Source organism: Coprococcus sp. AF51-11b1 (genome assembly GCF_027682785.1).
GTDB lineage: Bacteria > Bacillota > Clostridia > Lachnospirales > Lachnospiraceae > Allocoprococcus > Allocoprococcus comes.
Genome location: NZ_JAQCZB010000012.1, coordinates 47,101 through 104,771 on the forward strand (window position 1 = coordinate 47,101; position 57,671 = coordinate 104,771).

The 57,671-nt window shown below is 44.0% G+C and carries 54 protein-coding genes and 1 other RNA gene (1 of these 55 running past the window's edge); 8 read left to right on the forward strand and 47 right to left on the reverse strand.

Annotated features, from left to right (window positions below):
• Nucleotides 1-38 precede the first annotated feature (38 nt).
• From PGY05_RS12255 to PGY05_RS12280, 6 genes are all read right to left on the reverse strand, one after another.
• Nucleotides 39-1,046: a TRAP transporter substrate-binding protein gene (locus PGY05_RS12255; protein WP_270475998.1), complete on the reverse strand. Its 1,008-nt coding sequence runs from the start codon at nucleotides 1,044-1,046 to the stop codon at nucleotides 39-41.
• A gap of 11 nt (nucleotides 1,047-1,057) precedes the next feature.
• Nucleotides 1,058-2,347: a TRAP transporter large permease gene (locus tag PGY05_RS12260; protein ID WP_270475999.1), complete on the reverse strand. Its 1,290-nt coding sequence runs from the start codon at nucleotides 2,345-2,347 to the stop codon at nucleotides 1,058-1,060.
• Nucleotides 2,332-2,847 carry a TRAP transporter small permease gene (locus PGY05_RS12265; protein WP_022220386.1) on the reverse strand — a complete coding sequence of 172 codons (516 nt, stop codon included), beginning with the start codon at nucleotides 2,845-2,847 and terminating at the stop codon, nucleotides 2,332-2,334. Before PGY05_RS12265 ends, PGY05_RS12260 begins: the two co-directional genes overlap by 16 nt.
• Before the next feature lie 282 nt (nucleotides 2,848-3,129).
• Nucleotides 3,130-3,894, reverse strand: coding sequence for a type I 3-dehydroquinate dehydratase (gene aroD, locus PGY05_RS12270; protein WP_270476000.1), 765 nt, complete (start codon nucleotides 3,892-3,894; stop codon nucleotides 3,130-3,132).
• An 18-nt stretch (nucleotides 3,895-3,912) separates the two neighbouring features.
• Nucleotides 3,913-5,127: an MFS transporter gene (locus PGY05_RS12275; protein ID WP_008375049.1), complete on the reverse strand. Its 1,215-nt coding sequence runs from the start codon at nucleotides 5,125-5,127 to the stop codon at nucleotides 3,913-3,915.
• Between the two features lie 72 nt (nucleotides 5,128-5,199).
• Nucleotides 5,200-6,078 carry a shikimate dehydrogenase gene (locus PGY05_RS12280; protein ID WP_270476002.1) on the reverse strand — a complete coding sequence of 293 codons (879 nt, stop codon included), beginning with the start codon at nucleotides 6,076-6,078 and terminating at the stop codon, nucleotides 5,200-5,202.
• Nucleotides 6,079-6,301: 223 nt separating this feature from the next.
• Here PGY05_RS12280 and PGY05_RS12285 point away from each other — a divergent pair, with 223 nt between their 5' ends.
• Nucleotides 6,302-7,186 (forward strand): LysR family transcriptional regulator, encoded by an 885-nt coding sequence (locus PGY05_RS12285; protein WP_173686547.1) that lies wholly within the window; start codon nucleotides 6,302-6,304, stop codon nucleotides 7,184-7,186.
• On the opposite strand, the gene PGY05_RS12290 is transcribed toward PGY05_RS12285, so the two are convergent.
• Nucleotides 7,183-8,073 carry a LysR family transcriptional regulator gene (locus tag PGY05_RS12290; protein ID WP_022220385.1) on the reverse strand — a complete coding sequence of 297 codons (891 nt, stop codon included), beginning with the start codon at nucleotides 8,071-8,073 and terminating at the stop codon, nucleotides 7,183-7,185. The genes PGY05_RS12285 and PGY05_RS12290 overlap by 4 nt on opposite strands.
• 396 nt (nucleotides 8,074-8,469) lie before the next feature.
• Between PGY05_RS12290 and PGY05_RS12295 the strand changes: the two genes are divergently transcribed.
• Entirely contained in the window at nucleotides 8,470-10,470 is a 2,001-nt protein-coding gene (locus PGY05_RS12295; RefSeq protein WP_270476004.1) for an oxidoreductase, read from the forward strand.
• Between the two features lie 225 nt (nucleotides 10,471-10,695).
• Here PGY05_RS12295 and PGY05_RS12300 read toward each other — a convergent pair whose 3' ends face one another.
• The 14 genes from PGY05_RS12300 to PGY05_RS12365 form a co-directional block, all read right to left on the reverse strand.
• Nucleotides 10,696-11,211, reverse strand: a complete 516-nt coding sequence (locus PGY05_RS12300; RefSeq protein WP_008375043.1) for a YqeG family HAD IIIA-type phosphatase — start codon at nucleotides 11,209-11,211, stop codon at nucleotides 10,696-10,698.
• Nucleotides 11,204-11,995, reverse strand: coding sequence for a shikimate kinase (locus tag PGY05_RS12305; RefSeq protein ID WP_022220383.1), 792 nt, complete (start codon nucleotides 11,993-11,995; stop codon nucleotides 11,204-11,206). The genes PGY05_RS12300 and PGY05_RS12305 overlap by 8 nt, the downstream gene beginning before the upstream one ends.
• Before the next feature lie 106 nt (nucleotides 11,996-12,101).
• On the reverse strand, nucleotides 12,102-12,830 hold the full coding sequence (locus tag PGY05_RS12310) for a peptidoglycan recognition protein family protein (protein WP_055260590.1): 729 nt from the start codon (nucleotides 12,828-12,830) through the stop codon (nucleotides 12,102-12,104).
• A 276-nt stretch (nucleotides 12,831-13,106) separates the two neighbouring features.
• The gene (gene guaB / locus PGY05_RS12315; RefSeq protein ID WP_055155624.1) at nucleotides 13,107-14,561 is read right to left on the reverse strand and encodes an IMP dehydrogenase; all 1,455 of its coding nucleotides are present in this window, start codon (nucleotides 14,559-14,561) and stop codon (nucleotides 13,107-13,109) included.
• Between the two features lie 207 nt (nucleotides 14,562-14,768).
• Nucleotides 14,769-15,260 (reverse strand): DUF6106 family protein, encoded by a 492-nt coding sequence (locus PGY05_RS12320; protein ID WP_055155625.1) that lies wholly within the window; start codon nucleotides 15,258-15,260, stop codon nucleotides 14,769-14,771.
• A gap of 100 nt (nucleotides 15,261-15,360) precedes the next feature.
• Nucleotides 15,361-16,986 (reverse strand): chaperonin GroEL, encoded by a 1,626-nt coding sequence (groL, locus tag PGY05_RS12325; protein WP_008375030.1) that lies wholly within the window; start codon nucleotides 16,984-16,986, stop codon nucleotides 15,361-15,363.
• Nucleotides 16,987-17,069: 83 nt separating this feature from the next.
• Complete coding sequence (locus PGY05_RS12330; protein WP_022220380.1) at nucleotides 17,070-17,354, reverse strand: co-chaperone GroES; 285 nt, start codon at nucleotides 17,352-17,354, stop codon at nucleotides 17,070-17,072.
• A gap of 118 nt (nucleotides 17,355-17,472) precedes the next feature.
• Entirely contained in the window at nucleotides 17,473-17,778 is a 306-nt protein-coding gene (locus PGY05_RS12335; protein WP_008375025.1) for a hypothetical protein, read from the reverse strand.
• An 87-nt stretch (nucleotides 17,779-17,865) separates the two neighbouring features.
• Nucleotides 17,866-18,648: a GTP-sensing pleiotropic transcriptional regulator CodY gene (gene codY, locus PGY05_RS12340; RefSeq protein ID WP_022220379.1), complete on the reverse strand. Its 783-nt coding sequence runs from the start codon at nucleotides 18,646-18,648 to the stop codon at nucleotides 17,866-17,868.
• Between the two features lie 154 nt (nucleotides 18,649-18,802).
• Nucleotides 18,803-20,890 (reverse strand): type I DNA topoisomerase, encoded by a 2,088-nt coding sequence (gene topA, locus PGY05_RS12345; protein ID WP_055246879.1) that lies wholly within the window; start codon nucleotides 20,888-20,890, stop codon nucleotides 18,803-18,805.
• Nucleotides 20,891-20,922: 32 nt separating this feature from the next.
• On the reverse strand, nucleotides 20,923-22,020 hold the full coding sequence (dprA, locus tag PGY05_RS12350) for a DNA-processing protein DprA (protein WP_270476005.1): 1,098 nt from the start codon (nucleotides 22,018-22,020) through the stop codon (nucleotides 20,923-20,925).
• Between the two features lie 5 nt (nucleotides 22,021-22,025).
• Complete coding sequence (locus PGY05_RS12355; protein WP_270476006.1) at nucleotides 22,026-23,552, reverse strand: YifB family Mg chelatase-like AAA ATPase; 1,527 nt, start codon at nucleotides 23,550-23,552, stop codon at nucleotides 22,026-22,028.
• 457 nt (nucleotides 23,553-24,009) lie between these two features.
• Nucleotides 24,010-24,744: a type 1 glutamine amidotransferase gene (locus PGY05_RS12360; RefSeq protein ID WP_330673013.1), complete on the reverse strand. Its 735-nt coding sequence runs from the start codon at nucleotides 24,742-24,744 to the stop codon at nucleotides 24,010-24,012.
• Nucleotides 24,745-24,754: 10 nt separating this feature from the next.
• Nucleotides 24,755-26,125, reverse strand: coding sequence for a Mur ligase family protein (locus tag PGY05_RS12365; RefSeq protein WP_070098607.1), 1,371 nt, complete (start codon nucleotides 26,123-26,125; stop codon nucleotides 24,755-24,757).
• 182 nt (nucleotides 26,126-26,307) lie between these two features.
• Between PGY05_RS12365 and sigK the strand changes: the two genes are divergently transcribed.
• A complete protein-coding gene (sigK, locus tag PGY05_RS12370) occupies nucleotides 26,308-26,940 on the forward strand; it encodes an RNA polymerase sporulation sigma factor SigK (RefSeq protein ID WP_270476007.1) in 633 nt (210 codons plus the stop codon).
• 74 nt (nucleotides 26,941-27,014) lie between these two features.
• On the opposite strand, the gene PGY05_RS12375 is transcribed toward sigK, so the two are convergent.
• The 8 genes from PGY05_RS12375 to mtaB all read right to left on the reverse strand — a co-directional run bounded on the left by PGY05_RS12375 (nucleotide 27,015) and on the right by mtaB (nucleotide 34,161).
• The gene (locus PGY05_RS12375; protein WP_270476008.1) at nucleotides 27,015-27,926 is read right to left on the reverse strand and encodes a CPBP family intramembrane glutamic endopeptidase; all 912 of its coding nucleotides are present in this window, start codon (nucleotides 27,924-27,926) and stop codon (nucleotides 27,015-27,017) included.
• Nucleotides 27,919-29,154, reverse strand: a complete 1,236-nt coding sequence (locus PGY05_RS12380; protein WP_270476009.1) for a peptidase U32 family protein — start codon at nucleotides 29,152-29,154, stop codon at nucleotides 27,919-27,921. The genes PGY05_RS12375 and PGY05_RS12380 overlap by 8 nt, the downstream gene beginning before the upstream one ends.
• 36 nt (nucleotides 29,155-29,190) lie before the next feature.
• Entirely contained in the window at nucleotides 29,191-29,838 is a 648-nt protein-coding gene (locus tag PGY05_RS12385) for an O-methyltransferase (protein WP_008375007.1), read from the reverse strand.
• A 154-nt stretch (nucleotides 29,839-29,992) separates the two neighbouring features.
• Entirely contained in the window at nucleotides 29,993-31,657 is a 1,665-nt protein-coding gene (locus tag PGY05_RS12390; protein ID WP_022220372.1) for a ribonuclease J, read from the reverse strand.
• A gap of 122 nt (nucleotides 31,658-31,779) precedes the next feature.
• Nucleotides 31,780-32,046 carry a DUF1292 domain-containing protein gene (locus tag PGY05_RS12395; protein ID WP_008375002.1) on the reverse strand — a complete coding sequence of 89 codons (267 nt, stop codon included), beginning with the start codon at nucleotides 32,044-32,046 and terminating at the stop codon, nucleotides 31,780-31,782.
• Between the two features lie 39 nt (nucleotides 32,047-32,085).
• A complete protein-coding gene (gene ruvX / locus PGY05_RS12400; protein ID WP_270476068.1) occupies nucleotides 32,086-32,514 on the reverse strand; it encodes a Holliday junction resolvase RuvX in 429 nt (142 codons plus the stop codon).
• Between the two features lie 12 nt (nucleotides 32,515-32,526).
• Nucleotides 32,527-32,784, reverse strand: a complete 258-nt coding sequence (locus PGY05_RS12405) for an IreB family regulatory phosphoprotein (protein ID WP_008374998.1) — start codon at nucleotides 32,782-32,784, stop codon at nucleotides 32,527-32,529.
• A 51-nt stretch (nucleotides 32,785-32,835) separates the two neighbouring features.
• Nucleotides 32,836-34,161, reverse strand: coding sequence for a tRNA (N(6)-L-threonylcarbamoyladenosine(37)-C(2))-methylthiotransferase MtaB (gene mtaB / locus PGY05_RS12410; protein ID WP_008374996.1), 1,326 nt, complete (start codon nucleotides 34,159-34,161; stop codon nucleotides 32,836-32,838).
• Between the two features lie 134 nt (nucleotides 34,162-34,295).
• On the opposite strand from mtaB, the gene PGY05_RS12415 reads away from it, so the two are divergent.
• Nucleotides 34,296-34,529, forward strand: a complete 234-nt coding sequence (locus tag PGY05_RS12415) for an HPr family phosphocarrier protein (RefSeq protein ID WP_008374994.1) — start codon at nucleotides 34,296-34,298, stop codon at nucleotides 34,527-34,529.
• Nucleotides 34,530-34,621: 92 nt separating this feature from the next.
• Here PGY05_RS12415 and thiI read toward each other — a convergent pair whose 3' ends face one another.
• The 6 genes from thiI to pheA are packed head-to-tail and all read right to left on the reverse strand — an operon-like array spanning nucleotide 34,622 to nucleotide 41,206.
• The gene (gene thiI / locus PGY05_RS12420; RefSeq protein WP_008374992.1) at nucleotides 34,622-35,803 is read right to left on the reverse strand and encodes a tRNA uracil 4-sulfurtransferase ThiI; all 1,182 of its coding nucleotides are present in this window, start codon (nucleotides 35,801-35,803) and stop codon (nucleotides 34,622-34,624) included.
• 9 nt (nucleotides 35,804-35,812) lie between these two features.
• The gene (locus tag PGY05_RS12425; protein WP_008374989.1) at nucleotides 35,813-36,970 is read right to left on the reverse strand and encodes a cysteine desulfurase family protein; all 1,158 of its coding nucleotides are present in this window, start codon (nucleotides 36,968-36,970) and stop codon (nucleotides 35,813-35,815) included.
• Nucleotides 36,971-37,029: 59 nt separating this feature from the next.
• Nucleotides 37,030-37,767 carry a 16S rRNA (uracil(1498)-N(3))-methyltransferase gene (locus PGY05_RS12430; protein ID WP_270476012.1) on the reverse strand — a complete coding sequence of 246 codons (738 nt, stop codon included), beginning with the start codon at nucleotides 37,765-37,767 and terminating at the stop codon, nucleotides 37,030-37,032.
• A gap of 19 nt (nucleotides 37,768-37,786) precedes the next feature.
• Entirely contained in the window at nucleotides 37,787-38,749 is a 963-nt protein-coding gene (prmA, locus tag PGY05_RS12435; RefSeq protein ID WP_008374985.1) for a 50S ribosomal protein L11 methyltransferase, read from the reverse strand.
• Nucleotides 38,750-38,762: 13 nt separating this feature from the next.
• Nucleotides 38,763-40,052 (reverse strand): ATP-binding protein, encoded by a 1,290-nt coding sequence (locus PGY05_RS12440; RefSeq protein ID WP_270476013.1) that lies wholly within the window; start codon nucleotides 40,050-40,052, stop codon nucleotides 38,763-38,765.
• Nucleotides 40,053-40,075: 23 nt separating this feature from the next.
• Complete coding sequence (gene pheA, locus PGY05_RS12445) at nucleotides 40,076-41,206, reverse strand: prephenate dehydratase (RefSeq protein WP_270476014.1); 1,131 nt, start codon at nucleotides 41,204-41,206, stop codon at nucleotides 40,076-40,078.
• Nucleotides 41,207-41,423: 217 nt separating this feature from the next.
• Between pheA and pyrB the strand changes: the two genes are divergently transcribed.
• Nucleotides 41,424-42,344, forward strand: coding sequence for an aspartate carbamoyltransferase (gene pyrB / locus PGY05_RS12450; protein WP_117823146.1), 921 nt, complete (start codon nucleotides 41,424-41,426; stop codon nucleotides 42,342-42,344).
• A gap of 14 nt (nucleotides 42,345-42,358) precedes the next feature.
• Complete coding sequence (locus PGY05_RS12455; RefSeq protein WP_008374977.1) at nucleotides 42,359-42,805, forward strand: aspartate carbamoyltransferase regulatory subunit; 447 nt, start codon at nucleotides 42,359-42,361, stop codon at nucleotides 42,803-42,805.
• 207 nt (nucleotides 42,806-43,012) lie between these two features.
• Here the strand turns inward: PGY05_RS12455 and PGY05_RS12460 are convergent, their stop codons facing one another.
• The 7 genes from PGY05_RS12460 to spoIVA form a co-directional block, all read right to left on the reverse strand.
• Complete coding sequence (locus tag PGY05_RS12460; RefSeq protein WP_270476016.1) at nucleotides 43,013-44,191, reverse strand: cation:proton antiporter; 1,179 nt, start codon at nucleotides 44,189-44,191, stop codon at nucleotides 43,013-43,015.
• An 89-nt stretch (nucleotides 44,192-44,280) separates the two neighbouring features.
• Nucleotides 44,281-45,210, reverse strand: a complete 930-nt coding sequence (locus PGY05_RS12465) for a hypothetical protein (RefSeq protein ID WP_270476018.1) — start codon at nucleotides 45,208-45,210, stop codon at nucleotides 44,281-44,283.
• A gap of 231 nt (nucleotides 45,211-45,441) precedes the next feature.
• An RNA gene (gene rnpB, locus PGY05_RS12470) (RNase P RNA component class A) lies at nucleotides 45,442-45,789 on the reverse strand.
• Between the two features lie 46 nt (nucleotides 45,790-45,835).
• On the reverse strand, nucleotides 45,836-46,309 hold the full coding sequence (gene rnhA / locus PGY05_RS12475; RefSeq protein WP_008374972.1) for a ribonuclease HI: 474 nt from the start codon (nucleotides 46,307-46,309) through the stop codon (nucleotides 45,836-45,838).
• Nucleotides 46,310-46,320: 11 nt separating this feature from the next.
• Nucleotides 46,321-47,010 (reverse strand): MBL fold metallo-hydrolase, encoded by a 690-nt coding sequence (locus PGY05_RS12480; RefSeq protein ID WP_173824532.1) that lies wholly within the window; start codon nucleotides 47,008-47,010, stop codon nucleotides 46,321-46,323.
• Between the two features lie 8 nt (nucleotides 47,011-47,018).
• Nucleotides 47,019-47,504: a MogA/MoaB family molybdenum cofactor biosynthesis protein gene (locus tag PGY05_RS12485; RefSeq protein WP_117834041.1), complete on the reverse strand. Its 486-nt coding sequence runs from the start codon at nucleotides 47,502-47,504 to the stop codon at nucleotides 47,019-47,021.
• A gap of 164 nt (nucleotides 47,505-47,668) precedes the next feature.
• Entirely contained in the window at nucleotides 47,669-49,141 is a 1,473-nt protein-coding gene (gene spoIVA / locus PGY05_RS12490; RefSeq protein WP_270476022.1) for a stage IV sporulation protein A, read from the reverse strand.
• Between the two features lie 212 nt (nucleotides 49,142-49,353).
• Here spoIVA and PGY05_RS12495 point away from each other — a divergent pair, with 212 nt between their 5' ends.
• Nucleotides 49,354-50,337: a cation diffusion facilitator family transporter gene (locus tag PGY05_RS12495; protein WP_055155642.1), complete on the forward strand. Its 984-nt coding sequence runs from the start codon at nucleotides 49,354-49,356 to the stop codon at nucleotides 50,335-50,337.
• 51 nt (nucleotides 50,338-50,388) lie between these two features.
• Here PGY05_RS12495 and PGY05_RS12500 read toward each other — a convergent pair whose 3' ends face one another.
• From PGY05_RS12500 to der, 4 genes are all read right to left on the reverse strand, one after another.
• On the reverse strand, nucleotides 50,389-52,839 hold the full coding sequence (locus tag PGY05_RS12500) for a cation-translocating P-type ATPase (RefSeq protein WP_195510338.1): 2,451 nt from the start codon (nucleotides 52,837-52,839) through the stop codon (nucleotides 50,389-50,391).
• An 84-nt stretch (nucleotides 52,840-52,923) separates the two neighbouring features.
• Complete coding sequence (locus PGY05_RS12505) at nucleotides 52,924-53,934, reverse strand: NAD(P)H-dependent glycerol-3-phosphate dehydrogenase (protein ID WP_195510340.1); 1,011 nt, start codon at nucleotides 53,932-53,934, stop codon at nucleotides 52,924-52,926.
• 13 nt (nucleotides 53,935-53,947) lie between these two features.
• Complete coding sequence (gene plsY / locus PGY05_RS12510; RefSeq protein WP_270476024.1) at nucleotides 53,948-54,592, reverse strand: glycerol-3-phosphate 1-O-acyltransferase PlsY; 645 nt, start codon at nucleotides 54,590-54,592, stop codon at nucleotides 53,948-53,950.
• Between the two features lies 1 nt (nucleotide 54,593).
• The gene (gene der, locus PGY05_RS12515; protein ID WP_008374955.1) at nucleotides 54,594-55,922 is read right to left on the reverse strand and encodes a ribosome biogenesis GTPase Der; all 1,329 of its coding nucleotides are present in this window, start codon (nucleotides 55,920-55,922) and stop codon (nucleotides 54,594-54,596) included.
• A 172-nt stretch (nucleotides 55,923-56,094) separates the two neighbouring features.
• Here der and PGY05_RS12520 point away from each other — a divergent pair, with 172 nt between their 5' ends.
• Nucleotides 56,095-57,267: a ribose-phosphate pyrophosphokinase gene (locus tag PGY05_RS12520; RefSeq protein ID WP_008374954.1), complete on the forward strand. Its 1,173-nt coding sequence runs from the start codon at nucleotides 56,095-56,097 to the stop codon at nucleotides 57,265-57,267.
• 349 nt (nucleotides 57,268-57,616) lie between these two features.
• On the opposite strand, the gene aroB is transcribed toward PGY05_RS12520, so the two are convergent.
• Nucleotides 57,617-57,671, reverse strand: the final stretch of a protein-coding gene (gene aroB, locus PGY05_RS12525) for a 3-dehydroquinate synthase (protein ID WP_270476042.1). Its footprint extends 1,004 nt past the window's final position; 55 of the gene's 1,059 nt are visible here — the last part of the coding sequence; its start codon lies off the right edge, out of view; its stop codon occupies nucleotides 57,617-57,619.

Below are 57,671 nucleotides of genomic sequence, written 5' to 3' on the forward strand. Positions count from 1 at the left end.
ATCAATTACAGATTTCCCTGATTTTCCGTATTTTTTTGCTATTTCATATAGGCATTATAGAGTTTTTTATCCACATTTTTCTCGATTTCATCGTAAACCGGCTGCACTGCCTCACGGATTTCTGCTCTCAGTTCATCACTAAGTGTAACAATCTGTGTTCCACTGTCCTCAATTACTTTGATCTTGTCTGCAATCCGGTCATCCGATGCCTGGCGAGCCTCTTCTTTGGCGATCTCAGCAGCTTCTACAAGGATTGCCTGCTTATCTTCCGGCAGATCCTGAAAAAATTCATCACTGACGATCAGAGAGATCAGATGCGGCAGATGATTGGTTTCCACCACATAATCCTGCTGTTCATAAAGCTTGTTAGATACGATAACCTCGTATGGATTCTCCTGGGCATCAATGGTTCCCTGCTGCAGCCCGATATACACCTCACTGAAACTCATCGGTGTCGGAGATGCTTTCAGTTTTTTCCAGAAATCCATATGGTAGGAATTCTCCATGGTACGGATCTTCTGTCCTTTAAAATCAGCCAATGATTCGACCATTTTATTCGTTGACATAACACGGAATCCCTGGTCTGCATAGCCAAGGAGCTTATATCCGCCATTCTCATAGACATCCTCCAGAAGCCCATAGAACTCCGGATCATCTACCTTTTCACGTACTTCATCAATCGTACTGAATCGGCAAGGAATATCAAACACCGCAAGGTCCGGCATGAAGGTTACCTGCGGTGCGGTATTCTGGATCACAAACGGAATGTCCCCATCCTTACAGCTCTCCAGAAGCTCCCTGTCCCCTCCGATCGTACCGTTCGGATAGACCTGGATCTTCATCTTGCCATCACTTAATTCTTCTACTTCTTCCGCAAATTTTTCTGCATAGATCTGTGTTACGGTATCCTCCGGACTCGCCGTTGCAAGCGGCCATGCATATCGCTGTACTTCATCATCCGCAACCGTCTTTTTCTGACACCCCGCACTGAGTGTAAGTGCCGCACACATTCCTGCCGCTACCGCCATTCTTACTGCTTTCTTCATGCTGCTACCTCCTATATCAGTGCCAGGCTGATCGCCGGGATAAATGTAATTAACAAAAGCGCAACAAGGAAGTAGCCGATCATTGGCATCGCATGTTTGGAAATCCGCATGATCGGGATATCTGTAAGCGAGCTTGCCACAAACAGATTGACTCCGATCGGCGGTGTTACAAATCCGATTGCAAGGTTGACAACCATCATGATTCCAAAGTGGATCGGATTCATACCGACTGCTGTTACAATCGGCAGAAGGATCGGTGTCAGGATCAAGATTGCCGGTGTTGTATCCATGACCATTCCCACGATCAGAAGGAATACATTGATCACCAGAAGCAGGACGATCTTATTGGTAAAGTGCGTCAGGATCCAGGTGCTTACCATCTGTGGGATCTGCATCAGAGTCAGAACTCTTGAAAATGCTATCGATGCTGCAAGGATAAACATGATCGGTGCATAGGTGCGCACGCCTTCCACCAGTGCCGGCCAGATATCTTTAAACGTCATCGTCTTATAAATAAACAGGCTGACAATCAGTGCATAAAATACCGAAATGACTGCCGCTTCTGTCGGCGATGCGATTCCGGAATAGATGCATCCCAGAATGATAACCGGACTCAAAAGTGCCCAGAAGCTTTCTTTTAAAACCTTCAGAAGTCCTTTCTCATGAAGTTCCCCGACTACTTTCTGAATCTTTTCTTTGTCCTCTCCATTCTTTTTACAGTAATAAACTGCATAAACCATCAGAAGTCCGCCGATCAGAAGTCCCGGAATGATCCCTGCGATAAACAGGTCACTTACTGATTCACCGGAAGCACTTCCGAACATGACAAACGGAATACTTGGTGGAATAATAACTCCAAGACCACCTGCCACGGCTACGATTGCCGCGGAAAAATCCTTATCGTATCCAAGCTCGATCAGAATCGGGATCGTCATACTTCCGACTGCTGCAACCGTCGCCGGTCCGGAGCCTGAGATTGCACCATAAAACAGACAGGTTACAATGACCGCGCACGGCAGACCCGCTGTCAGATTTCCAAGAAAATAGGAAAATACATCAAATAATTTTTTGGAAATGCCGCCTCTTGCCATGATGATTCCTGAAAGTACGAACATCGGAACCGCAAGGAGCGGAAAGCTGTCAATTCCTCCCAGCATAGAACGGATCACAAACTGTCCGCTGGCTGTGAAGGATGGATCAAAAGCACCTGGAAGGACCGAAGCGATTGTAAGCGCGATCGATACCGGAATGGCAATGATCAGACAGATTACAAATAAGATAAATACTACTGCTGCCGGCATGCTTTTTCTCCTTTCTCATCTTTTTCTCTTACTACTTTTAATTCTGCAAACCACCGCTGGATAATACGGATCGCTACCAGGATAAAACTTGCAAGCGGTGCTGCCTGCACATAATACATCGGGATGTGGCACGCCGGACTTACCTGTCCGCTCTCTACTGCTGACATCATATACTTAAACGCAAACGGTATCAGGTAAAGAAATACCATCAGTTCAAAGGTATGGTTGACCAGTTTAAAAAGTGCCTTCCCTCTTCGTGGGAAAATTGACACAAACTGTTCGATCTTAATGGAAATACATTTTTTTGTGCAATAGCTGACGCTCAAAAATCCCGACCATACAAACAGGTAACGGGTAATCTCCTCCGACCAGGACGGCGCTGAGCCGAGTACATATCTGGAAAACACCTGGATCCCCATGATCACTGTCATCAGGATCAGGCTTATCACCATAAAAAATTCTTCCAGATAGTTATCCAGCCAGATTACTGTTTTCTTCATTCTCATTTGCCCTCCATTCATGTAATCATACAAAAATGATATCAATTACCGAAGAATTTGTCTATTTTTTCTATTTGCTTTTATCTCTTTAAATAGCAAAATTTTCTATAATTTTTTCACTTTCAGAAATCGGTTAGTTTTTTAACAAAACCAGAATATGATAAAGGCCCGCAATCCACCGGAATCCCCGGTATGACTGCGGGTCTTTATCCTGCCTTTTTCACTCTTCATTCAGGTTAAACATAACGGATCCGCCACAGGACTTCTCCGGATGTTTCTTCACTAGATGCTCTTATCGATCAGAGTCAGGATTTCTCTTAAATCTGATGCATTCATCTGTCCAGGTGCAGAAGCCTTTCCTACTGCCCCGAAAGTAAGTGCTGAACCGAATACTTCACCGCACAGGCGACTGATCAGTCCGGTTCCTGCCATAGACATTGTAATGATCGGACGGTCTGCATGTTCTTCTGCCATTTCACGTGTTGCTTCAAGAAGTGTAAGTACATCCTTTTTGCACTGTGGCATTACTGCAATTTTTGGGATATCTGCGCCGAGTTCCTGCATTTTCACAAGGTGTCCTACGATATCGTCTTTGTCCGGTGTCTTATCGAAGTCATGGTTGGATGCAACGACTTTTACGCCGTGTGCATGCGCGCCTTCGATGATATCTTTTACAACTTCGTCCCCTGTAAATGCTTCTACATCCACAAGGTCAACCAGTCCTGTTGCTGCGGCTTTCTTGTTCAGCTCTGCATATGCGTCAGCTTCGATTGCTTTTTCGCCGCCTTCTTTAGAAGTACGGAATGTGAAAAGAATCGGAGTTTCGCCAAGTGCCGGACGAAGGTCTTTTAATACATCTTCAACCTGTGCGAAGTCAAATACACCTTCGAACCAGTCTACACGCCATTCTACAACATCAAGCGCAACATCCTCAAAAGATCTTGCTGCTGCAAGAATTTCTTCTTTTGTCTTTCCGACGATCGGTACACAGATTTTCGGTACTCCTTCACCGATCTTAACGCCACGAACTTCTACATATTTACTCATGTCTGTTTTCTCCTTTTTCTAGTTGTCAGCCTGAGCCTGTTCTACCATCTTAGTATAACGTAAGTTTACAAATAATCCAAGAAGGACTCCAACTGCTGTAAGAACGATATTCATAACCATAACCTGTGACGGCTGCATTTTGGATGCTGCTGTAAGGATGGTGTAGTTACACAGGGAAGATGCGATCATAACAAGTGCTGTTACAGTTCCTTTGATCTTCGGGAAAAGCATGTTGCATACAGAAGTTGCGATCTGAAGAAGTCCGCCTGCTCCTGCCCATCCGATCAGGAATGCACCTGCAATCATAAGTGTCTGGCTCTTTCCAACCAGAACAGCGATCATTGTTACAAGACAGATTACCGGGTATCCCAGGATAAATCTTACGTCTTTGATCTTTCTTGTTAAAAGTGCAGTTACAACGAGTGCAAGCATTGTTCCTGCTGAATAGTATGTCTGCATGATGGACGGATCAGCCCAGCCAACATTCTCTTTTGCAAAGTTCTGTGCACAGTTCAGCCATAACTGGAAGGTACCTGTACATGTGAATCCGATCAGGATCATTGCGATGGATTCTACAGAGAAATGGGTATGCTTTAAGCTGTCGATCAGACCTTCTTTCTTTCCCGCTGCTTTCTGATCTGTATCCGGGAGTGGGAAGATCATAACCAGTACCAGAAGTACAAGATAAGCAATTCCACATGCATAGAACAGTGTGTTGTAAGAGGTTGCTCCTGTTGCTGTTGTAGCGACAGTTACACCAAGTACGAACGGTAAAAGCATCTGCGATACAGAAATAAAGAATTTGATCCCCATAGTTGCAACGCCCGGTGCTTTGTAAATGATTTCTGAAACAGCCGGGTAAATTCCTGTATCCAGGAAAGAGTTTGCGATACCACCAACGATTGCACAGATATATGCGATCTGGTATCCACCATTTGTTCCTGCATTAAATGCAAGTGCAAGTCCAATCAGGTAGATTGCATAGGATCCACTACCGATCGCTGTTGAAATACGACGTCCGAGTTTGTCAGAAAGCGGTCCGGCGAACGGAAGCGCGATCAGACGTCCAAGTCCGAGTGCTGCTGAAATTGCAGTGATTGCCATAACTTCTACGCCCCAGGAAGCAGCAAGTGCTTCCTTGATGACTGCCTGTCCAAGGATGGAACATCCGACACCGTGGATAAAGTAGTTTAAATAAAGGATCAGGGCGCTGGGTATGTATTTCTTATTCATCTCTTTTCCTCACATTCCTGTTTTTCAAATTTTTTCGATTTCTTCTTAAATTCAATACAAGCCTGCCAGGTATTAATCATCGTATCTGATGTTTAATACTTCTTTCATGTGTTCGATCGGCATTTCTTTTCCTGTCCAGAGTTTGAATGCTGCTGCTCCCTGGAATAACATCATTCCAAGACCGTTCATTGTCTTACATCCAACTTCTTTTGCCATAGAACGCATCTTTGTTTCCAGTGGTGAGTAAGGAACATCAATAACAATAAGTTCCGGACGGAAGAATGATTTATCCGGTACAACTGACATTCCTTCCAGTGGTTTCATACCAACACCTGTTCCGTTTACGAAGATGTATGAATCGTTCATTTCTTCTCTTAATTTTTCTTTGTCATCCAGATCGTAAAGAGTAGCTTTGCAATTTGTCTTTTCATTGATCTTTCTTACTGTTTCTTCAGCATTTGCCCAGAATTTATCATGAATATTGAAAATAGAGATTTCTTTTACGCCGTCAAGTGCAGCCTGGATTTCAATTGCTGTAGCAGCTCCGCCTGCGCCTGCGATTGTCATCTTCTTTCCGATCACATCGATATCGTTATCTTTTAATGCCTGCATGAATCCGATGCCGTCTGTGATGTGTCCTGTTAAAACACCATCTTCATTTACGATTGTGTTAACTGCTCCACAAAGCTCTGCTGCCAGAGATAATTTGTCCAGATACTGTCCAACAACTGTTTTATTTGGCATAGACACGTTAGATCCTACCATTTTCAGAGCACGAAGTCCTTTTACTGCATCTTCCAGTGTGCTGTTGTCAACTTCAAATGCAAGGTAAGCATAATCCAGTCCAAGGTAAGCAAATGCTTCATTATGCATTGCCGGTGAGCTTGAATGTCTGATTGGATAAGCCATAAGTCCGATAAGTTCTGTGTGTCCTGTAATTCTCTCTGCCATGATTTGTTCTCCTTTTCTTCTTCCATCGAAATTTATTTCTTTGTTCTTTGAGAATGTTTTTAACGTTTGCCCAATTTTTGTTAATTTTTAAACAACCTCTTGATAGTTAAATTATAGACGATATCATTTGATAGTTCAAATATATCTTATGTGTGTTTTTGATAGCTTTTTGGCATCAGTTATGGTATGATTATTTTATATAATATAGAAAGGATTTTTTACCATGACGCTAAATCAGCTTGAATATTTCCAAAAAGTAGCAACCCTGCAGCATTTCCGACAGGCTGCAGAAGTACTTAAGATCTCCCAGCCAAGCCTCAGCCGGTCCATGTCGCTTCTGGAAGAAGAACTTGGACTGATGCTTTTTGAACATCAGGGACGCAATGTTGTCCTCACCAAATCCGGCCGCGTCTTCCTGGAACATGTCAACCGGATCCTCGAGGAGGTACATATTGCCGAGCATAAGATGAAGCAGCTTGCCGGAAGCGGTGGACATATTGATATCGCCTATGTATTTCCGCTGGCAAACTACTATATTCCGCATACAGTGCGATCCTTCCTGGATATAGACCGCAACAAGCATGTAACCTTCAATTTTAACCAAACGCACACTGCAGATATGATCCAGGGGCTCAAATCCGACCGCCACGATGTGATCTTTGGTTCTTTCGTTGCGGATGAACCGGATATTTCCTTTGTACCCATTCTGAACCAGAATATGGTTGTAATTACTCCAAAAGAACATCCTCTTGTCCAGAAAGAATCCGTCTGTTGCAGTGACCTTACTGACTATCCTCTGATCGGGTATGACCGCTATTCCGGACTCGGTGGCTTCACCCGTAACTTCTATAAAGAAAAGAAGCTGAAGGTAAACATCGTCTGTGAGTGTCCGGATGAAAACGCAATTGCTGCCCTGGTTGCCGAAGATTTCGGAATCGCCCTGGTTGCCAGGGTCGATGCGGTTGATCAGGCAAATGTAACCGTACTCCCGCTTGCCGATGCAGACCTTACCCACACCGTTTATATGGGATACATCCGCGACAAATACCAGATTCCCGCTGTCAAACGTTTCATCCAGTTTGTCAAAAGAGATGGGAAGGCCTATTAAAGTGCCTTCCCATTGCTTTCTTTTACATATTCAATAAATTCTTTTACAACCGGCGCCAGATATTTTTCCTTCAGCTTCGCCAGATATATATAACGTTCGTATGGTGGATTCTCAATATCCAGTACATCTACATTCAGATTTTTAAGTATAGGAATCTCCGGCATTACCGCAATTCCAAAATTTTCTGCCACAAGACCTGCCATCGATGCATCTTCCAGAATCTCATATGCTATCTTCGGTGTCCCTCCGGTCTGTTCAAACAACTGGTCGATCACCGGTCTGAGCCCGCTGTTCTTGGTGAAATATACCTGGGGATAAGGAAGTGTTTCCTTCAGATCAACAGATCCTCTTCCGGCAAGCTCATGGTCTCTTGGAACAACAACAACCAATTTTTCCTTAGCGATCGGTACAAAATCAATCCCGGATTCTTTTTCTTTTCGCGAGCAGAGAGCGATGTCATACTTCTCCTCTTTCAACCCCTGTATAATCTCTGTCGTATTTCCGACAGAAAAACGGAAATTCACATCCCAGTCTTCGTGTTCCTTCAAAAAACCGCCTACAAGCTGTGGAACAAATACACTTCCAAGCGTAAAAATATATGCGAGATCGATCACCCCGCCGGTGTCACTTGTCAACGCCCTTGTCTTTTTTACACCACTGTCCAGAATCTTTAAAGCTTCTTCTACATATTCCAGAAATACTTTTCCGTACTTTGTCAGTACAACGTTACGCCCTCTTTTTTCAAACAGGTTTGTCTCAAGCTCCTGCTCCAGCATACTTATGGCATGGCTGAGACTTGGCTGCGTAATGGACAGCATTTCCGCCGCTCTGGTATAGTGTTCTATATGTGCTAGTGTCACAAAGTAATGCAACTGATTCAGATTCATAAAACCATCACCCTCTTTCCTGTTCTTATATTAAACATAGCATAAATTATTTAATTATTCTATAGTTTTGTTTAAATTGTCTATCTTTTTCCACTTCCCGTCTTCCTAGTATAATTTTATTTTTATCTTTTTCGCTGTTTCTATAGTTATATTCTATTATTTTTCTATGTATTTTCAATTTGTATTTTTCAGTTTTTTGTAGTTATAATGGGTTTAACAAAAACCGGTACGCCCAAGCCGGTATAAGACAACCTCGTGTGACTAAGATTTTTTGAGGATTGCAGGAATTGCATAGCAATGGAGCAATCCGATTACATCAGTGAGTGGCAAAATTTACTTTTGACACTCACATCATTTTATTTTGATTATTAAGTCATTTTTACGGAGGAATTTCTAATGAAAAGCAAATACAAACACATTTTCGAGCCATTTACCATCAAACATATGACGGTCAAGAACCGTATCGTCATGACTCCAATGGGAACTAACTACGGTGAACAGAATGGTGAAATGAGTTTTCTTCATATCAATTATTACGAGCAGCGTGCAAAAGGCGGTACAGGACTTCTCATCGTAGAGAACGCCAGCGTTGATTCTCCACAGGGATCTAACGGAACCACACAGCTTCGTATCGATCAGGATAACTACATTCCAAGACTTTTCAAACTTTGCGAAACAGTACACAAACATGGATCCTGCATTGCAATCCAGATCAATCATGCCGGTGCTTCTGCACAGTCAGCACGTATCAATATGCAGCCGGTTTCTGCTTCTGATGTTCCTTCAAAAGCAGGCGGTGAAATCCCGCGTCCACTGGAAAAAGATGAAATCATGCATATTGTAAAAAAATACGGTGAAGCCGCAAAACGTGCTCAGATCGCAGGGTTTGACGCTGTAGAAATCCACGCAGGACATTCTTACCTTATAAGCCAGTTCCTTTCACCTCTTACAAATAAGAGAACAGACGAATTCGGCGGATCTTTGGAAAACCGTGCAAGACTTGCAAAACTTGTTATTGAAGAAGTTAGAAGACAGGTTGGACCATTCTTCCCTATCTTTGTTCGTATCAGTGCGGATGAATTTATGGAAGGCGGAAATACTTTGGATGACTGTCTTGATTACCTTCAGTACTTCCAGGAAGAAGTTGACGTATTCGACGTATCTGCCGGTCTGAACGGATCCATTCAGTACCAGATTGATGCCAATTACCTTCCGGATGGATGGCGTTCTTATATGGCAAAAGCTGTAAAAGAACGTTACGGCAAACCATGTATGACAATGGGCAACATCCGTAACCCACAGGTTGCCGAAGATATTCTTGCAAGAGGCGATGCTGACCTGATCGGTATGGGACGTGGACTGATCGCTGATCCGGAATGGGTAAATAAAGTAGAATTCGGTGATGAATGTGATATCCGTAAATGTATTTCTTGTAACATCGGATGTGCAGGACACCGTATCGGAATCAACCGTCCGATCCGTTGTACTGTTAACCCGTCTGTAAATGGCGGCGAAGATTACAAAAAGCAGAAAATCAACAAGCCTTGCAACGTTGTTGTGATCGGTGGTGGTACTGCCGGACTGGAAGCTGCATGTACAGCTGCCGAGGTTGGATGCACTACTTTCCTGATCGAGAAGAAACCAGAACTCGGCGGACTTGCCGCCCTGATCTCCAAGATCCCGGATAAGAAGAGACTTGCTGACTTCCCGAACTATCTGATCCATCGCGCAAGCAAGCTGAAAAACCTGTTCATCTTCAAGAACACGGAAGCTACGATTGAAATGATCAGAAGCATGAACCCGAACATTATTGTAAATGCTACCGGTTCTAATCCGCTCCTTCCACCGATCAAGGGTCTTCATGAGAATATTGACAAAGATGGCGGAAAAGTTTCTTCTATTACAAATATGATCAACCATGTTATGGAATATCCAGAAGATCTGAAAGGTAAAAAAGTCGTTGTTATCGGTGGCGGTGCCGTAGGTCTTGACGTAGTAGAATTCTTTGCTCCACGTGGCGCTGATGTAAGCATTGTGGAAATGATGCCGGTAATCGGTAACGGAATTGATCCGGTATCCAAAGTCGGAACCTTTGCACTGATGGATAAATATGGTGTAAAACAGTGTCCGAATACTGCTCTTCTTGAAGTTAAAGCAGATTCCTTCCTTGTTAAAACGCCAGAAGGAAATGAAGAAGAAATGCTATTTGATTATGGATTTGTATGTCTTGGTATGAGAGCAAACGCTCCGATCCTCGATGCAGTCCGTAAAGAATTCGAAGATGAAGATGTTGAAATCATGAACATCGGTGACAGTGTACGTGCCCGCCGCATCATCGAAGGTACAGAAGAAGGACGTAATATCCTGAATGTTCTTGCCAAACATGATTACTTATAAGATTTTGTAAATATAATATTCCCCCTGATGTCCCCTGGTTCTCGTTATGAGAACCGGGGGGATTTCTATTTACTTTACTAAAAAGAATGTGCCAAGGCACATTTTCGCGCCGAGCGCAGTCGCTTGCGACATTCTTCATCTTCGTGCGAGTGCACATCTTTGGCACGCAGTGCCTTTTATTTGATAGGAAGTTCCTTCGGAATTTCTTATCAAAAAATGCCCTGCCTACTTGCAGGACATTCTCTTTTCGTTCTCTTTTTTATAGAAATGTAATACAATCTTCTCCAGATATCTTTTCAGCACAATCTGGATCTCTTCTTTTGGATTGATCGGCTTCACCAGAATACTCTTCATCCCGGTACGCTTCGCTCCCCACACATCCGTAAAAAGCTGATCTCCGATAAATACAGTGTTTCCTCTGTCCGTTTGCATCAGCTCCATGGCTTTTATATAATTCTTCGTGGAAGGCTTATGCGCGTTAAACACATACTTGCTCTGCACCTTTTCGGCAAAAGGCTTTACACGTGGTTCCTGGTTATTGGAAATCAGGCATGTATCAAACCCGATGCTGCGCAGCCTGTCAAAAAGACAGATTGCTCTCTCATCTGCCGGTGCTCCATGCGGAACCAGCGTATTGTCAATGTCAAATACCAGTCCACGACAGCCTTCCCGATACATTTTTTCAAAATCCAGTACATAAGTGGACGCTACATATTCGTCCGGATAAAAGGTCTTAAACATGATTTTCATCCATTTCCAGAAGCTTCTGAATCAGATCTTCACAGATCTGCAGAACCGTCTTGTTATCTGTATCTACAACGATATCTGCAGCCGCCTCGTATTTTTCTCTTCTTGCTTCCATCAGCTGCTCGATATATTCTACATTCTTGTGTCCATTGAGCAGCGGTCTGTCGTCACTGTCTTTTACACGGTCAAGAATGGTCTGTGGATGTGCAGTAAGGAGTACTACACGACCATTTTTCTTCATCTCTGCGACATTGCGTTCACGCATTGCCACACCACCACCACAGGAAATGATCACATTCTTCTTCTCCTGCATCTCGATCAGAAGATTGGTTTCCATATTACGGAAGTATTCCTCCCCATAGGTTTCAAAAATATCGGAAATACTCATGCCTTCGCGTTCTGCAATCAGCTGGTCCATCTCAACCACTTCCATGGCAAACATGGTGCTAAGATAATCAGAGATCGTACTTTTTCCAGCTCCCATAAACCCGATCAGGACAATGTTGTAATCAAAAAGCTTTCTAGCCTGGATCTTCTTACTGTTGCGCTGGATACGCTCAAATACATCATAAATCTCGTCTCTGTGCTTATCATTGTGAAGGCTGAACATCAGTCTCTTCTTCTGCTTTTCTTCCTGTTCCGGCTGCAGGATCGGCATACCATACTCTTCTTTGTATGCCATGATCTTTTCAATGATCGCATATCTTTCTTTTAATGCCTCTGTGATCTTCGCATCACAGTTTGCAAGCTCTTCACGGTATAATTCCAAATCGTTCATCTATCAATTCCTCGTTTCTCACTCTACTGCTTTCCGGGTGCCTTCAATTGCCCGTTGTATTAAAACATTATAGCAGACACTTTGGAAGTGAATCAATAGATATTTTTTATTTTGCGTTATCCAGGACCGCTTTTACATCACTTTTAAACTGATTCCAAGCATCTTCATTTTCGACAAAGTATTTCGGACAGATTTTCCCTGTAATATCATAATGTCGGATCACATCTTCTTCTGTCAGCGAAAACTTTTCACACAGCCATGCTGTAAGTTGTACCATGCTCTTATAAGTTGCCTCGTTGAACTTTCCGGTCTCATCCGGATGACAGCACTCAATGGACACCGTATCAAAATTCCGTGTATTGGACGCATATGCAACCTCCCAGGTTGGTACGCACTGTACGATTTCCCCGTCCAGTCCTACTACAAAATTACTGCTTGCCTGCGTAATGTGACTGTCCTTCAGTCCCTCAAAATAGTCTCTGTTCTCCATCGCTGTCGAACCAGGATTGGCAGTGTAATGAATGACTATTCCGGTAATCTCATTGGTTGAAAGTCCCGGTCTTGAATATTCATTCACAGTTAACAGTTCTACATCAATATCCGGCTTTTGGGCACTGATCACTTCATCAGAAAGCTCACTGTATGCTCTCTGTGCAAAGATTCCTCTTCCACTGATCTTCATAATAGAAAGTGCAAGAAGCAGTGTGATCAGGATCGTACTTCCCACCTTTATATAACGGCTCATTCTGCGCCTCTTATTCGCCTCATAATAGCTTTTTCCATCGCCACCCCTGTACAGGTTGGCTCTGGTGTTTTTCTTCTTTCTTCGGTTCATTTCGTCATCTCAATCTTTTGTGTTTTTTGCAAATTTTCTGTTGGAATCCCAACTATATCCAGACTATCATAAAATGGTAAGAAATTGTTGAAAAAATAATTATTTTTTTATTAAGGTAGTCGGAAGGGGACGTGTACCCCTCCGAAAAAACAATTGCCGCTGGATTCAGTTGACTGTTGAAGGTTTGGGTGAAGTTTGAAAATAGTTGGATAATGTAAGAGAGAAGAATCGTCTCTCTTACGGAAATGATTCTTCTCTCTTGATTAATTTTGCATCTTATTCATCTACGCTGTAGTTTGGTGCTTCTTTTGTGATGTGGATGTCGTGTGGATGGCTTTCTTTGAGGGATGCAGAAGAAATTTTTACGAAACGTCCTGTTGTCTTGAGAGTTTCGATGTCTGGTGCTCCACAATAACCCATTCCGGAACGGAGACCGCCCATTAACTGGAATACAGTATCTTCTACAGATCCTTTATAGGCAACTCGTCCTTCTACGCCTTCCGGTACAAGCTTCTTCGCATCTGTCTGGAAGTATCTGTCTTTGCTTCCGTTCTCCATTGCTGCGATAGATCCCATTCCACGATATACTTTGTATTTTCTTCCCTGATAGAGTTCGAATGTTCCCGGGCTCTCATCGCATCCTGCGAAGATACTTCCCATCATACATACGTTGGCTCCGGCTGCGATTGCCTTTGTCATATCACCTGAGTACTTAATACCACCATCTGCAATAATCGGAATTCCCGACTCTTTTGCTGCTTCGTAGCAGTCCATAACAGCTGTGATCTGTGGTACACCGATACCGGCTACGATACGGGTTGTACAGATGGATCCAGGTCCGATACCAACCTTTACTGCATCAACACCTGCATCGATCAGCGCTTTTGTTGCTTCTCCTGTTGCAACGTTACCTGCGATCACCTGAAGATCCGGGAATGCATCCTTGATCATTCTTACGGTACGAAGTACATTTGCTGAATGTCCGTGTGCCGAATCAAGTACTACTACATCAACTTTTGCTTTTACAAGAGCTTCTGCTCTTTCAAGACAGTTCGCTGTAATACCGATCGCTGCACCACACAGAAGTCTTCCCTGCGCGTCTTTTGCTGACAGTGGGTATTTAATCTGTTTCTCAATATCTTTAATTGTGATCAGACCTTTTAAGTTAAAATCTTTGTCTACGATTGGAAGTTTTTCTTTTCTTGCTTTTGCGAGGATCTTCTTTGCTTCTTCCAGGGTGATACCTTCCTGTGCTGTTACAAGACCTTCGCTTGTCATGGATTCTTTGATCTTCTTGGAGAAATCTTCTTCAAACTTGAGGTCACGGTTCGTAATGATACCTACCAGCTTTCTTCCCTCTGTGATCGGAACTCCGGAAATACGGAACTTCGCCATCAGTTCATTAGCATCTGCCAGTGTATGCTCCGGCGACAGATAGAATGGATCTGTAATAACACCATTCTCAGAACGCTTAACCTTGTCTACTTCTTCTGCCTGCTGTTCAATCGACATATTCTTGTGAATAATACCGATACCTCCCTGGCGTGCCATAGCGATCGCCATACGATGTTCGGTAACAGTGTCCATTCCCGCACTCATCATCGGTATGTTAAGCTTAATGCCCTTTGTAAGATAAGTTGATAAATCAACCTGATTTGGAATTACTTCTGAATAAGAAGGTACCAGAAGTACATCATCGAAGGTGATTCCTTCTCCAATAATCTTTCCCATGATTTTTCTTCCTTTCTCTCTCGTCTGTAATTTTGATTATCTGCTATGATAACGCATAAATCTATGCTATGTCAAGTCCTTTATCGAGTACATTCGTCCGTCCGTGACAATCACATTTCTACAGATCACTGATAATTTTACGTAACCGTCTTTCTGGATGCAATTGTACCCCGGAACCTGCAAGCTTTTCTGCACGTCTTTCGGGAATTATTTACAAAATACTTTTCTTGGTGCCAGCATCTTCAGTCCTTCACAAACTGTCTTATTTGGCTCAAAAATAATTTTTTTCTTTTCCCCGTTATTTACAACGATCAGCTCATATGTATCTGCCCCCGGCATACCTGAACTGTAATCGGTTCCTTTCAGTCCTTGATAAGGTCTGAGTTCCGGCGAACCGGAAGGTGCCATCATCTCAAGATCCGTCATCTCCATGGAAAACATATTTTTCCGACGGGATTTTGCCATAATCTTATCAATATCAAGACTCCCATTCACAAATAAATACTCATATTCAACATCCATACTCCGGAACAAAAAAACATCCAGTGCGATCATGATCACCGGACCAATTATTCCGAATGGGATCATAAATATAAGTACGACCGACAGAACAGTAAGTATGATAAGTATTGCTTTGATCAGCGTCGTCGAAGATGCTTTCTGCCTCTTCACCAGCTGTTCTGTGTAAAAATCACCCATATCCTAACCTCCAAATTTATATATTAAAACTATTGTAACACTTTTATAATAAAAAGAAAACTCCTCTTCTGAGGAGTTTTCTAAAAATCATATTTTTAGCTTACATCATGCCCATTCCCGGAGCTCCGCCTGCCGGCATAGCCGGTGCATCTTCTTTGATGTTAGCAACAACGGATTCTGTTGTAAGGAGTGTAGATGCAACACTTGTAGCGTTCTGCAGTGCGCTTCTTGTTACTTTTGCAGGATCAAGGATACCTGCTTTCACCATATCTACATATTCTTCATTGTAAGCATCAAAGCCATTTCCCGGTTCAGCTTCTCTTACCTTGTTGATGATAACTGCGCCTTCAAGACCTGCGTTAGCTGAAATATGGAATAATGGTGCTTCCAGAGCTTTGAGGACTACTTTTGCCCCTGTCTTTTCATCACCTTCCAGAGTTTCTGCAAGTTTGGCAACTTCTTTTGATGCATGGATGTATGCTGATCCACCACCTGCAATGATTCCTTCTTCTACTGCTGCTCTTGTTGCATTAAGAGCATCTTCCATACGGAGTTTTGCTTCTTTCATCTCTGTCTCAGTAGCAGCACCTACACGGATAACTGCAACTCCGCCGGCGAGTTTTGCAAGTCTTTCCTGAAGTTTTTCTTTATCAAAATCAGATGTTGTCTCTTCGATCTGAGCTTTAATCTGTCCGATTCTGGCTTCCAGAGCAGCCTTATCACCCATACCATCAACGATGACTGTATTCTCTTTCTGAACTTTTACAGATTTTGCACGTCCAAGCTGTGCCATTGTTGTATCTTTCAGTTCCAGACCAAGTTCTTCTGAGATTACCTGTCCGCCTGTTAAGATTGCAATATCTTCCAGCATAGCTTTTCTTCTGTCACCATATCCAGGTGCTTTTACTGCAACTACATTGAATGTTCCACGCAGTTTGTTGACGATCAGAGTTGTAAGAGCTTCTCCTTCGATATCTTCTGCTACGATAAGAAGTTTTGCTCCTGACTGTACGATCTGTTCCAGCAATGGAAGGATTTCCTGAATATTAGAAATCTTCTTGTCTGTGATCAGGATATATGGATCGTCAAGATTTGCTTCCATCTTTTCCATATCAGTGCACATATATGCTGAAATATATCCACGGTCGAATTGCATACCTTCTACAAGGTCAAGCTCTGTCTTCATTGTCTTTGACTCTTCAATTGTGATAACGCCATCGTTGGAAACTTTGTCCATAGCTTCTGCTACCATCTCACCAACACTGTCATCACTTGCTGAGATAGCTGCTACTCTTGCAATCTGCTCTCTTCCTGTAACTTTGCTGCTCATCTTCTTGATAGCTTCTACAGCACAGTCTGTTGCTTTCTTCATACCTTTTCTTAATACGATCGGGTTTGCACCTGCTTCCAGGTTCTTCATTCCTTCGTGTACCATAGCCTGTGCAAGAACAGTTGCTGTTGTTGTACCATCACCTGCAACATCGTTGGTCTTAGATGCAACTTCACGGATCAGCTGTGCTCCCATATTTTCAAATGCATCTTCCAGTTCGATTTCTTTTGCGATTGTTACACCGTCATTTGTGATAAGCGGTGCTCCGAATGATTTATCCAGAACTACGTTTCTTCCTTTTGGTCCGATTGTTACTCTTACTGTATCAGCAAGTTTGTTGACACCTGCTTCCAGTGCCTTTCTTGCGTCTGCTCCGTATTTAATTTCCTTTGCCATTTCTATCACTCCTGATTCTTAAAAATAAAATTCTGTTCTAATCTGAAAATCTGATTTTTATCTGTATATGATATCCTGCCGGATTATCTGATCACTGCAAGAATATCATTCTGTTTTACAATGATGTATTCTTCATCATCGAGTTCTACTTCTGTACCTGCATATTTGGAATAGATAACTTTATCACCTACTGAAACATTCATCGTAACTTCTTTTCCATCAACAACTCCGCCAGGTCCTACAGCAACAACTTCTGCCTGCTGTGGTTTTTCCTTTGACTGTCCAGGAAGTACGATTCCTGATTTGGTAGTCTCCTCTGCAACTAACTGTTTTAATACAACTCTGTCAGCTAATGGTTCTAATTTCATTATAATTCCTCCTAACTCTATATTGTTAGCACTCAATAAAATCGAGTGCTAAAAACTTTCTAGGTATAAGATAGCACTCTCTTTCTTTTTTGTCAACATTCGATTTTGAATTTTATAATTACTTTAGATTTATTTCATAAAATCCATTCGTCACCTGCAGGACCAGAATCATACCTGCACGGTTCTCATAACGCTCCTTTATCATCCCTGTACACACAGTCTCACAAGTGATCGTCCGGATCCGGCATTCATATACTGCATCCAGTGAAATATCAGAAAGACTGCCTGAGCGCAGGATCAGATGTACCTGCTCCATCTCCTTCTGATATTCTATGACTGTTGCCTCATAAATATTCTCATCTTTTTCCTTATCTTCTTTCAGATACTGTACCATCGTAAGTACAGCTTTATCTCCATCATACATGCTCTCTTCTCTCCTTTTTACAAATATAATTCCCCGTTAAAGAAAAGGGCATCAGATTTGTCTGATACCCCTCTTTTACTTTTATCCTTAATTCATTTTTTCTTTTTTGATCTTATCCAGTTCTTTGAACACGTAATCATTCACAACCTTGATGTAAGTTCCTTTCATACCAGATGAACGGGATTCGATCACACCCGCACTCTCAAATTTGCGGAGTGCATTGACAATTACAGAACGGGTGATTCCCACACGGTCTGCAATCTTGCTTGCCACCAGAATCCCTTCCATTCCGTTAAGTTCATCAAAAATATGGATGATTGCTTCCAGCTCAGAGAAAGAAAGGGTGCTGATCGCAGATTGTACGATCTGTTCTTTTCTGGTCTCTTCTGCACTCTCTTCATTAACAGAGCGGAGCATCTCAAGTCCCACGACAGTGGTTCCGTACTCACTCAAAATGATGTCATCAATTTCGTACATGGACTCTTTTCTGTATAAAAACAGAGTTCCAAGTCTCTCTCCTGCAATGTTGATCGGAGTAATGATCGCCTGATATCCCTGGGATACATCAGCTGTAAATCCAAGTGTCTGCAGATTAACATTCTCTTTTGTGGAAAGAATACTTAGAAGACGTTCATTTAACATCGGATCAATATGTTCTCCCACTTCGTCCTGCAAAAGCTCATGGATCTCCGGGACTCCTTCGCATGTGCTGACACCGAGTACCTTTCCTTTCTTACTGACTACCAGTACATTCGATGCCAGAATCTCTGTCAGAACTTCACAGATATCTGTAAACACAACTTTGCTTGAATTATTATTGTGCAACAGTTTGTTAATTTTTCTTGTTTTATCCAATAGTTGTACGCTCATATCTGCCTCCATATATTTTTATTAAAAATGTGCGTTTCCGGTCGCATTTTTCACGAATATGAAATATTGTTGAAATTATGCACACAAATTAGTCAAAAAAATGTGCACACAAATATATTATCATACAATTCTGAATAGTTCAATGAAATTTGATTTATTTTTCATCTTTCTCTTTATTTTTAACAAACCCACACTGTTCATTACCGCAGACAAGTTTATTTCCCTTTTCTACCATATAACTTCCGCATTTCGGACATTTTTCTTCTGACGGCTTCTGCCATGACATAAAATCACATTCCGGATTATCCTCACATCCATAATAACGTCTGCCTTTCTTTGTCTTGCGCAATACAATGTCTTTTCCACATTTCGGGCAGGCAACTCCGATTTTCTCCAGATACGGTTTGGTGTTGCGGCATTCCGGGAATCCGGGACATGCAAGGAACTTTCCATGGGGACCGTATTTGATAACCATATTTCTTCCACATTCTTCGCAGACTACATCGGTTACCTCATCCTCGATTTTAACTGTTTCCAGCTCTTTTTCTGCTTTTTCAACCGCTTCTTTCAGATCCGGATAGAAATTGCTGATAACCGATTTCCACTCTACCTTTCCTTCTGCGATCATATCCAGAAGTCCTTCCATATAAGCGGTAAAGTTGACATCAACAATGCTTGCGAAAGACTGCTTCATAATATTATTGACCACTTCACCAAGCTCTGTCATATAAAGATTCTTGTTCTCTTTTGCAACGTATCTTCTTGTAATGATCGTAGAGATTGTTGGTGCATAGGTACTCGGACGTCCGATTCCAAGTTCTTCCAGTGTCTTTACAAGAGATGCCTCGGTGTAATGTGCAGGTGGCTGTGTGAAATGCTGCTTATAGTCAAAGGATTCTTTCGTCAGTTCTGAATCTTTATCGATACTATTGACCATTACATTTCCACTCTGTTTTTCCTCATCGCTTTCCACATATGCCAGACGGAAACCTTCAAATATAATCTTAGATGCCGATACCGTAAAACGGTAATCATCTGCTCCAATTTTAACAGAAGTTGTCTCATATTTTGCCGGCTGCATTCTGCTCGCCACAAAACGCTTCCAGATCAGCTGATACAGACGGAACTGGTCTCTTGTAAGAGATTCTTTGATTTCTGCCGGAACACGGGTAACATCTGACGGGCGGATGGCTTCGTGTGCATCCTGAATATTTTTCCCGTCATTTTTCTGCTTCTGTTCCGATGCAGTCTCTGCCACATACTCTTCTCCGTAGGCTTTTCCAACATAGGCTCTTGCATTTGCATCCGCCTCCTCAGAAATACGGGTCGAATCCGTACGCAGGTAAGTGATCAGACCAACCGTTCCACTTCCTTTAATATCTACACCTTCATAAAGCTGCTGTGCGATACGCATCGTCTTTGAAGTTGCAAAATTCAGTGCTTTGGATGCCTCCTGCTGAAGGGTACTGGTCGTAAACGGAAGCGGTGCTTTTTTACTTCTCTCTCCGCGTTTTACATCGACCACTTCATATTCTGCCTCTTCCAAATCTGCAAGAATCTTATGCAGTTCTTCTTCGTTATGGATGGTGATCTTCTCATCCTTTGTTCCATAGAATTTTGCTGTAAGAGGCTTCTTTTCTCCCTTTACCTTGAAATTGGCGTCCAATGACCAGTATTCTTCCGGAATAAACGCTGCGATCTCATCTTCCCGGTCTGCAATGATGCGAAGTGCCACAGACTGCACACGACCGGCACTAAGTCCTCTTTTTACTTTTGCCCAGAGAACCGGACTGATCTTATATCCCACGATACGATCCAGCACACGACGCGCCTGCTGCGCATCTACCAGATCCATGTCGATATCACGTGCATTTTTCAGGGATGCCTTTACCGCACTTTTAGTGATCTCGTTAAAACTGATCCGGTATACTTTCTTTCCTTCCAGCTTAAGTGCTTTCATCAAGTGCCAGGAAATTGCTTCTCCTTCGCGGTCCGGGTCAGTTGCAAGATAAATCTTATCTGCTTTTTTTACTTCTTTTCTAAGTCCTGCAAGGATCTCACCTTTTCCTCTGATTGTAATGTATTTCGGCTCAAAGTCATGCTCCAGGTCTACTCCCATCTGACTTTTCGGCAAATCTCTTACATGTCCGTTTGATGCCATTACCACGTAATTGCTGCCGAGAAATTTCTTTATGGTCTTCACTTTTGTCGGTGACTCTACAATCACAAGATAACGTGCCATATATTATATTCCTCCATATTAATAGTGTCAGATCATTTAGCTCTGACATAATAATTTTTTGATCTTTCCTGAATGCATCCTTTCAACTGAAGAGATACACAGATTCCCATCACCTCCTGTGGAGTAAGTCCGGTTTCTCTCTGTAAATCATCCAGCCCCCGCGGATACAAACCGAGCTTACTATACACCAAATTTTCTTTCGTTTCAAGCTTTATTTTATTTTTCGTGTCTGATATAATTGCGATTTTCTTCTTTAGCAGCCCTTTTATAACCAGTTCTTCCAGCAAATCTTCTTCATTCAGAAGAATCCCTGCTCCCTGCCGGATCAGGCGGTTACAACCACAGCTCAGCGGCTCTGTCACCATCCCCGGGAGAGCATAAATGTCTCTTCCTTGTTCAAGAGCCATGTCTGCTGTAATCAGGGATCCGCTCTTTTCTTTTGCCTCCATAACAAGTACCACATCGGCAAGTCCGCTGATCAGACGGTTTCTTGCCGGAAAATGCCAGGCAACCGGTGGAGTTCCCGGTGGCTGTTCAGACAGTATGCCTCCCCGCTTTATTAAATCTTTATAGAGTCCTTTATGTGCCGCAGGATAACATACATCTGCTCCGCCTCCCAGAACCGCAAATGTTTTCCCTCCGACATTTAATGCAGCCCGGTGTGCCATTCCGTCAATTCCCAGTGCCATTCCACTGATAATCTGGATTCCGCTCTCCGCAAGTCTTTCAACAAAGCGAAGCGTCATTTTCTCACCATAGCTGCTACATCTTCTGGCACCCACCACTGCCACCGACGGCATTCCCTCCCGTGGCATCTCCCCGATAAAAAAGAGTGCATACGGCATTCCCGCAAGTTCTTCAAACCGTTTCGGATAATTGTTCTGTCCCCGGACTGCCATCTGAATTCCCCGATCCACCACTTTTTGATACGCTTCCCTCCAATTCCTTTTTTTCTTACTTTCTTTCAGGATCCCCCACTCTTTTTCTGTAATTATCTGTTCTCTGATCCCTTTTTCTTCTATATAATATACTGCTTCCGCAGATCCGTTCTTTCTGTATAATTCACACTTTCTGTCACCTGTGATTCCTTCCACACACGCCAGCCAGTATGTATACCACATTTCACTCATTTCTCTTATCCCCAGTATTCTTTATCCATAACCCGATAACCCAGTGCCTCTCGGAGTGTCACAAGATCGATCTCCTCTTTTTCCTCCATATCTGCAATCGTCCGTGCCACCTTCAACACTTTATGATAGCTTCTCACCGTCAGCTTCATCACTTCATAAGCCTGGCGCATCATCCGTTCTTCCTCTTTCCCAAGACGGCAGTATTTTTCAATTTCATTTTGCCCCATCTGTGCATTTTTTGTCAGCTTTTCTTCTCGAAAACGATCCATCTGACGCATTCTTGCAAGCATCACTTTTCCTCGCATGGTTCTGGAATCCATCCCTGTTCCCTTTCCGGTCAGTTCTTCATATTCAACCTTGGGTGCCTCCATGCAGATATCAATCCGATCCAGAAACGGCTGGCTCAACTTTCCCTGATAATTCCGGATCTGCCCGGGCGTACAGGTACATTGGGGACCAGGAGCCATTCCGCAGGGACATGGATTTGTTGCAGCAACCAACATAAAGTCTGCCGGAAAAATATAAGCTCCCTGCTGCCTTGCCAGATGAATGCATTTTTCTTCTAACGGCTGCCTGAGCACTTCCAGAACACCTCTCGGAAACTCCGCCAGCTCATCCAGAAAAAGGACACCTCCATGCGCAAGTGTTGCTTCTCCCGGCGATGGGATTCGTCCGCCTCCGATGAGCGCTGCCCGTGTCACAGTATGATGGACCTCCCGGAACGGTCTCTGCCAGATCAGCGGATTCTTTCTTTTAAGCAGTCCAGCCGTACTGTAAATCCCCGTGATCTCCAGACTTTCTTCCCGGTCAAGCGGTGGTAAGATCGTCGGGATCCGTTTGGCAAGCATCGTCTTTCCGGAACCAGGCGGACCGACATAAAGCAGGTTATGTCCTCCTGCCACCGCCACCATCGTCGCTCTTTTTACTGCTTCCTGTCCCTGAATATCACTATAATCTATGTCCCATTCTTCCGTTCCATGAGCCTCTTCCTGGTCAAGTTTCTCCATCTGAGGCATATACTCACCCTTCAGCCATCTGCATACCTCCTCCAGAGTCTCTGCCCCAAAAATCTGTATTCCCTGCGCCAGCCTTCCCTCATCCTCATTTGACTTCGGAATCACACAACACCTAAAACCAGCCTTCTTTGCTTCCAGAACAATCGGAAGGATTCCCTCTACCGGCTGCAGCTTTCCATCCAGTCCGAGCTCTCCTGCAAGTAAAATATCCTCCACTGCTTTTTCCGGGAAAATTCCCATTGCCCCGAGTACTGCAACTGCAATTGGAAGGTCAAATACCGATCCCTTCTTGCGGACACATGCCGGCGACAGATTGATCACAATCTTTTTCGCCGGCATGGTATAACCGGCATTGCGCATGGCAGTTCTTACTCGTTCTGCTGCTTCCTTTACCTCAGAAGACAGATATCCCACCATATGAAACATTGGAAGTCCGTTCCCTGCATCTGCTTCTACCTGCACAAATTCTACTTTCAGCCCCAGAATCGTTGCCGAATGTACCTTATAAAATCCCATATTAAATTCACCCTTGCCTTTCCCCGGCAAAAGTTCAGAAGTTTTATTTCAGAAAATGTATGGCGAAATGCCATGAGTGATTTGCTAAAAGAAAACCGATATCTTTTAGAAAATGTATCCTTATGATAGTATGGGCAGGGGATTTTGTCAAGATGATTAGGAGGGGAAATTTGTGGGAGTAGGTTGTGAGGTCATCGTGGGAGAATCATCCCTTTCGATTCCATTGTGCAAACCATTCCGAGAAGCCTCTGAAAGCGAAAATTGTGTCAGCAATGGCTTCCACAATTTTTGAGTCTTCTCTCCATTGCACAATAAGTGAATCGAAAGGGATGATTTTCCCACGATGACCGCCGTACTTTACTGGCAAAATTTTGCCTTGCTGTATCATAGATAGGACAAAATGCCACTGCACAGGTGGGATGGAACCCTGTGTGCAGTGGCATTTTCTAAATAAGCATTATTTACTTAATCTTTGTTTCATGCATTCGTTGGCGTTTAATTCTAAGGTGTCGTCCAGTGGCGCAAGTGGTTCTATTTGACCGTATTTACGTTCTAGGGCAGTTTGTAATATAAAATCGCAGAGTACCGGGTTCTTTGGTAAAAGGGAGCCGTGCGAATAGGTTCCAAAGACATTTTTGTAGCGGGCTCCTTCGGTTTGGTCTTCTCCGTTGTTGCCGTAGCCTTTGAGCATTTTGCCGAGTGGTGATACGCCTTCACCCAGGTAGGTCTTGCCGGAATGATTTTCAAAGCCGACTACAACAGCTCCACTGCTCTCCGGGAGGGTCTCAAACATATAATTGCCGATCATACGCTCTTTTGATCCAACGGTATGAATGTTGATCGCGCCGGTAAAATCGAGCTGGACACCATCCCAGGTCTTATAATACTGGCCAAGCATCTGATAGCCTCCGCAGATTGCGAGGAAGGTCTTTTCATCTTCCACAGCCGCGCGGATCTCTGCTGCTTTTCCGGTCCCCAGGTCTTTCAGAAGGACTTCCTGTTCAAAATCCTGACCTCCGCCAATGAAGAAGATATCATAGCGGTTTGCATCCAGCGTTTCTCCGATCGAGCAGCCTTCTACATTGACCTTGATTCCCCGATCCTCCATACGACGTTTCATTGTGATGATATTGCCCCGGTCTCCATACAGATTAAGGATGTCCGGATAGAGATGACAGATATTCAGTTCCATAATTCCCTCCTTATTCGTAAAATGCCTTGATATCAGTATGCTTGCTGATCTCGCCGCGCAGATCAAACATAGCGGTATAAGTCGGCATAATAAATGTCGGTGTCTCATCCGCTCCGATTGCTTCTAAAAGGTTCTCATAGTCGCGGATCACTTCAATCCGTCCAGTGTCAAATCCTGCATATTTCAGGCGGAGCGCCATATCATCTGCACGGACTCCGGATACCAGAATACGGGTAAAGCGTGCGCTCTGGCGGGCAAGTGCTTCAAAATCCACATCCCAGATCCAGCTGATATCGGTTCCATCTGCATAACGGTCGTTCAGAAGGAACGCAATCTTGCACTCTTCCTCATCATTAGAGATCTGGTTGATGACCTGATTGTACCCTGCCGGGTTCTTGACAAGCATCATACGTGCTTTAGACTTGCCAAGTTCAAACTGTTCCGCGCGTCCGAAACCACATTCAAATCTGCTGAGTGCATCAACTGCTGTGTCTTCATCGATTCCAACAATCTCCGCAGCCGCAACACAGGCTGCCGCATTGTAAATATTGTAACCTCCCGGAAGATTAATGTGCACATCATGGCTATGCCCGAATGCATTTAACACGATATCCGAAGAATCTGCTCCGGTACGCACTACCTGCGTCACGCCAACCTGCGGTGTCTGCCGGTGATATCCACATTTCGGACAGCGGAAACCTCCAAGATGGCTGTAAGTTCTGTAATCGTATTCATATTCTGTCTTACAATGAATACAGTACACTGCATCAGACAATTCAAACGCTGTCTCTTTGTAAATCGGCACATCCACCCCGAACCATACAACCTTATTCGGTACATCATCTGCAAGAGATGACGTCAATGAACAGTCCGCGTTCAGGCACAGGGTTGCATCCGGTACGTGGGTAATTCCTTCGCGGATTGCATTCAACGTGTGGGTGATCTCCCCATATCTGTCCAACTGGTCACGGAAAATATTGTTGACTACCAGACACTCTACCGGCAGCATCTCACTGGTCTTGCGGAACGCTGCCTCATCGCACTCGATCAGTGCGTGTGTGTAGGAACACTTGCCAGAAAGACTGCAGTGCTGTGCAAACACCGTAATGATCCCGGTCAGAAGATTGGCACCGGATTTATTTGCGAAGTACTTATATCCGGCTTCTTCAAATGCCTGTTCGATCATACGGGACGTGGTCGTCTTTCCATTGGTTCCGGTCACTACCGTAACCTTCACCCCACGTGATAATTCCTTTAAAATATCTTTGTCAATTTTTAATGCGATCTTGCCCGGCAGGTTCGTTCCGCCTCGTCCCATCCGCCGCAGGACTGCATTGGATGTCTTACAGGCAAGTACCGCTAATCTTGTCCTTATTCCCATAATTTTTTCCTTTTCTCTCGTAATCTCATTTCTTTTGTAAAACATATCTGCTACTACATGATTCAACGCTCATTATAACGCATTTTCAGACGTACCACAAGCGCAAAATAACCCGAATGGAAAAGCACAGAACATTTCACTTTTACATACAATGTTAGTAACTCTATTTTGAGGTAATCGTATTGAAATCCTTTCCTCCGCCTCTTACTCCAAAAGAGGAATCCGAGCTTCTGAGACGCAGTGCAGACGGTGACAATGAGGCCCGTCATATTCTGATCGAGCGCAATCTCCGTCTGGTCGCTCATGTCATAAAAAAATATCAGCATCTGGAGGACGATACAGAAGATCTTCTGTCCATCGGAACCATCGGCCTTATCAAAGCAGTTTCCACCTTTAACCCGGACAAAAAAGCCCGGCTTGCCACCTACGCCTGCCGCTGCATCGAAAATGAACTTCTGATGATGCTGCGCACCAAGCGGAAGAGTAACCGGGAAACCTCCCTATACGAACCGATCGGTACAGACCGGGAAGGGAATGAGATCCGCCTGTATGATGTCATCGAATCTGATGAAGAAGATGCCTGTATGCAGCTTGCCCTGAAAAATGATATTTCTCTTCTCTATGAAAAACTGGAATCCGTTCTCACCAACCGCGAACAGCTGGTACTGAAAAAACGCTACGGTCTTTATGGTGAAAAAGAATATACCCAGAAAGAAGTTGCAGCTTCTCTTGGCATCTCACGTTCCTACGTTTCGCGAATTGAAAAAGGGGCGATTCAAAAACTCCGCCCCTGCTTTCTTCCTTCTCATTTTTAATTTTTGCCGGTCTAGATCCTGTCTGTCCATTTTAAAATTCATGATGCTTCTTTCACACCGGCAGACAGGACACTCTACTCAAACATTCCTATACCAAAAAGCAGAATGCCAAGTCCCAGAAAGACGCTACTTACAAGCACAAGCCCCAGCAGAGTTTTCTTTTTCTCTCTTGGCAGAAGTCCCCTGTCGTATCCCGGCTGTCCTTTATGGATCAGGTAATTCCCCGCATAAATCAGAAACGGTCCTGCCGAAGCATAAATAAAATACACCGCCACCATCACAAGCAAAATGCCTGTCGATGCCATAGCTTCTGCACTTTCCATCTGCTTTGAAGCCACACTGGAAGTAAGCTGTAAAAGCAATGTCGGTAACGCATTATTGATCAGATGGAAGAACATGTTATAAAACATGTTATCCGTCTCGGCAAGCAGATATCCCATGGCGATTCCAAGCATCGCTGTCGGCACAAACCGCCAGAAACTTCCATGAAATGCACCGAACACTGCTGCACTGATCAGAATTGCCGGCCATGGACTCCTAAAGCCGCGAAAACAGCTGAAAAGCCCGCCTCTGAATGCTATTTCCTCAAAAATCGCCGGCGTGACACAGATCAGAAGAAATGCAAGTCCAAACGGCAGTCCACCGGATAATTCACTCACACTTTCTGTAGCCCCACTCATCTGCTCCGGAAATACATAAAGCAGGATCGATGTCGGAATCATCGTGATCAGAAGGGTTCCGATCCACATCAGCAATGTTCCGACAGTCTTTGCGATCGTCGGTCTGTGAAATGGAAATGCACGCTTTACGTCTTCCCTGAAAAGCACTACTATTCCAAGTGCCAGCACCGCAAGAAGACCCTCATACATTGGAATTCCCCACTCACCAAAATAATAGACACAAAATCCGGAAAGCCAGAATATATCCACGCCGTACAGAAGGATCAGTACGATCGCCGCATATGGCTTCCACGTTTTTTTATTCATCTGCTTCCTCTTTTCTTCTGAGAATATCGTACTTGTCAGCCCTACCGGACAGTTCTACATACAGTACCTGCTTCGGATGTGGTGCACTCTCCTGTTCTTCTCCTTCTTCATTTACGATCCGTTTTACCTGAACCTCCACGTTATCTCCGTTCGGTTTCATGATCTCAATCGTCTCGCCCACCGAAAATTTATTTCTCTGTTCGATCTTCACCATACCGTCTTTAATCTCTTCTGTGATTCCAAGATATGTGTACTCCCGGATATAGGTGTTGCTGTCATAAATCTGTGCCTCTTCCGATGGTTTTCCAAAGAAAAATCCAGTTGTAAACTGCCGATAGGTACAATTCGAGATCTGGTCCAGATACCACGGCATATTCTTCCTGTAAAGCTCCGGATCTTTCTGATAATCATCAATTGCTTTCCGGTATGTTCTCGCTACAGTTGCCACATACAGAGCCGTTTTCATTCTTCCTTCGATCTTGAAGCTGTCAATCCCCGCATCGATAAGCTCCGGAATATGTTCGATCATACAGAGGTCTTTTGAATTGAAAATATACGTTCCTCTCTCATTTTCATAAACCGGCATATATTCTCCCGGACGAGTTTCTTCCACAACAGAATATTTCCAGCGGCACGGATGGGTGCATGCGCCATGGTTTGCATCCCTGCCTGTAAAGAAATTACTGAGCAGACATCTTCCGGAATAAGAAATACACATTGCACCGTGTACGAATGTCTCAATCTCCAGATCATCCGGGATATGTGCACGGATTTCTTTGATCTCACGCATGGAAAGTTCTCTTGCAGATACAACTCTGCTCGCCCCTTGTCTGTACCAGAACATATAAGTTGCATAATTTGTATTATTGGTCTGTGTACTCACATGTCTTTCAATTTCCGGACATACTTCTTTTGCAATCTCAAATACACCCGGATCAGCAATGATCAATGCATCCGGTTTTATTTCCTTTAACTCTTTAAAATATTCCCGCACGCCTTCCAGATCGTAGTTATGTGCCAGAATATTTGCAGTTACATATACTTTTACATCATGCTCATGTGCAAACCGGATTCCTTCCATCATATCTTCTTTGGAAAAGTTCTTTGCCTTTGCACGAAGTCCAAATGCTTCTCCTCCAATATAAACTGCATCTGCTCCAAATACGACTGCAGTCTTCAACACTTCCAGGCTGCTTGCCGGTATCAATAATTCAGGATGTCTTGCCATTATTTTTTTCCTTTCTGTTACTGTTATCTCCTGTTTTTATTTTCGCACGCTCAGTGCCACTCCATCTCCCAGCGGAAGAATAGACGTCTCAAGCTCAGGATGATGTTTCAGAGTATACAGATACTCCCTCATCCGGCTATGGATCGTGCGGTCTCTTCTTTCCACCGCAAACCGTGACTCAATAATATCTCCGTCCTGCAACACATTATCCGTGATCAGGATCCCTCCCGGCACAAGGAAACGCATCACCTGTTCTAAATATGCCGGATATTGTCCCTTTGCGGCATCCATAAACACAAAATCAAATCCTGCATCATCCGGCATGCCTTTCATGATCTCCAGTGCATCGCCTTCAAGCAGCGTAATTTTCTGTTCCATACCTGCCCTGGCAAAATTGGCTCTGGCAATTGGAATCCTTTTTTCGTAATTTTCGATTGTTGTAATGTGACATTCCTCCGGAGAATATTTTCCCATCAGAATTGCCGAAAATCCAACTGCTGTCCCAATTTCAAGAATCTTTACCGGACGTTTGATCTCCAGCATTACTTTCAGAAAACTTTTTGTCTCTTTGCGGATGATCGGAACCATGTCCGCAAGGGCTTCCTGTTCGATCTCATCGAGAACGGGAATGTCCGCGCTTTCCAGAGAATGGAGGTAAGTCGTCAGTCGTTCTTCTACTATCATATCTTCCTCTTTTCTTCCAAGGGAATTCTTATCCTATACATTTATCATAGAAGCGCAGACAAAGTTTATTTTCTTTTCAACTCTGACTGCGCTTCTTTATGCAGATATCTTCGCATCTGCTTATTTTCATAAAAATGCCACAGGCATCTTTATATTATACATCCATAATGATCGGAAGGATCATTGGTTTTCTCTTGGTTCTTTTCCAGATAAAGTCATTCATTGTGTCGCGGATCACAAGCTTAATCTTGCTCCAGTCAGCATGACGGCTCATCAGACATTTTTCAACCGCTTCCGTAACAACCTTCCGTGCCTCTTCCATCAGGCTTTCAGATTCACGTACATAAACAAATCCACGGGATACGATATCAGGTCCGGCAAGAAGCTGGTTGGTACGCTTTTCCAGTGTCAGAACAACAATCAGGATTCCGTCTTCTGCCAGATGCTGACGATCACGCAGTACAATATTACCGACATCACCAACACCGAGTCCATCTACCAGGATTTCTCCTGTGTGTACCTTATCTAAAACTTCTGCACTTTCATCATCCAGTGCGAGTACATCGCCTGACTTGAGGATGAAAATGTTGTCCTTCGGAATCCCAAGAGATTTGGCAATACCTGCGTTCGCTTTCAGATGACGGTATTCTCCGTGAACCGGAATTGCATATTTTGGTTTTACCAGTGAATAGATCAGCTTCAGCTCTTCCTGGCACGCATGTCCGGATACGTGCGTATCCTGGAAAATAACATTCGCTCCCTTTTCAGAGAGTTCATTGATGATATTCGATACCGCTTTTTCATTACCCGGGATCGGATTAGAGCTTAAAATGATTGTGTCACCCGGCATGATTGAGATCTTCTTATGGATATCTGCTGCCATACGTGACAGAGCCGCCATAGATTCTCCCTGGCTTCCGGTTGTGATGATCGTTGTCTTCTCTCTTGGATAGTTTTTCAACTGATCTGTCTCGATCAGCGTATTCTCCGGCACATTCAAATAGCCAAGCTCTGATGCAACCGAAATGATATTTACCATACTGCGGCCTTCTACAACTACTTTACGTCCATACTTGTAAGACGTATTGATGATCTGCTGTACACGGTCTACATTCGAAGCGAAGGTTGCTACAATAATTCTTGTATTGGAGTGTTCGGCAAAAAGCCGGTCAAATGTAGCTCCCACTGTCCTTTCTGACTGTGTAAAACCAGGTCTCTCCGCATTGGTACTGTCTGACATCAATGCCAGTACCCCTTTCTTGCCAATTTCTGCAAAACGCTGCAGATCAATCGCATCACCAAATACCGGTGTATAATCTACCTTAAAGTCTCCGGTATGCACAACAATACCTGCCGGCGAATAGATTGCCAGTGCCGATGCATCCTGGATACTGTGGTTCGTCTTGATAAATTCAATTCTGAATTTTCCAAGATTGATCGACTGTCCATGGCGCACTACTTTTCTTTTAGTTGAGCGGAGAAGATTGTGCTCTGTGAGCTTTTTCTCGATAATTCCCATAGTCAGCTTTGTTGTATAAATCGGCAGATTAATCTCTTTAAGCACATAAGGAAGCGCTCCAATGTGATCCTCATGTCCATGTGTGATCACAAAACCCTTCACCTTATCCGCATTGCTCTTAAGGTAACTGATATCCGGGATTACAAGATCAATTCCGAGCATATCATCTTCCGGGAACGACAATCCGCAATCTACTACAATAATACTGTCTTCATATTCAAAGGCAGTGATATTCATTCCGATCTTTTCAAGGCCTCCAAGCGGAATGATCTTAAGTTTTGAGTTGCTTTTTTTCTTCAATCTCACACCTCCATATATTTTATGTATCTCATCCGTACATTTAATTATCGTAAAATTCGGAGTCCGCCTCTGTGTGCGAACCCCGTTCTTATCTGTCAGAAATATTCTTTTGACAGTTCCGTCTACACTTCAATCTCCACATCCTCCAGAAGCTCTTCGAACACCTTGAGTACGGCATTAAGCTCTACTTCCTCTTCTACCATCTCATAAACGCTGTCCTTCTCTTCCGGCGCACTTGTATCCTTCAAGATCAGGCACTCTGCATCATCCTCTTCTGAATCTGCAACCAGAAGGTAAGTCACTCCATTCAGTCTGGTCTGCTCCACAACAAAAAATTCTTCTGCTTCGCCGCCTTCTCCGCATGTAAACGTTAATTTTTCATTCTTCATATACTTTCCCCTTATCGTCTGATTGTATTCCAAAGCCTGTTACTTTTGCATACCCAGAGAGTCCAGATATCCCTGCAATATAAATACAGCCGCGATCTGATCCACATACTGCTTGCGGTTCTCCCGTCTTACGCCGGATTCCATAAGTGTCCGTTCCGCTTCCACCGTTGTAAGGCGCTCATCCCACATCACGATCTCAATGCCGGTACGCCGCTTCAGCATCTCTCCAAATTCCAGTGCCTTCTCTGCCCGTTCTCCGATATCATTATTCATATGTTTCGGAAAACCGATCACAAACTTCTCTACTCCATGTTCGGTTGCAAGGCTCTCAATCCTTGCCAGTGTCTTCCGAAGCTTGTTCTCGTCCTTCCTCGTAACTGTCTCCACTGCCTGTGCCGTAATCCCCAGAGGATCACTTACAGCAACACCTACGGTCTTCGTACCATAATCAAGTCCCATTATCCGCATCATATCTTCAACCTACAGTTCATGTCTGATATAAGCTTTTAATAATTCTTCTACTATCTCATCCCGCTCAACCTTCATCACAAGGCTTCTTGCTCCGTTATAGCTGGTAATGTATGTAGGATCACCGGACATAATGTATCCTACAATCTGATTCACCGGATTATATCCTTTTTCCACCAGAGCATTATATACAATTTCCAGAATATCTTTTGCCTGGATCTGTGGTCCTGTCTCTACCTGAAAAAATTGTGTATTCGTTATATCTTTCATCTTACGACCTCCAATACTTCATATTCATTTTAATATAATCTATACAAAAATTCAATGCATAATTTGTGAAAGTGAAGTAAGTTCTATCTCTTTTAACTGATTGGTCCACCGGTCTGCCTGTTCCGGTTCGCATGGAACCCCAATCCGCAGATATTCCTTGGTGTGCCCTGTGACATAATTTTTCCCATCACGTTCTGTCATCTCTTCAAATAGAACTTCCACCTTTTTCCCAAGCCATCCTTCTTCATAGCGCTGCATTTTTTTGCGGTTCAGTTCCAGCATGATATTGCTTCTTCGCGTTTTTTCATGTTCCGGGATCTGCCCGTCCATCTTCGCAGCCTTCGTTCCCTGGCGTTTTGAATACTTAAATATATGAGTCTCATAAAAATTGATGCTGTCTACAAAGTCCCGGGAGGCTTCAAATTCTTCCTCTGATTCCTGCGGGAATCCTACGATCACATCGGTTGTCAGTGCCGGATTTTCAAAATACTTCCGGAGAAGCTCACATTTTTCCCGATATTCTGCCGCATCATATCTGCGGTTCATCCGTTTCAGGGTTGCATCACATCCGCTCTGCAGAGACAGGTGAAAATGCGGACATATCTTCGGCAGGCAAGCCAGTTCTTTTGCAAATTCTTCCGTCACGATACGCGGTTCCAGAGAACCCAGACGGATCCTTTTGATCCCTTCAACTCCATGTACCGCGCGGATCAGATCCAGGAGTCCTTCTGTCTGCTTTCCATTTTCATCTTTCCATTCCAGTCCGTAAGAACTGAGATGGATTCCGGTAAGCACCACTTCCTGATACCCATGTTCCGCAAGTGTACGCACCTCTTCCACTACGTCTTCTTTTTTCCTGCTGCGCACGCGTCCTCTCGCATAAGGAATGATGCAATAGGTACAGAACTGGTTGCATCCATCCTGCACTTTCAGATATGCCCTTGTATGCTCTGCTGTCCGGGAAAGATGGAGGCTCTCATACTCGAAGGTATGGTTAATGTCAATGACCTCCTGCATCTGTTCCGGAATGTCTTCTTTAAAATATTCTTCCAGAAGGCGGATCAGATCCTTTTTTTTATTATTCCCGATTACAATATCTATATTCTCATCCAGCTCACCCATATCCGCCTGCGCCTGCACATAACAGCCGGCCGCTACGATCACTGCATCAGGATTCTGTTTTCGGGCACGATGGATCATCTGTCTGGACTTGCGGTCTGCCATATTCGTCACCGAGCAGGTATTGATCACATAGACATCTGCCAGATCATGAAACGGTACGATCTCATATCCGTTCTTTTCCAGCAGTTCCTGCATCGCTTCTGTTTCATAAGCATTTACCTTACAGCCCAGGTTGTGTAATGCTGCTTTTTTCATAAATTTATCCTACTTTCAATATTTATAACATTTAACGAAAATTTCATTCATTCTTCGGCGTTTTGTTCCTTGACTTTTTTATGTATAACTTTTAATATAACTATAGAAAATGAAATCAAGGAGGTGTGTTTTCAATGAAAACCGTACAAATTTCTTTAAATTCTATCGACAAAGTAAAATCATTCGTAAACGAAATCACAAAATACGATTACGATTTTGACCTGGTATCCGGAAGATATGTGATTGATGCAAAATCTATCATGGGTATCTTCAGTCTTGATCTTTCTAAACCGATCGATCTGAACATCCATGCTGAGAACCAGGATGCTGATAACATCATCGAACTTCTGAAACCATACTTAGTATAATAGAATGCGAAGTATCAGGACGCAGTACATTTTCTGTACTGCGTCCTTTCTTTTTTTGAGGAGAGCCTGAAAAAGCTCCCCTTTTTCTTTTATTATTTTACGATGATCGTCTCCACAGTATTCACTGCTTCTGCAAACAGTTCATCAATCTTTTCACTTAAGTTTTCTTCTGATTTGCGGATCACTTCTACATTCGGTTTGGTTACCGGATGTTTTGCCACGAAGATCGTACAACAGTCTTCGTATGGAAGAATGGAAGTCTCATAGGTTCCGATCTTCTCTGAAATATCTACGATCTCCTGCTTGTCAAATCCGATCAGTGGCCGATATACCGGCAATGTACATACATCGTTGGTTGCCATCAGGCTCTGCATGGTCTGGCTTGCCACCTGTCCGATACTTTCACCGGTAATAAGTCCCAGGCATCCGTCTTCTTTTGCAAAATGCTCTGCAATCCGCATCATATAACGGCGCATGATGATCGTCAGTTCATCATGTGGGCATTTTTCATAGATATAAAGCTGGATATCGGTAAAGTTGACTACATGCAGCTTGATCGGTCCTGTATATTTGGAAACCTGCTTTGCAAGATCCACTACCTTCTGTTTGGCCCTCTCGCTGGTGTACGGCGGTGCATGGAAATAGGTTGCCTCCAGTCCGACGCCACGTTTGGAGATCATATAACCTGCAACCGGACTGTCGATTCCACCGGAAAGCAGAAGCATCGCGGTTCCATTGGTCCCGATCGGCATACCGCCAGGTCCCGGAATGATCTCGGAATAGATATAAATCTCTTCTCTTACCTCTACATGAAGCAGTACATCCGGGTGGTGTACATCTACCCGGATTTCCGGGAATGCATACAGAATAGCTTCTCCGAGGTCATAATTGATCTCCATTGATTTCTTCGGATAGGTTTTCTTTGCACGACGGGACTCTACCTTAAATGTGATATTCTTATCCGGATAAACCTCATCCATGTATGCGATCACATCTTTTTTCAGTTCTTCAAATCCTTTATCCTCTACGCGGACAACCGGACAGATCCCTACAATTCCGAATACTCTTTTCAGAGCTTCTACCACTTCATCTCCGTCATAATCTCCGTCACAGTCCACATAAACTCTTCCCTGTGCTTTATAAGTATGGAATAATCCATCCAGGTCCTTTAATGAATGCTTGATCTGTCTTACCAACGCATCCTCGAACATATAGCGGTTCTTTCCTTTGATTCCGATTTCTCCATATTTTATCAAATAAGTCTGAAACTTCATTCTTTCCTCCTAATGGCGTGTGTACTTTCTAAGCATCGGTACACAATTATATAATGTTTCCAACGTATAGTCAATTTCTTCTTCTGTAGTAAATTCTGACATACTGAACCGAAGCGTTGCGTCCAGATATTCTTTTCCGGCTCCGATTCCTTTTAATACCCCGCTGATTGCTGGGTGGTTGGATGCACATGCCGAACCGGATGATACATAAATTCCCTTCTCTTCCAGTGTATGAAGAAGAACCTCACTCCGGATTCCTGCAAATCCCACACTGATGATATGTGGTGCACTTGTTTCATCATAAAGTCCGTGGATCACAGTATGATCGATTTTCTGTACCCCTTCGATAAAGTGCTGTTTCAAGGCACGCATATGTGCCACCTTTTCATCCAGGTCTGTGTAAATCGTCTTTGCTGCCAGCCCGATTCCTGCAATCCCCGGTACATTTTCTGTTCCGGAACGCATGTTTTTCTGCTGCTCGCCTCCGAAAATGATCGGTTTTACTTTTGCTTTTTCATTGATATAGATAAAACCGATTCCCTTCGGTCCATGGATCTTATGTCCGCTTACAGAAAGCATATCGATTCCCATCTTTTTCGGGTAAATCTTATATTTTCCAAATCCCTGTACTGCATCCACATGGAACAGGATATTTTTATTATAAGCCTTTACGATCGCAGATGCTTCTGCAATCGGCTGAACCGATCCCACTTCGTTATTCACATACATGACCGATACCAGAATCGTCTCGTCACAGAGCGCTTCCTTTAACGCATCCAGGCGGATCCGTCCATACTCATCAACCGGAAGATAGGTCACACGATAGCCCTCCTCCTCTTCCAGGTAACGCATGGTATTGAGAATTGCCGGATGTTCAATTGAACTGGTGATCAGATGCTTGCCGGCACGGTGATTGGCACGTGCACCTCCGATCAATGCAAGGTTGTCACTTTCTGTTCCACCGGATGTGAAATAAAGTTCCTTTTCCTGCACCTTCAGAATCTTTGCAAGTGTCTCCTTCGCCTCACGGACATACGCTTCTGCATCCACACCTTTTTTATGCATGGAGGATGGATTGCCGTAATCCTCACACATCACTTTTCCGACTATATCCCGAACACACTCATAGGCTCTCGTTGTTGCTGAATTATCCAGATAAACTTCCATTTTTCTTTGTCTCCCAAACACTTCTTCTCTTTATCTTATGCAGTTCTTTGCCTGCCGGTCTACTGTTCCAGTTCAAACATCAGTACAGCAAGCGTTGCAAGTCCGGCTGTCTCTGTCCGCAGGATCCGCCTGCCCAGGGTGATGACCTTCGCCCCCATACTGACTGCTGCATCAACTTCTTCCGGTTCAAATCCACCCTCTGGTCCGATAAAAATCCCAACAGACTGTCCACTTTTAATCTGGCGAATCACTTCTCTTGTCACTTCCATACCACCTGCAAGTTCATACGGAAGCAACGTCACATCAAGCTCTTCTGCCATTTTCAGTGCTTCTCTATAAGAAAGCGGCATGGTAACTTCCGGGATCCGGCTTCTTCCGGCCTGCTTTGCCGCACTTTCTGCGATGGAATTCCAACGGTCCGCTTTTTTCGCTGCTTTCTTATCATCCAGACGCACAACAGAACGCTTCATTGCCACAGGAATCACCTGATACACGCCAAGCTCCACCGCTTTTTGCACGATCAGCTCCATCTTGTCGCTTTTGGGAAGCCCCTGGAAAAGATACAGCTTTGACGCCGGTTCCGTGTCCGCTTCCATCTCTTCCAGAATATGCAGAACCGCCACATCTTCTTCATAGGCTTCCACCTCGCACAGATAGGTTCTGCTTTCTCCGTCACTGATTTCAGCCTTTTCATGCAGCTTCATCCGGAGCACATTCTTCATATGATTAACATCTCCGCCTTCAATCCGGATCTTATCTCCGGAGATCTGCTGTGGTGTTACAAAAAAATGATGCATCTTTTCTGATCCTCTCTGCCTACGCTTTCGTTTCTTTTCTCGCTGTTACAGATACCCATTCTCCCTGATGATGAACCTCCAGGACCGTGAGACCTGCTGCCTCTACCGCTGCTTTTACCGTCTCCTCCTTGTCTTCGATGATACCACTTGTCACGTAGATACCACCATCTTTTAACTGGTTCACGATCACCGGTGTCAGCGGCACCAGTACGTCTGCAAGAATATTCGCCACAACGATATCATAGCATCCATAACCAACTTTATCCTGGACCGCTTTATCATCAATGATATTTCCGATCATTACTTCGTATTTATCCTTTGAAATACCGTTGACTTCCATATTTTCATAGGTTGCATCAATCGCACACGGATCCAGGTCTGTTCCTACAGAATACTTTGCACCGAACATCAGAGCCAGCATTCCAAGAATTCCACTTCCGCATCCTACATCCAGAATTCTGGTGTCCTCTGTCACATATTTGCGGAGCTGACGGATGCAGAGCTGTGTGGTCTCATGCATTCCCGTTCCGAATGCAGTTCCCGGATCGATATGCACGATCATCTTGCCTTCATCTTCCGGCTTTACTTCTTCCCAGGACGGAATGATCAGGATATCATCCACATAGAACTGGTGAAAATATTTTTTCCAGTTATTGACCCAGTCCACATCCTCTGTCTGGGATTCTTCTATCGTTCCTTCACCTACTTCCACATAGGCACGCATATCTTCCAATTCATTTTTCACAGCTTCCAGAAGACTTTCTTTATCTTCATCTTCTTCCAGATAGAAACTGATATATGCGATACCGTCATTGATTCCTGTCTCCGGAAGGATATCAACAAACATCTGCTCTTTTTCCGCCTGTGTCATCGGAATCTTATCCTCAATCTCGATTCCCTGTACACCAAGGTCCATCAGCATACTACTGACAATGTCTTCTGCCTCGGTTGTTGTCTTTAATCTGAATTTATTCCACTTCATATTGGTTCTCCTTTTATTGTTGTCCAAGCAAATAATCAATAAACTGCTGTGCAGTACGTCCGCTTAATCCACCATGGCTCAATTCCCATTTGTTTGCCTCCTGAAGAAGCTTTTCCTCTTCCATCTCGACACCGTAACGATCTGCAAGCGTGGTGACAATCTTCTGGAATTCTTTTTTATCCGGTTTTCCAAAATAAATGGTCACGCCGAATCTTGCTACCAGCGACAGTTTCTCCTGTACGGTATCATTGGTATGCAGTTCTTCATCTCTGTCAGCTTTATCTTTGAATGTCTCACGTACCAGATGTCTTCTGTTGGAAGTTGCATAGATCAGGATATTATCCGGTTTCTTCTCCAGACCGCCTTCGATCACCGCTTTCAGATATTTGTACTCAATCTCGAATTCTTCAAAAGAAAGATCATCCATATAAATAATAAATTTGTAATTCCGGTTCTTAATCTGTGCGATCACATCATTCAGGTCTTTGAACTGATGCTTGTACACTTCGATCATACGAAGTCCCTGGTCATAATACTGGTTCAGGATTGCCTTGATCGAAGAAGATTTACCGGTTCCGGCATCACCAAAAAGCAGACAGTTATTAGCTTTTTTACCCTTTACAAATGCCTCGGTATTATCGATCAGTTTCTTCTTGGCAATGTCATAGCCCACCAGATCATCCAGATGGACGTGTGCGATCTTGGTGATCGGCACGATCTGTGCTCCTTCTTCCGTATGCTCAATACGGAATGCCTTGTGAAGTCCGAAAGTTCCCACTCCGAATTCTTTGTAGAACTGGGTTACAGTTGTCTTAAATTCTTCTGCATCATCTGTCTGTGCAAGAGCTTTGCTTAAGTCGCAGATCCGGTCGCGAATCCTCTTGTTAAATACATGTCCCTTGGCATTGACCGGATGATATTCCTCAATCAGTTCCAGACTGTCTGTACCGAGCTTTTCACCCATCTCTTTCAGATCATATTCGAACAGTTCTTTGAAAATCTGAAAATCATGAAGGGCTGCTTTATTGACGCTTCCCTCTACCTCTCCTACCACTTCACAGGCTGTGCTGTAAGCATTCTCACTGTTGGCAAGCAGGAACGTCAGGAAGGTATGCCAGAGGTTCCCCTCGAATCCATAGTTTGCAGCCAGCTCGATCAGCTCATTTAAATTTTCGAAAAGAAGGCTCTTCAAATCCTCTTTGTTGTAATAATCATTATCTGCATTGTCGATCAGAAATGTCATGTCCCGAAGCAGATCTTCATGTTCCATATAACGATATAATATCAGTTCATTTGTTCTCATAGACGTGTCCTCTCTTTTTCAGTCTAATAATTTCCAAGGATTTTCAGGTTCAGTGCTTCTTCCCTCAGTCCACGGATCGCATTTTTCACTGCGGCATCTGCCAGATTTCCTTCAAAGTCCACAAAGAAACGGTATTCCCAGCTTTTTCCTTCTACCGGCCGGGATTCGATCTTTGTCATGTTCAGGTCATTGTAAATAAAATGGGAAAGCAGATGGTACAACGATCCACTCTCATGCGGTATTTCAAAGCAAATACTGATCTTGGATGCATTTTTCATGAATACCTTCTGGTTCGTGACAATGATAAATCTTGTACTGTTGTCAGATTCGTCATTGATCTCTCTTGCTAGGATATCCAGTCCGTAAAGCTCTGCTGCATATTCGTTGCAGACAGCTGCCTGCGTGGTATCCTGGTCTTCCATCATCTTCTTGGCCGCCATAGAAGTATTGGCAACACTGATCTGCTGCCAGGTTCCGTGTTCATCCAGGAAATGGGATGTCTGCATCAGTCCTTGTGGATGTGAATACACTCTTTCAATGCTGGAAAGTGTAGTTCCTTTCACTCCGGCAAGCATATGCTTAATCGGAAGGACCGTCTCTCCTACAATGTAATTTTCAAATTCCACCAGAAGGTCATACACCTGTGTCACCGGACCTGCGGAAGAATTTTCAATTGGAAGGACTGCATAATCTGCGCTTCCCTCTTCAATTGCTTCCATTGCATCACGGAATGACGGTACATGGAAGTTTTTCACATTTTTTCCAAAATATTTTAACATAGCTGCCTGATTGTTGGCTCCTTCCACTCCCTGGAAGACCACACGTGCACCATCAAGATCCAACTGATCCAGTCCGATAAAGGGAAGTCTTCCCAGAACTCCTTCCTCAGAAAGACGCTGGTACTGCAGCTTTCTGCTCATGCTCATCAGCTGTTCAAAAAGCTCCCGGATCCCTTTTTTGTTAAAATCTGTGGACACCTTTTCTGCTACTGCTGCCAGTTTCTCGTTCTCTCTTGTCTTATCAAATACTTTTCGTCCGTTCTTTATCTTATATTCTGCAACTCCTTCGCAGACCTTCATACGTCTCTCATAAAGCGTGGTGATCTGGTCATCGATCACATCAAGCTCTTTTCTCATCTCTTCCAGACTCTGCATCGTCCCACTCCTTATCGTTTTATCCTTATGTCTTCTTACGCTGACGTTACTAATTTTTCATTATAATATATTTTTTCTGTAAAATCTACATTTCTTCGCAAACCCGATCAGAAAAAACATGTAAAACTTTGTTGAAATACCCATGTTTTTGTTATATTATAGATAAAGAATATATGAAGCCGCACATATTCTGCGGTTATTTTTAAGGAGGTTTCTTATGAGACATTTAATGAGTCCTTTAGATTTTTCTGTGGAAGAGCTCGATAAGCTTATGGATCTTGCAGGTGATATCGAAGCTCATCCGGAAAAATATGCACATGCTTGCGCAGGCAAAAAGCTTGCCACTTTATTCTATGAGCCAAGTACCCGTACCCGACTGAGTCATGAAGCAGCAATGATGAATCTCGGTGGTAATGTACTTGGCTTTTCTTCGGCAGCTTCCAGCTCTGCTACCAAAGGGGAAAGCGTAGCAGATACGATCCGTATGGTTTCCTGCTATGCAGATATCTGTGCGATCAGACATCCAAAAGAAGGTGCACCGATGGTTGCAGCGCAGCACTCTTCAATCCCGGTGATCAACGCAGGTGATGGCGGACATCAGCATCCTACACAGACACTGACTGACCTTTTAACCATCCGTTCTTTAAAAGGACGTCTGAATAATCTGAAGATCGGACTCTGTGGAGACCTCAAATTCGGTCGTACCGTACATTCTCTGATCAATGCCCTGGTGCGTTATGAGAACATCGAGTTTGTACTTATTTCACCGGAGGAACTCCGTCTGCCAGGTTATGTACGCAAAGACGTACTGGATAAGAAAAATATCCCATATACAGAAGTAGAACGCCTGGAGGATGCCCTTCCGGATCTCGATATCCTTTATATGACACGTGTTCAGAAGGAACGTTTCTTCAACGAGGAAGATTATGTCCGTATGAAAGATTTCTACATCCTGGACAAAGGGAAAATGGAACTTGCGCCAAAAGATATGCTGGTTCTCCATCCACTTCCGCGTGTCAACGAAATTTCTGTTGAAGTTGATGATGATCCAAGAGCTGTTTATTTCAAACAGGTACAGTATGGTGTCTATATCCGTATGGCACTGATCCTGACACTTTTGGATATTCATGTAGATTAAGGGAGGCGAAAGACATGGTTGAAAATACACTGAACATTGGGAAAATTTCAGAGGGCTTCGTACTGGATCACATCAAAGCAGGAAAAAGCATGGATATCTACAAATATCTGAAACTTGATCAGCTTGACTGCTGCGTAGCCATCATCAAAAATGCCAAAAGTAACAAGATGGGTAAAAAGGATATCATCAAGATTGAATGCCCGATTGATATCATTGATCTGGATATCCTTGGTTTTATCGATCATAATATCACGGTAAATATTATCGAAGATTCCAAGATTGTTGAGAAAAAAGAACTGAAACTGCCATCTGAAATCAAGAATGTGATCAGATGCCACAATCCGAGATGTATTACTTCGATTGAACAGGGACTGGATCATGTGTTTGTACTGACTGATCCGGAGAACGAAGTGTATAGATGTAAATACTGTGAAGAGAAATACAACAGAAAGCGGGGCTAGCGTCGGCTTGTTAGACAAGGCGGACAAGTGCCACGCAAAGGACGCATGAAAAAAGAAATTTTTTTCATGCGTCCTTTATTTTTTGTCTCCTTCGTACAGTAAGAAAGAAGATCTTGGTATTGCTCGTCCTGTTTTCTGCAGTATGTTTGTCCGGCACAGCATACAGTGGATATTGACAGAATGCAGTCATAGATTTTCCGTCCATTCTTATCTTTTATCCAATAGCTTTTTATAAGAAAGATCAATCACAAACGCTCCAAGTGGCGCTGTCAGCACGATTGCAAGTACTGCCACCGTAAGTACCATATCCCCACAGGCAAATCCCAGCGAAAGCGGAATTCCTCCGATTGCTGCTTGCACGGTTGCTTTCGGTGTATACGCCATCATCACAAAGGCTTTTTCTTTTCCTCGAAGACTGGTTCCAAGCAGACATGCAAATACACCCAGCATCCGGAACACCAATGCGCCTGCGATCAAAAGCACCGCCTTGATTCCAACCTTTCCCAGATACCCGATATTGACCGTTGCCCCCACCAGTACAAACAGGAACACCTCTGCTCCAACCCAGAGTTTCCCGTATTTTACAGAGATTCTTTTTGTAACAACCTCCCGTTTTTTCTGCAGTCCAATTCCAATAAACATAATTGCGATCAGTGCAGAAAATGTGATTGCAGTTGTCATTTTATCTTCAATCGTAACCAGCAGGAACGAAATACTCAAAATAATCAGAACCTTTGTGGTATCCCGAATGTGAACTTTTTTAAAAAAGCATGCCAGCAGGACTCCGATCAGCAGTCCGATCGCAATTCCCAGAATGATCGATACCGGGATATTTACAAAGCTGATGACCGAAGCCCCTTTTCCCTGCATCATTCCAACAAAGGTAGAAAATAATACGATCACATAGACATCATCTACCGATGCTCCGGCAAAGATAAGCTGTGGGATTCCTTCCTTTACTCCATATCCTTCCTCCATCAGCTTTACCATTCTCGGCACCACAACCGCCGGTGAAACGGCCGCAAGCACTGCTCCCATAATTGCAGCTTCCAGCAAGGTGATTCCCATCAATTTCGGTGCAATCAAAAGCATTCCCAGAAGTTCAAAGCTTGCAGGGACAAAGCACATCATCACTGCGGATCTTCCTATTTTCTTCAGTCCTGACAGATCCAGCCCAAGCCCTGCCCTTGTCAAAATGATAATCAGGGCAATTTTCCGGAGTTCGGATGAAATTCCAAGAATACTGCTGTCCAGCAGATTCAAAACATATGGTCCGAGAACTACACCGGTCGCCAACATCCCAAGCAAACCTGGCAATTTGATCTTCTGACAGATCCAACTCATACACATTCCAACAAGCAGGATCAGCGCAATACTTAATAACATAAAAAATACCTCCTATAGACGCAGAAAAACAAAAGCGAATATGTCTTCGAAATTTCTGGTATTTGTCCATAAAAATCTTTCCCTTGATTTTAAAACAAATCCAGCATATTATCCAGATACAATTCCTCTCTTACATGCAGCTGATATTCCGGCTTTGTCATATAATACAGCAGAAATTCCAGGATCAGCGCACTTCCAAGTCCCCTGCCTTCGATCTTAAAATTTGTAAATCCCATCGGCAAATAGATATTTTTGATATCATCTACACTGATAAATCCCGGATTTGTCAGTGCTTTTGAAAAACGATAGCCTTCCTTTGCATTTGGCGCAGTACACCGGTGTTCCTCTCCATCTTCTCCGAGATTCTTCCGGCTCACATCCTCATAACAGGCTTTCCGGTCCCTGCAGCCGAACCAACAACACTCATTACACAGGAATTCAACTTTATCCTTCTGACCTTCTGATAATGTATTCCATTTATCCAACATCTTATTCAGACGGAAATCCGGCACGACATATTGAAAATCTTCTCTCTGGATTTCCCGCAGACACTCCTGAAATTCGGTCAACACTTTCGTGGTAGATGAAACCAGATAGAACCCCGGATACTTCTTTTTCAGATAATCCACCAGCAGCTCTGAGTGCACGATCACACCGTTTTTCACACCTGTGCTTTTCTCAAATAACTGACAAAGCATATTGCATCTCTGATCCGCAAGGTGCTCTTTCCTGAGCAGAGAATTACTAAAGGTCAGACGGGCAGAAATCCCGTACTTCTGCATAAGTGCAAGCACTTCTTCCGGCTCAGCTTCTCCTGCTTCCACACGTCCTCCGCCCCACAGGCAGTCTTCCGGGGCTCCATAAATGGAACCAATCTCACACCAGTCATAGAAATACTCCCTGTGTGTATAAAACAGCGGCAAAAAAAGTCTGTACAGTTCATAAAATTCAAACAAGCCCGGAAGATGGTAATATGCTACATTCCCTCTTTCCCGACTTTGAAAACGATCATTCCTCATTTGACACTCCTACATAACTTTAATCCTCCTAAAACTACCATATTTTTCAAACGATTGTCAAACGGATTATCACGTTTTTTTATTTTTCATTCCACTCAAAAAATCATTCACACAATACTACGATATCATAAAAACTAAAGTTTTTTAAAGAACACCACAACAAAAAAAGAATCTATATCCTTCATGAATATGAGTACAGATTCTTTTCAAAATTTCTCAATTAAAAATAAAAAAGCAAGCAAAACGATAAGCCGGGTTATGTCGTGGACGTTCATCTATCCAGTTCTGCTGTTGCCAGCAGACTCAAGCGACCAACCTGAAGCATGACGGGCCGCCATACCACTTCTTTTCGGTCTTGCTTCGGATGGGGTTTACATATGCCCTGTGTGTTACCACCCAGGCGGTAGTCTCTTACACTGCCCTTCCAACCTTACCTGCATCTGCAGGCGGTATATTTCTGTTGCACTATCCTTAGAGTCACCTCTACCGGACGTTATCCGGCATCCTGCCCTGTGAAGCCCGGACTTTCCTCGTCTGCGGCCTTTCGGCACCTGCATCCGCGAACGTCTGTCTTACTTGCCTTAGATACTTTATCACATTTTTTTATCAGTGTAAAGGATTTCTTCTACACCCCCGGATCAACCTGCAGCTCATTTCCGTCTGCGGCCGTTGTCGCAAGAGTATCACAACGTTCATTCTGCGGGTGTCCATCATGCCCTTTTACCCAATTGAAGTTCACCTGGTGCGGCTTTTTCGCTTCCAGAAGCCGCTTCCACAGGTCGGTATTCTTGACCGGCTCATTCTTCCCACGCTTCCAGCCCTTTTTGATCCATCCCTCAATCCAGTGCTGATTGAATGCATTGACCACATATTGGGAATCAGAATAAAGCTCTACCTCGCAAGGTCTGTTGAGCGCTTCCAGCCCCCGGATGACAGCCATCAGCTCCATCCGGTTATTGGTTGTCCGCACATAGCCGCCGGAAAGCTCTTTAACGTGAAGTTCTCCCTTCGGGTCTACATATTCCAGAACGACTCCATAACCGCCCGGTCCGTCCGGATTACCTCTTGCCGCTCCATCTGTATAAATACTGACTTTCATAACTTGTCTCCTTATAGTTCAAATACCTGTCCCATTTCCCGGATCCGCATGATCTTCTCCCGGTATGGTTCTGATACTTCCATTCCGATAAGCCGATCCTGCACCTCGTACTGCTTCCACATATGCATCGGAAATACAATCTTCGTATCCGTATGCCGCATATACCAGTCAAAGCCCCAGTAAAACTGCTCTTCCTGTCTCGGGTCAAGCACGACAAATGCAAGATCGATCTTTTCACCGGCCAGCGTTTCAATCTCCTTTTGATAATCGCCGCGCATCATCCGGTTATACGCATCATCTTCCTCTTCCCAGTGCCACCAGTTCAGATCCCCTGCATGATAAATGATCCTGTCTTCGCATCTTACCAGAAAGGCAACCCCTTCATCGGTTGAGCGCAGACTTTTTACCTTTGTATCCCCGACAGTAATCTCATCCCTTTTTCGCATGAAATGTTCCGATTCACGCTGCTCCTTTTTCGCAATTCTGATATCCTTCGGGAAAACATATTCCACATCCGGATACACATCCGCAAGCTTCAGGATCTCTCTGTTAAAATGATCCGGATGGGAATGGCTGGCAAATACCAACAGCTTCTTCGCTGGATCAAACTCCGGCATCGTTCCTTCATAATAGTCAAATAATAGAATATGGGATTCCAGTTCCACCGAAAATCCGCTGTGTCCGATATACGTCACCCTCATCTGTCTGCCTACTCCTCAACATCATCATGTTCACCGACTGCCGTCTCTGTCGCATAAACAATCTCCGGAAGAACATATTCCAGACACTCTTTAATGATCTTCGGACTTCCCGGAAGATTGACGATCAGGGATTTACCCCGGATACCTGCTGTTCCTCTCGTCAGCATTGCCCTTTTTCTGGTCCGTGTCATAAAAAGACGCATCGACTCTCCAATCCCCGGAATCTCCTTATCGACCACTGCCTTTGTCGCTTCCGGAACACAGTCCTCTTCTCTGCATCCGATCCCACCGATCGTAAGGATCAGATCTGCCATCTGTGCATCCGCGATCTTCGCAAGGATCTTGCGGATAACCTCCCTGTCATTTGGTACCGGCTGTACAAGCTCTGTCTTGAAGCTGACCTGATCGAGCACTCTTCGCACGATTGGCGAACACGTATCATCCTTCTGTTTTCTGTATATCATGGTGTCTGCTGATACAATTGCTACTTTCATAGATGTCCCTCTTTTCTTTTCTCCTCACGTATAGATTTCATGGTATCTTATATGACCATTCATTCCATGAAAATGTATCCCCTAACGTATAGACTTTAGTATAACATACTCTCGGATTGCCATGCAAGTTTCCCGCCGCCAATCGAATTGATTTAAGAAAAATTTTAGATAATGATGCAAACCATACCTCCGTTGCTGTCATTGACGATCTTCTGCATGGTGTCCTGCAGTTTTGCCTGACTCTCATCCCCGATCATGGCGATCTTGTTTCGCACGCCATCCATCACCAGCTCTTCGATCGATTTTCCGAAAATATTGGTTCCCCAGACTCCATCCGGGCTCTTTGCCGCCTCGTTGATATAATTTACCAGATCCTTTGCCTGCTGCTCACTCCCCACGATCGGTGCGATCTCGGTCTCAATGTTAGCTCGGATCATATGGATAGAAGGTGCTTCCGAACGGATCTTTACTCCGTATTTATTGCCCTGCCGGATTACCACTGGATCGTCCAGCCGGATTTCTTCTCTTGTCGCGCTGACTACACCATAGCCTTTCATTTTAACCGAAGCAAGTGCATCTTTGATACTTTCATATTCTTTCTGGAGCATGGCAAGATTACGCACTGTATGGATCAGATCATATTCTCCGCTGATCTGCGTTCCGGTCAGATCACTTAACATTTCATAATAACAGCCATCTTCTACCTTGATTTCAACCGAGATCTCACCGGTATCCATGGACACACCTGTTACATTTACTGCATTTATGTAGGTACTCTGCTCCGGCTTCCGGATCTCCATCGCATCCCGGATTTCTCCGATTCTGCCCATGACTTCTCTTGCATAAGATACCAGTTCTTCCCGGACCTTGTGATCTGCTGTAAGTATTTCCACCCATTTTGGAAGGAAAAATTTTACTTCTGTGACCGGAAATGCAAAGAGCACATTTTCCATGATCCGGTGGATATCTTCTTCCCGGAGCTGTTCACAGTTGACCGGAAGTGCCGTTACCTGATATTCTTTCTGGATTTCTTCTGCCACGTTTTTTGCCTCTGCGCTGTACGGTTTCCGGGTATTGACCAAGACCACGAACGGCTTGCCAATGCTTTTCAGCTCCTGGATCGTTTTCTTTTCTGCCGCCCGGTAGCTGTTTCTGGGAAGCTCTCCGATACTTCCGTCTGTCGTCACAACAATCCCGATCGTGGAGTGGTCATGGATTACCTTTTTCGTCCCGATTTCTGCCGCCTTTGTAAACGGAATTTCTTTTTCGTTCCACGGCGTTTTCACCAGACGTTCTGCTCCATTTTCCATGTGACCGGCGGCTCCCTCCACCATATAGCCCACACAATCAATCAGACGCACCAGCACACTCACATCCTTTGCGAGCTGGATTTCGGCAGCTTCTTTTGGCACAAATTTCGGCTCCGTTGTCATGATGCTCTTCCCTGACGCAGACTGCGGAAGCTCATCCACCGTCCGCTCTTTTGCATGCTCATCGGTCATTTTCGGCAGCACCAGCACATCCATAAAACGCTTGATAAAGGTTGATTTGCCACTCCGTACCGGTCCTACCACACCCAGATAGATCTCTCCATTCGTCCGGCACTGTATATCCTTGTATAAATCAAATGTATCCATACACTGTCCCCCTTTGATTGCTGATACAGTGTATGCGGGCTTTCCCCGGTTTAGAACAACTATACTGCCAGTTCACTTTTACTTTCTTGCCATCAATTTCAAAATCGGGTATGATAAATGGTAACAAAAAAGCGTATTACAGGCACGTAATGCCTTTCATTTATCAGAAAATCCTATCGGGATTTTCTTACAGTCAAAAAAGGAGGTATCCTATGCACGTAGGAAGAAAAGCACAAAAAAGAGAAAAAAAAGCCATGTCTGTCTCCCTGTACGGGAATCTGTTTTTCGTTATCGTTGAGATCGTCATGGCAATCTACACCAGTTCCCAGGCAGTTCTTCTGGACGCAATCTATGACGGAGTCGAGTTCTGCATGCTCCTGCCGTCGCTTTTTCTGATTCCGCTACTTTACAAGCCATCCAATGAAAAGCACCCGTTCGGTTATATGCAGATTGAATCTATGTTTGTCGTTGTCAAGGGCATTACCATGACTGGCGTTACCGTCGGGCTGATCCTGAACAATATCGAAATCATGATCCATGGTGGCAGAAAAGTCGCTTTTGATACCATTGCCTGGTTTGAATTATTTGCATTTTTTCTGGGAATTACCGTATCCATTTATCTCAAATATAAGAATCGTCTGATGGATTCCCCACTGATCACAATGGAAATGGAAGGCTGGGAGATCGACAGTATTGCCTCTTTCGGTATGGCAATTGCCTTCTTTCTTCCGGTTCTGCTGCCTTTTCCATGGTTCAGACCCATAACACCTTATCTTGACCAGATCATTACCGTCACCCTGTCCATCTTTATGCTGCCGACGCCGATAAAGACGGTAATAACCGGACTTCGGGATCTGTTCCTGATCCCGCCGGAGGAAGAGACTGTTGATGAAATTAAAGAAACGATCGAACCTGTCCTAAATGCCTATGGTTACAAAAAACTCTACTATGACATTCTCCGTACCGGAAGAAAGCTCTGGATCAGTGTTTACATCACCTTTGACAAAGATCTGGTTTCCATTACCCGGTTTAAGATTGTACAGAATTTCTGTATCCAGGCTCTTGCGAAAAAATATACGGATTTTTATTTTGAACTTCTGCCGGATATTGTGTTTACCACGGATGATGAGGCATTGACCAATCATATCGTAAACCAGTCGGAAGAAGTGGATCAGAATGCAAAATTTGCAGACTGAATTATCTGATCCTTATTCTTTAAAAATACTCATTTTCCAAGAAAAGCTGCCTTAAACGGCAGCTTTTCCTTTAAATTCTTTGATTGGATTCTTGATAAATTTTATGTACTGCTTTCTCAGCCATTCGATCAGCTTCGTCAGATACCGAAGTACCGGCTCGGTCGCAATAGAGAATATTCCAAAAAGCATAATGCATTTTCTGGACATTCCCGTAATCGCAAATAACTGTGGCAGGAAGATACTGCATCCTAACAGTCCGATCACGCATCCGATCCAGACGATCATACGCAGTGCATTCATCGGCTGGCAGATCCGGTAAAGGATCATGAATCCGACAATTGCAAGCAGCATCGTCGCCGCCGTAGAAATATCTTTGGATGCAACTCCGAACGTCTGTCCAAATACAACCAGCGCACCAACCGCAAGTACATCCGTAAGTCCTGCCGGAAGTGCCTTTAAGAACACATTGGTCAGGAAGTGTCCCTTAATGATATCCCGGTTCGGCTGCAGTGCCAGGAAGAATGCCGGAATACCGATCGTATACATGCTGATCAGCGATACCTGGGATGGCTCCAGCGGATAGGTAATCATAAAGACTGCCGAGAAAATTGCAAGCAGGAAGGAAAAAATATTCTTCACCAGGAACAGACTTGCTGAACGCTGAATGTTATTGACAACTCTTCTTCCTTCCAGAACAACCTCCGGCATCCTTGAAAAATCGGATTCCAGAAGTACCACCTGGGACGCCTGGACCGCCGCATCGCTTCCTGATGCCATCGCCACCGAACAGTCTGCATCCTTCAGGGCAAGCACATCATTAACACCATCACCGGTCATAGCGACCGTCATTCCCTGCTTTTTCAGTGCCTGCACAAACTGTCTTTTCTGTTCCGGGATTACCCTTCCGAAGACCGTATATTTGCTCACCGCAAGGGCAATATCTTCTTCGGTCTTTAATGTTCCCGCATCCACGTAATTCTCTGCGCCTTCAATTCCGGCCTGCTTCGCAGTCTCCGATACGGTGATCGGATTATCACCCGAAATAACTTTTATCGCAACACCCTGGTCCGCAAAATATTTGAAAGTCGCAGGCGCTTCTTCCCTGACTTTATTGAGAAGGAGGACATAACCAAGCGGCGTTACCGTTCCAGTCAGCGGCTTACCATCCGGCTCTCCATCATAGCTTCCAAATACCAGTACACGGAACCCCCTGGACGTATACTGTTCTATTCTTCCCTGATACTTTGTATAATCCTCACGCAGGACAAATTCCGGTGCACCAAGCACATATGCCTGATCTTTGAAAATTACTCCGCTGTATTTGACCGTGGAAGAAAAAGGAATCACTTTTTCCGGCACTTTATCTGAATGCTCTGTAAAATGTTCTTGCATCGCATGCATCGTGCTGTTATCCGCGTCCATTCCTTTGACAAAATCACCGATCATCCGGTTCAGATCCGGCATCTTTTCTTCGTCATAGGCCTTGGCTTTCACCACTTCACTGACACACATACTGTCTTCTGTGATCGTACCTGTCTTGTCAACACAAAGCACATTTACCCGCGCCAGAGTCTCGATACTCTTCATATCATGGAGCAATACCTTTTTCGATGCAAGACGCATTGCACTTACCGCAAGTGCCACGCTTGCAAGAAGATATAATCCTTCCGGGATCATGCCGATCACTGCAGCAACCATGGAGATAATACTCTGCCGGAAGCTGTCGTGATTATAGAAATAACTCTGCACAAACAAAATGATTCCTATCGGGATCAGTGCGATTCCGACCATTTTTACCAGCTTGTCCAGGGAACGGATCATCTCCGACTGTTCCCCCTGCTGCATGGCTTTTGCTTCCAGAGTCAGCTGTGAAATATAGGAATCCGCTCCAACCTTGTCCAGGCGTGCATGACAGCTTCCTGATACCACAAAACTACCTGACATCAGACGGTCTCCACGCTTTTTCGTGATCTCATCAGATTCACCGGTAAGTAAAGATTCATTGACCTGAACCTCGCCAGCCTCAACAACCGCATCTGCACAGATCTGGTTCCCTGCACGAAATACAACAATGTCGTCCACAACCAGCTGATCCGCCTCCAGATTCAGCGATACCCCTCCACGGATTACTTCTGCGTGCGGTGCATTCAGCATGGTCAGCCTATCCAGTACTTTCTTGGAACGGATCTCCTGAATGATCCCGATCAGTGTATTGCAGATGATGACCGGCAGGAATGTCAGATTTCGAAAAGAACCTACCAGGCACAGCAGAATCGCCAGAATCAGAAAGATCAGGTTGAAATAGGTAAATATATTATTATGAACAATCTCTTTTGTCGTAAGTCCCGGTGGAGCAACCTCATCATTGGTCCAGCCATTCTCTTCCCTTATCCGAATCTGCTCGGGATTAAGACCTACCCGGTAGTCTGGAACCACACGCTGGATCTCGCCGCGAACGACTTCTTCCTCTTGTGTTTCTTTTTCTTTTTTTCCGAATTTCATACAAAAAATCCTCCTGTATACACGTCATTATACGCCTATACGGAAGGATTTTCCATTAAGACTTTATGAAATTTCTTTGAAACTTTAATCCCACGGAAGGTTACTGTATTCGCTGCGCCCGTCACGCATCATCAGTTCACTTACCGCATCCTTTGCGGATTTGCCTTCAAAAAGTACCTGATTGACCTTTTCCACGATTGGCATGGATACCTCATATTTTTCAGCCAGCTCTCTTGCCGCTTTTGCTGAATACACACCCTCAACTACCATCTTGACCTCAGCCATCGCTTCTTCCATCGTCATTCCCTCACCGATCAGAACACCTGCCTTACGGTTACGACTGTGCTTACTTGCACAGGTGACGATCAGATCACCGATTCCGGTAAGTCCGGTAAAGGATTCCAGCTTTCCGCCCATCTTTACACCAAGTCTTGTGATCTCCGCAATTCCTCTGGTGATCAGTGCAGCTTTGGTGTTATCCCCGTATCCTAGTCCATCTGCAACTCCGGCTGCAAGTGCGATTACATTTTTCAGGGAACCGCCAAGCTCAATTCCTTTAATATCCGGGCTTGTGTAGACACGGAATACATCATTCATGAAAATTTTCTGCAGATAAATGGCGGTTTCTTCTGTCTCTGCTCCGACTACAACCGTTGTCGGAAGTTCGCGGCTTACTTCTTCTGCGTGACTTGGACCAGAAAGAACAGCTACATTTGCCTGCGGAATCTCTTCTTCAATCTGCTCAGAAAGTGTCTTTAAAGTACCCTCTTCAATTCCTTTTGCCACATTGACCAAAATTTGCTCTTCCTTTACATACGGGCACATTTTCTTCGCCGTAGCTCTGGTTGCCATAGACGGAACTGCAAGAACGACCACATCTTTTCCTTCCACACTTCCCTGCAGATCTGTTGTGATCTCGATCTCCTCCGGGATATGAACGCCCGGAAGCTTACTTGGATTTTCCCGCTTTTTTCTGATCTCATCTGCTTCTTCTTTTAAATAAGACCAGATGGTTACATGATGTCCGTTTTTATTCAGTACCAGGGCCAGAGCCGTTCCCCAGCTTCCTGAACCGATAACTCCGATTTCTGCCATAAATTATTACCTCTTATTTTTTCTTTTTTGAAAAACTGATCTTGCTCTCTGTACCATTTCTCAGACGTCCGATATTCGCACGGTGACGGATAAATGCAGAGAGAACAAAAAGTGCTCCGATTCCATACATTTCAAACAGATACTTCTGCGTCATTCCAAACATTCCCATCTGTCCGTCAACGACGAGTCCGACAAGGAACAGTACGGAAATCACCAGCGATCCCAGTGATACATAACGTGTCACGGCAACAATTACGATAAACACGATCAAACATACTGCCGCAATCCGAATATCTGTAGATAAGATCATACCTGCCGTAACTGCAATTCCCTTTCCGCCCTTGAACTTCAGATAGAATGGAAAATTATGTCCGAGCACTGCCCCAAAACCTGTATACAGCGAAAGGAGCGGTAAAATATCTGCGTGAGACTGTCCGTAAATTCCGCGGACCACCAGAACTGCGATCACGCATTTGAAGCAGTCACCTAGCAGGGTGATCATTCCGGCTTTGATTCCCATGGTGCGAAGTGCATTGGTAGAACCTGCATTTCCGCTTCCCATCTTGCGGATATCTACCCCCTGAGTTTTTCCATAGAAATAGCCGGTCTGAAACAGACCAAATATATAGCCGATCAGCAAACATACAAGACGTTCCATCTTATTTGTCCTTCTCCTTTCTCTCCCTGATAAAGAATTTAAGAGACGTTCCACGGAAGCCAAACGCTTCACGGATCTTATTCTCCAGATATCTCGTATAAGAGAAATGCATCAGTTCTTTATCATTTACAAAGATGACAAATGTCGGCGGTTTGACCGCTACCTGGGTAATATAGTAAAGTTTCAGCCGTTTTCCCTTATCTGACGGCGGCTGCTGCATTGCAACAGCTTCGGTCATGATCTCGTTAAGGACACCCGTAGCCACGCGGAGTGTCTGGTTCTCAATAACGGTGTCGATCATGTCAAAGAGCTTCGGAAGTCTCTGGCCTGTCAGTGCAGACACATACATGATCTCTGCGTAAGGCAGGAAAGACAGCACCATCCTGATCTGATGCTCATATTCCCTCGTGGTCTTATCGTTCTTTTCAATGGCATCCCATTTATTTACAACGATGATGACACCTTTTCCACGCTCATGTGCGATTCCTGCGATCTTGGCATCCTGCTCGGTTACTCCTTCTGCCGCATCGATCACAACCAGGACCACATCCGCTCTTTCTACTGCCGTAACTGTACGGATAATACTGTAGCGCTCCAGTTCCTCTTTGATCTTATTCTTACGGCGAAGTCCTGCTGTATCAATGAATACATACTCTTTTCCATTGTGCACTACTTCCGTGTCAATGGCATCTCTTGTAGTTCCGGCAATATCGGATACGATCACACGGTCTTTTCCGATCAGACGGTTGATGATCGAAGACTTCCCAACGTTCGGCTTCCCAACGATTGCAACTCTCGGACGGTCATCTTCCTCTTCCTGGCCTGCCCCTTCCGGAAAATATGCCAGAACCTTATCCAGCATATCTCCGATTCCAATTCGTTCCGATGCTGAGATCGGAACCGGATCTCCGATTCCCAGATTATAAAATTCATACACATCCGGCATCATCTTGTTAAAATTGTCCACTTTATTGACAACAAGGATGACTGGCTTATGGGAGCGGCGGAGCATATCTGCCACTTTTGAATCGGAATCTACAAGTCCCTGCTTTACATCTGTCATAAACAGGATCACATCTGCAGTGTCAATGGCGATCTGTGCCTGCTCTCTCATCTGGGAGAGGATCACATCACGGCTGTCCGGCTCGATTCCACCGGTATCGATCAACGTAAATTCTTTATCGAGCCAATTCACTTCTGCATAAATTCTGTCGCGGGTAACACCCGGCGTATCTTTAACGATTGCTATCTTTTCTCCTGCCAGTGCATTAAAAAGCGTCGACTTTCCAACGTTCGGCCGCCCTACAATGGCAACAACTGGTTTACTCATATTTTCTTCCTCCTGATATTTATTCGGAATTCTGCTTCTATATCATACTAGATTTCTTCAAAAAATGCAATTTTTTAACGCCTCTTTCTTGTCATTGCTTTTAAATAATGGTATAAAAGATAAGTAAGATTAGATAAAAAGCACTTAAAACGCTTATTATAAGGAGGCACTCATGACAAATATCGAACTTATGGAAAAAGCTCTTCCGACAGCACCACTTAAAATTGCTGCCCTGGAAAGTTGCAAGGATCTGGCAGAAAAAGTGGATCAGTACATCGTATCGTTCCGCAAAAATTCTCTGCATGATTTTCTGGATCCTGCAATCTATTCATCTTATGAAGCAGATTCTTATCTTGCAAAGAACAGTTGCCCACGTTTTGGTTCGGGGGAAGCAAAGGGAATGTTTGGCGAAAGTATCCGCGGAAAAGATCTCTTTATTATGGTGGATGTCTGCAACTACAGCCTGACATACACAGTAAACGGACATATCAATCATATGTCACCGGATGATCACTATCAGGATCTGAAGCGTATCATCTCCGCTTCTACAGGAAAGGCACACCGTGTAAATGTAATTATGCCATTCCTTTACGAAAGCCGCCAGCACAAGAGGACCAAACGCGAATCTCTAGACTGTGCAATGGCTCTGGAAGAATTAACCGCAATGGGTGTATCTAACATTCTTACATTTGACGCACATGATCCGCGTGTACAGAATGCGATCCCACTCAATGGTTTCGACAGCTTCAACCCTCTGTATCAGTTCATCAAAGCTCTGTTTAAAGCAGAACCGGATCTGAAAGCAGACAAAGACCATCTGATGATCATCAGCCCGGATGAAGGTGCAATGCAAAGAGCCGTATACTTCTCCAACGTACTCGGTGTTGATATGGGTATGTTCTACAAACGCCGTGATTATTCTACCATCGTAAATGGTAAAAATCCGATCGTTGCACATGAATTCTTAGGTGACGATGTACATGGAAAGACCGTTATCATCATCGATGACATGATTTCTTCCGGTGAAAGTATGCTGGATGTTACCAGGCAGTTAAAAGACCGCGGTGCTGAGCGTGTATTTGTATGTACTACTTTTGGTCTCTTCACAGAAGGTCTTGACAAGTTCGATGAATATTATGAAAAGGGCTATCTGGACAGACTGATCACAACCAATCTGACCTATCTGCCTCCTCAGCTTCATGATAAACCGTATTTCATTGAAGCAGATATGAGTAAGTTCCTTGCACTGATCATTGATTCGATGAATCATTCTACATCTATTAGTGCGGTTATGAATCCGACGGATAAGATTCATGATTTACTTGCGAAGAGAAATATGAGATAAATTTTGTTGGCGGGAAAGTAAGGATATATTAGCGAACAAACGCCGCAAAAGAACCATAAAACAGGACAGCTTCCTTTGTGCAAACCATTCCGATGAGCCTTTGAAAGCGAAAATCGTGTTCAGCAATGGCTTCCACGATTTTTGAGTCTCATCTCCATTGCACAAAAATGGAATCTGTCCTGTTTTATGGTTCTCTTGCGGCTGTTTGTTAGTATATTTTTACTTTTCTGGCAAACAAGAAGCTCTTTTTTATATCATATTATTTTGAAAATACTGCATCATTTTAACTAAAATGCCGTAAAACCAATATCTTTCATGGTTTTACGGCATTCTTATTTATCGTATTTACTTATACTGTCCTATCCCCATCAAAGAATTCCTGTCCGGTCGGGTATGTATAGGAA

Excerpts from the sequence above, each read along its gene's own strand:
- PGY05_RS12255 (WP_270475998.1), bottom strand. The coding sequence starts at position 1,046 with ATGAAGAAAGCAGTAAGAATGGCGGTAGCGGCAGGAATGTGTGCGGCA.
- PGY05_RS12260 (WP_270475999.1), bottom strand. The coding sequence starts at position 2,347 with ATGCCGGCAGCAGTAGTATTTATCTTATTTGTAATCTGTCTGATCATT.
- PGY05_RS12265 (WP_022220386.1), bottom strand. The coding sequence starts at position 2,847 with ATGAAGAAAACAGTAATCTGGCTGGATAACTATCTGGAAGAATTTTTT.
- aroD (WP_270476000.1), bottom strand. The coding sequence starts at position 3,894 with ATGAGTAAATATGTAGAAGTTCGTGGCGTTAAGATCGGTGAAGGAGTA.
- PGY05_RS12275 (WP_008375049.1), bottom strand. The coding sequence starts at position 5,127 with ATGAATAAGAAATACATACCCAGCGCCCTGATCCTTTATTTAAACTAC.
- PGY05_RS12280 (WP_270476002.1), bottom strand. The coding sequence starts at position 6,078 with ATGGCAGAGAGAATTACAGGACACACAGAACTTATCGGACTTATGGCT.
- PGY05_RS12285 (WP_173686547.1), top strand. The coding sequence starts at position 6,302 with ATGACGCTAAATCAGCTTGAATATTTCCAAAAAGTAGCAACCCTGCAG.
- PGY05_RS12290 (WP_022220385.1), bottom strand. The coding sequence starts at position 8,073 with ATGAATCTGAATCAGTTGCATTACTTTGTGACACTAGCACATATAGAA.
- PGY05_RS12295 (WP_270476004.1), top strand. The coding sequence starts at position 8,470 with ATGAAAAGCAAATACAAACACATTTTCGAGCCATTTACCATCAAACAT.
- PGY05_RS12300 (WP_008375043.1), bottom strand. The coding sequence starts at position 11,211 with ATGTTTAAGACCTTTTATCCGGACGAATATGTAGCGTCCACTTATGTA.
- PGY05_RS12305 (WP_022220383.1), bottom strand. The coding sequence starts at position 11,995 with ATGAACGATTTGGAATTATACCGTGAAGAGCTTGCAAACTGTGATGCG.
- PGY05_RS12310 (WP_055260590.1), bottom strand. The coding sequence starts at position 12,830 with ATGAACCGAAGAAAGAAGAAAAACACCAGAGCCAACCTGTACAGGGGT.
- guaB (WP_055155624.1), bottom strand. The coding sequence starts at position 14,561 with ATGGGAAAGATTATTGGAGAAGGAATCACCTTCGATGATGTACTTCTG.
- PGY05_RS12320 (WP_055155625.1), bottom strand. The coding sequence starts at position 15,260 with ATGGGTGATTTTTACACAGAACAGCTGGTGAAGAGGCAGAAAGCATCT.
- groL (WP_008375030.1), bottom strand. The coding sequence starts at position 16,986 with ATGGCAAAGGAAATTAAATACGGAGCAGACGCAAGAAAGGCACTGGAA.
- PGY05_RS12330 (WP_022220380.1), bottom strand. The coding sequence starts at position 17,354 with ATGAAATTAGAACCATTAGCTGACAGAGTTGTATTAAAACAGTTAGTT.
- PGY05_RS12335 (WP_008375025.1), bottom strand. The coding sequence starts at position 17,778 with ATGTATGATGGAGATAAAGCTGTACTTACGATGGTACAGTATCTGAAA.
- codY (WP_022220379.1), bottom strand. The coding sequence starts at position 18,648 with ATGAGCGTACAACTATTGGATAAAACAAGAAAAATTAACAAACTGTTG.
- topA (WP_055246879.1), bottom strand. The coding sequence starts at position 20,890 with ATGGCACGTTATCTTGTGATTGTAGAGTCACCGACAAAAGTGAAGACC.
- dprA (WP_270476005.1), bottom strand. The coding sequence starts at position 22,020 with ATGAGTGAAATGTGGTATACATACTGGCTGGCGTGTGTGGAAGGAATC.
- PGY05_RS12355 (WP_270476006.1), bottom strand. The coding sequence starts at position 23,552 with ATGGGATTTTATAAGGTACATTCGGCAACGATTCTGGGGCTGAAAGTA.
- PGY05_RS12360 (WP_330673013.1), bottom strand. The coding sequence starts at position 24,744 with ATGGAACTGAATATCTGTCATCTCTATCCGGACATCCTTAATCTGTAT.
- PGY05_RS12365 (WP_070098607.1), bottom strand. The coding sequence starts at position 26,125 with ATGGGAATAAGGACAAGATTAGCGGTACTTGCCTGTAAGACATCCAAT.
- PGY05_RS12375 (WP_270476008.1), bottom strand. The coding sequence starts at position 27,926 with ATGAATAAAAAAACGTGGAAGCCATATGCGGCGATCGTACTGATCCTT.
- PGY05_RS12380 (WP_270476009.1), bottom strand. The coding sequence starts at position 29,154 with ATGGCAAGACATCCTGAATTATTGATACCGGCAAGCAGCCTGGAAGTG.
- PGY05_RS12385 (WP_008375007.1), bottom strand. The coding sequence starts at position 29,838 with ATGATAGTAGAAGAACGACTGACGACTTACCTCCATTCTCTGGAAAGC.
- PGY05_RS12395 (WP_008375002.1), bottom strand. The coding sequence starts at position 32,046 with ATGAAGAATGAAAAATTAACGTTTACATGCGGAGAAGGCGGCGAAGCA.
- ruvX (WP_270476068.1), bottom strand. The coding sequence starts at position 32,514 with ATGCGGATAATGGGACTTGATTATGGTACGAAGACCGTAGGTGTTGCT.
- PGY05_RS12405 (WP_008374998.1), bottom strand. The coding sequence starts at position 32,784 with ATGAAAGATATAACGAATACACAATTTTTTCAGGTAGAGACAGGACCA.
- mtaB (WP_008374996.1), bottom strand. The coding sequence starts at position 34,161 with ATGAAAAAAGCAGCATTACACAACCTGGGCTGTAAGGTAAATGCTTAT.
- PGY05_RS12415 (WP_008374994.1), top strand. The coding sequence starts at position 34,296 with ATGAAAACCGTACAAATTTCTTTAAATTCTATCGACAAAGTAAAATCA.
- thiI (WP_008374992.1), bottom strand. The coding sequence starts at position 35,803 with ATGAAGTTTCAGACTTATTTGATAAAATATGGAGAAATCGGAATCAAA.
- PGY05_RS12425 (WP_008374989.1), bottom strand. The coding sequence starts at position 36,970 with ATGGAAGTTTATCTGGATAATTCAGCAACAACGAGAGCCTATGAGTGT.
- PGY05_RS12430 (WP_270476012.1), bottom strand. The coding sequence starts at position 37,767 with ATGCATCATTTTTTTGTAACACCACAGCAGATCTCCGGAGATAAGATC.
- prmA (WP_008374985.1), bottom strand. The coding sequence starts at position 38,749 with ATGAAGTGGAATAAATTCAGATTAAAGACAACAACCGAGGCAGAAGAC.
- PGY05_RS12440 (WP_270476013.1), bottom strand. The coding sequence starts at position 40,052 with ATGAGAACAAATGAACTGATATTATATCGTTATATGGAACATGAAGAT.
- pheA (WP_270476014.1), bottom strand. The coding sequence starts at position 41,206 with ATGCAGAGTCTGGAAGAGATGAGAAAAGAGCTTGATGTGATCGATGAC.
- pyrB (WP_117823146.1), top strand. The coding sequence starts at position 41,424 with ATGAGACATTTAATGAGTCCTTTAGATTTTTCTGTGGAAGAGCTCGAT.
- PGY05_RS12455 (WP_008374977.1), top strand. The coding sequence starts at position 42,359 with ATGGTTGAAAATACACTGAACATTGGGAAAATTTCAGAGGGCTTCGTA.
- PGY05_RS12460 (WP_270476016.1), bottom strand. The coding sequence starts at position 44,191 with ATGTTATTAAGTATTGCGCTGATCCTGCTTGTTGGAATGTGTATGAGT.
- PGY05_RS12465 (WP_270476018.1), bottom strand. The coding sequence starts at position 45,210 with ATGAGGAATGATCGTTTTCAAAGTCGGGAAAGAGGGAATGTAGCATAT.
- rnhA (WP_008374972.1), bottom strand. The coding sequence starts at position 46,309 with ATGAAAGTCAGTATTTATACAGATGGAGCGGCAAGAGGTAATCCGGAC.
- PGY05_RS12480 (WP_173824532.1), bottom strand. The coding sequence starts at position 47,010 with ATGAGGGTGACGTATATCGGACACAGCGGATTTTCGGTGGAACTGGAA.
- PGY05_RS12485 (WP_117834041.1), bottom strand. The coding sequence starts at position 47,504 with ATGAAAGTAGCAATTGTATCAGCAGACACCATGATATACAGAAAACAG.
- spoIVA (WP_270476022.1), bottom strand. The coding sequence starts at position 49,141 with ATGGATACATTTGATTTATACAAGGATATACAGTGCCGGACGAATGGA.
- PGY05_RS12495 (WP_055155642.1), top strand. The coding sequence starts at position 49,354 with ATGCACGTAGGAAGAAAAGCACAAAAAAGAGAAAAAAAAGCCATGTCT.
- PGY05_RS12500 (WP_195510338.1), bottom strand. The coding sequence starts at position 52,839 with ATGAAATTCGGAAAAAAAGAAAAAGAAACACAAGAGGAAGAAGTCGTT.
- PGY05_RS12505 (WP_195510340.1), bottom strand. The coding sequence starts at position 53,934 with ATGGCAGAAATCGGAGTTATCGGTTCAGGAAGCTGGGGAACGGCTCTG.
- plsY (WP_270476024.1), bottom strand. The coding sequence starts at position 54,592 with ATGGAACGTCTTGTATGTTTGCTGATCGGCTATATATTTGGTCTGTTT.
- der (WP_008374955.1), bottom strand. The coding sequence starts at position 55,922 with ATGAGTAAACCAGTTGTTGCCATTGTAGGGCGGCCGAACGTTGGAAAG.
- PGY05_RS12520 (WP_008374954.1), top strand. The coding sequence starts at position 56,095 with ATGACAAATATCGAACTTATGGAAAAAGCTCTTCCGACAGCACCACTT.